General features: G+C 70.7%; 49 protein-coding genes and 1 pseudogene (2 of these 50 only partly in view). 25 read left to right on the top strand and 25 right to left on the bottom strand.

All coding sequences use genetic code 11. The features are described 5' to 3' along the window. From trxB to ACZ6AQ_RS22800, 6 genes are all read right to left on the bottom strand, one after another. On the bottom strand, nt 1–276 hold the 5' end (the start) of the coding sequence (trxB, locus tag ACZ6AQ_RS22825; protein ID WP_388695141.1) for a thioredoxin-disulfide reductase. 708 nt of this gene lie to the left of the window's left edge; 276 of the gene's 984 nt are visible here — the first part of the coding sequence; it begins with the start codon at nt 274–276; its stop codon lies off the left edge, out of view. Nucleotides 277–412: 136 nt separating this feature from the next. Continuing rightward, nucleotides 413–1,342, bottom strand: coding sequence for a hypothetical protein (locus ACZ6AQ_RS22820; protein WP_468761791.1), 930 nt, complete (start codon nt 1,340–1,342; stop codon nt 413–415). Then, complete coding sequence (gene sigM / locus ACZ6AQ_RS22815) at nt 1,339–2,043, bottom strand: RNA polymerase sigma factor SigM (RefSeq protein WP_468761789.1); 705 nt, start codon at nt 2,041–2,043, stop codon at nt 1,339–1,341. Before sigM ends, ACZ6AQ_RS22820 begins: the two co-directional genes overlap by 4 nt. Before the next feature lie 27 nt (nt 2,044–2,070). Next, nucleotides 2,071–3,762, bottom strand: a complete 1,692-nt coding sequence (locus tag ACZ6AQ_RS22810) for a protein kinase family protein (protein ID WP_468761787.1) — start codon at nt 3,760–3,762, stop codon at nt 2,071–2,073. Between the two features lie 118 nt (nt 3,763–3,880). Then, nucleotides 3,881–6,136: a murein biosynthesis integral membrane protein MurJ gene (gene murJ / locus ACZ6AQ_RS22805; protein WP_468761786.1), complete on the bottom strand. Its 2,256-nt coding sequence runs from the start codon at nt 6,134–6,136 to the stop codon at nt 3,881–3,883. Between the two features lie 45 nt (nt 6,137–6,181). Beyond that, a complete protein-coding gene (locus ACZ6AQ_RS22800; RefSeq protein ID WP_468761784.1) occupies nt 6,182–8,620 on the bottom strand; it encodes a DUF6049 family protein in 2,439 nt (812 codons plus the stop codon). Between the two features lie 201 nt (nt 8,621–8,821). On the opposite strand from ACZ6AQ_RS22800, the gene ACZ6AQ_RS22795 reads away from it, so the two are divergent. Further along, on the top strand, nt 8,822–10,288 hold the full coding sequence (locus ACZ6AQ_RS22795) for a CCA tRNA nucleotidyltransferase (protein ID WP_468761782.1): 1,467 nt from the start codon (nt 8,822–8,824) through the stop codon (nt 10,286–10,288). A 435-nt stretch (nt 10,289–10,723) separates the two neighbouring features. On the opposite strand, the gene ACZ6AQ_RS22790 is transcribed toward ACZ6AQ_RS22795, so the two are convergent. Then, nucleotides 10,724–11,806, bottom strand: coding sequence for an inositol-3-phosphate synthase (locus ACZ6AQ_RS22790; RefSeq protein WP_468761780.1), 1,083 nt, complete (start codon nt 11,804–11,806; stop codon nt 10,724–10,726). Nucleotides 11,807–11,854: 48 nt separating this feature from the next. After that, the gene (locus ACZ6AQ_RS22785; protein ID WP_468761778.1) at nt 11,855–12,535 is read right to left on the bottom strand and encodes a PadR family transcriptional regulator; all 681 of its coding nucleotides are present in this window, start codon (nt 12,533–12,535) and stop codon (nt 11,855–11,857) included. A 368-nt stretch (nt 12,536–12,903) separates the two neighbouring features. Between ACZ6AQ_RS22785 and ACZ6AQ_RS22780 the strand changes: the two genes are divergently transcribed. After that, nucleotides 12,904–15,681 (top strand): transglycosylase domain-containing protein, encoded by a 2,778-nt coding sequence (locus ACZ6AQ_RS22780; protein WP_468761776.1) that lies wholly within the window; start codon nt 12,904–12,906, stop codon nt 15,679–15,681. A gap of 107 nt (nt 15,682–15,788) precedes the next feature. Further along, nucleotides 15,789–17,279 carry a glycosyltransferase family 87 protein gene (locus ACZ6AQ_RS22775; RefSeq protein ID WP_468761774.1) on the top strand — a complete coding sequence of 497 codons (1,491 nt, stop codon included), beginning with the start codon at nt 15,789–15,791 and terminating at the stop codon, nt 17,277–17,279. Nucleotides 17,280–17,321: 42 nt separating this feature from the next. On the opposite strand, the gene ACZ6AQ_RS22770 is transcribed toward ACZ6AQ_RS22775, so the two are convergent. The 3 genes from ACZ6AQ_RS22770 to ACZ6AQ_RS22760 form a co-directional block, all read right to left on the bottom strand. Continuing rightward, on the bottom strand, nt 17,322–18,353 hold the full coding sequence (locus ACZ6AQ_RS22770; protein ID WP_388690231.1) for an alanine racemase: 1,032 nt from the start codon (nt 18,351–18,353) through the stop codon (nt 17,322–17,324). A gap of 101 nt (nt 18,354–18,454) precedes the next feature. Next, the gene (locus ACZ6AQ_RS22765; RefSeq protein WP_388690229.1) at nt 18,455–19,573 is read right to left on the bottom strand and encodes a lipid II:glycine glycyltransferase FemX; all 1,119 of its coding nucleotides are present in this window, start codon (nt 19,571–19,573) and stop codon (nt 18,455–18,457) included. A gap of 381 nt (nt 19,574–19,954) precedes the next feature. Then, a complete protein-coding gene (locus ACZ6AQ_RS22760; protein WP_468761772.1) occupies nt 19,955–20,269 on the bottom strand; it encodes a hypothetical protein in 315 nt (104 codons plus the stop codon). 293 nt (nt 20,270–20,562) lie between these two features. Between ACZ6AQ_RS22760 and rpsF the strand changes: the two genes are divergently transcribed. The 4 genes from rpsF to rplI all read left to right on the top strand — a co-directional run bounded on the left by rpsF (nt 20,563) and on the right by rplI (nt 22,270). After that, nucleotides 20,563–20,853, top strand: a complete 291-nt coding sequence (gene rpsF / locus ACZ6AQ_RS22755) for a 30S ribosomal protein S6 (RefSeq protein ID WP_015034882.1) — start codon at nt 20,563–20,565, stop codon at nt 20,851–20,853. Between the two features lie 74 nt (nt 20,854–20,927). Beyond that, nucleotides 20,928–21,512, top strand: coding sequence for a single-stranded DNA-binding protein (locus tag ACZ6AQ_RS22750; protein WP_468761770.1), 585 nt, complete (start codon nt 20,928–20,930; stop codon nt 21,510–21,512). A gap of 56 nt (nt 21,513–21,568) precedes the next feature. Further along, nucleotides 21,569–21,805 carry a 30S ribosomal protein S18 gene (rpsR, locus tag ACZ6AQ_RS22745; protein WP_005315025.1) on the top strand — a complete coding sequence of 79 codons (237 nt, stop codon included), beginning with the start codon at nt 21,569–21,571 and terminating at the stop codon, nt 21,803–21,805. Nucleotides 21,806–21,823: 18 nt separating this feature from the next. Beyond that, nucleotides 21,824–22,270, top strand: a complete 447-nt coding sequence (gene rplI / locus ACZ6AQ_RS22740) for a 50S ribosomal protein L9 (RefSeq protein WP_121830685.1) — start codon at nt 21,824–21,826, stop codon at nt 22,268–22,270. 149 nt (nt 22,271–22,419) lie between these two features. Here rplI and ACZ6AQ_RS22735 read toward each other — a convergent pair whose 3' ends face one another. After that, nucleotides 22,420–23,757 (bottom strand): MATE family efflux transporter, encoded by a 1,338-nt coding sequence (locus tag ACZ6AQ_RS22735; RefSeq protein ID WP_468761768.1) that lies wholly within the window; start codon nt 23,755–23,757, stop codon nt 22,420–22,422. Nucleotides 23,758–24,199: 442 nt separating this feature from the next. Here ACZ6AQ_RS22735 and dnaB point away from each other — a divergent pair, with 442 nt between their 5' ends. The 3 genes from dnaB (at nt 24,200) to ACZ6AQ_RS22720 (ending at nt 27,638) form a co-directional block, all read left to right on the top strand. Beyond that, nucleotides 24,200–25,660, top strand: coding sequence for a replicative DNA helicase (dnaB, locus tag ACZ6AQ_RS22730; RefSeq protein WP_388690621.1), 1,461 nt, complete (start codon nt 24,200–24,202; stop codon nt 25,658–25,660). 93 nt (nt 25,661–25,753) lie between these two features. Continuing rightward, the gene (locus tag ACZ6AQ_RS22725; RefSeq protein ID WP_468761766.1) at nt 25,754–26,188 is read left to right on the top strand and encodes a VOC family protein; all 435 of its coding nucleotides are present in this window, start codon (nt 25,754–25,756) and stop codon (nt 26,186–26,188) included. A gap of 67 nt (nt 26,189–26,255) precedes the next feature. Next, complete coding sequence (locus ACZ6AQ_RS22720; protein ID WP_468761764.1) at nt 26,256–27,638, top strand: serine hydrolase domain-containing protein; 1,383 nt, start codon at nt 26,256–26,258, stop codon at nt 27,636–27,638. Between the two features lie 74 nt (nt 27,639–27,712). Here the strand turns inward: ACZ6AQ_RS22720 and ACZ6AQ_RS22715 are convergent, their stop codons facing one another. From ACZ6AQ_RS22715 to ACZ6AQ_RS22690, 6 genes are all read right to left on the bottom strand, one after another. After that, the gene (locus tag ACZ6AQ_RS22715) at nt 27,713–28,165 is read right to left on the bottom strand and encodes a GNAT family N-acetyltransferase (protein WP_468761763.1); all 453 of its coding nucleotides are present in this window, start codon (nt 28,163–28,165) and stop codon (nt 27,713–27,715) included. Between the two features lie 37 nt (nt 28,166–28,202). Beyond that, nucleotides 28,203–28,661, bottom strand: coding sequence for a MarR family winged helix-turn-helix transcriptional regulator (locus ACZ6AQ_RS22710; protein WP_388690205.1), 459 nt, complete (start codon nt 28,659–28,661; stop codon nt 28,203–28,205). A 156-nt stretch (nt 28,662–28,817) separates the two neighbouring features. Next, nucleotides 28,818–29,681: a GNAT family N-acetyltransferase gene (locus ACZ6AQ_RS22705; protein ID WP_468761761.1), complete on the bottom strand. Its 864-nt coding sequence runs from the start codon at nt 29,679–29,681 to the stop codon at nt 28,818–28,820. Between the two features lie 215 nt (nt 29,682–29,896). Next, on the bottom strand, nt 29,897–30,376 hold the full coding sequence (locus ACZ6AQ_RS22700) for an NUDIX domain-containing protein (protein WP_468761759.1): 480 nt from the start codon (nt 30,374–30,376) through the stop codon (nt 29,897–29,899). Nucleotides 30,377–30,611: 235 nt separating this feature from the next. Next, a complete protein-coding gene (locus ACZ6AQ_RS22695) occupies nt 30,612–31,784 on the bottom strand; it encodes a cystathionine gamma-lyase (RefSeq protein ID WP_468761757.1) in 1,173 nt (390 codons plus the stop codon). A gap of 9 nt (nt 31,785–31,793) precedes the next feature. After that, nucleotides 31,794–32,171, bottom strand: coding sequence for a phage holin family protein (locus ACZ6AQ_RS22690; protein WP_388690198.1), 378 nt, complete (start codon nt 32,169–32,171; stop codon nt 31,794–31,796). 51 nt (nt 32,172–32,222) lie between these two features. Here ACZ6AQ_RS22690 and ACZ6AQ_RS22685 point away from each other — a divergent pair, with 51 nt between their 5' ends. The 4 genes from ACZ6AQ_RS22685 to ACZ6AQ_RS22670 all read left to right on the top strand — a co-directional run bounded on the left by ACZ6AQ_RS22685 (nt 32,223) and on the right by ACZ6AQ_RS22670 (nt 34,501). Next, nucleotides 32,223–32,540 carry a cupin domain-containing protein gene (locus ACZ6AQ_RS22685; protein WP_030204915.1) on the top strand — a complete coding sequence of 106 codons (318 nt, stop codon included), beginning with the start codon at nt 32,223–32,225 and terminating at the stop codon, nt 32,538–32,540. A 157-nt stretch (nt 32,541–32,697) separates the two neighbouring features. After that, nucleotides 32,698–32,916 (top strand): DUF5326 family protein, encoded by a 219-nt coding sequence (locus tag ACZ6AQ_RS22680; RefSeq protein WP_468761755.1) that lies wholly within the window; start codon nt 32,698–32,700, stop codon nt 32,914–32,916. 280 nt (nt 32,917–33,196) lie between these two features. Next, entirely contained in the window at nt 33,197–33,922 is a 726-nt protein-coding gene (locus ACZ6AQ_RS22675; protein WP_468761753.1) for an IclR family transcriptional regulator, read from the top strand. 138 nt (nt 33,923–34,060) lie between these two features. Then, the gene (locus ACZ6AQ_RS22670) at nt 34,061–34,501 is read left to right on the top strand and encodes an SsgA family sporulation/cell division regulator (RefSeq protein WP_388690613.1); all 441 of its coding nucleotides are present in this window, start codon (nt 34,061–34,063) and stop codon (nt 34,499–34,501) included. Between the two features lie 275 nt (nt 34,502–34,776). Here the strand turns inward: ACZ6AQ_RS22670 and ACZ6AQ_RS22665 are convergent, their stop codons facing one another. Beyond that, entirely contained in the window at nt 34,777–36,183 is a 1,407-nt protein-coding gene (locus ACZ6AQ_RS22665; protein WP_468761751.1) for a YibE/F family protein, read from the bottom strand. Nucleotides 36,184–36,394: 211 nt separating this feature from the next. Between ACZ6AQ_RS22665 and thiC the strand changes: the two genes are divergently transcribed. Next, on the top strand, nt 36,395–38,179 hold the full coding sequence (thiC, locus tag ACZ6AQ_RS22660; RefSeq protein ID WP_468761749.1) for a phosphomethylpyrimidine synthase ThiC: 1,785 nt from the start codon (nt 36,395–36,397) through the stop codon (nt 38,177–38,179). Between the two features lie 50 nt (nt 38,180–38,229). Here thiC and ACZ6AQ_RS22655 read toward each other — a convergent pair whose 3' ends face one another. The 3 genes from ACZ6AQ_RS22655 to ACZ6AQ_RS22645 form a co-directional block, all read right to left on the bottom strand. Further along, nucleotides 38,230–38,874: a hypothetical protein gene (locus tag ACZ6AQ_RS22655; RefSeq protein WP_468761747.1), complete on the bottom strand. Its 645-nt coding sequence runs from the start codon at nt 38,872–38,874 to the stop codon at nt 38,230–38,232. 161 nt (nt 38,875–39,035) lie between these two features. Beyond that, the gene (locus tag ACZ6AQ_RS22650; RefSeq protein ID WP_468761745.1) at nt 39,036–40,295 is read right to left on the bottom strand and encodes a metallophosphoesterase; all 1,260 of its coding nucleotides are present in this window, start codon (nt 40,293–40,295) and stop codon (nt 39,036–39,038) included. A 555-nt stretch (nt 40,296–40,850) separates the two neighbouring features. After that, nucleotides 40,851–41,957 carry a LacI family DNA-binding transcriptional regulator gene (locus ACZ6AQ_RS22645; RefSeq protein ID WP_388690188.1) on the bottom strand — a complete coding sequence of 369 codons (1,107 nt, stop codon included), beginning with the start codon at nt 41,955–41,957 and terminating at the stop codon, nt 40,851–40,853. A gap of 390 nt (nt 41,958–42,347) precedes the next feature. Between ACZ6AQ_RS22645 and hisC the strand changes: the two genes are divergently transcribed. The 5 genes from hisC to ACZ6AQ_RS22620 all read left to right on the top strand — a co-directional run bounded on the left by hisC (nt 42,348) and on the right by ACZ6AQ_RS22620 (nt 51,790). Then, nucleotides 42,348–43,445 carry a histidinol-phosphate transaminase gene (hisC, locus tag ACZ6AQ_RS22640; protein ID WP_468761743.1) on the top strand — a complete coding sequence of 366 codons (1,098 nt, stop codon included), beginning with the start codon at nt 42,348–42,350 and terminating at the stop codon, nt 43,443–43,445. 299 nt (nt 43,446–43,744) lie between these two features. Beyond that, the gene (locus ACZ6AQ_RS22635; RefSeq protein ID WP_468761741.1) at nt 43,745–45,253 is read left to right on the top strand and encodes a cytochrome ubiquinol oxidase subunit I; all 1,509 of its coding nucleotides are present in this window, start codon (nt 43,745–43,747) and stop codon (nt 45,251–45,253) included. A gap of 18 nt (nt 45,254–45,271) precedes the next feature. Beyond that, nucleotides 45,272–46,273, top strand: a complete 1,002-nt coding sequence (cydB, locus tag ACZ6AQ_RS22630; RefSeq protein ID WP_468761739.1) for a cytochrome d ubiquinol oxidase subunit II — start codon at nt 45,272–45,274, stop codon at nt 46,271–46,273. 40 nt (nt 46,274–46,313) lie between these two features. Further along, a complete protein-coding gene (gene cydD / locus ACZ6AQ_RS22625) occupies nt 46,314–50,006 on the top strand; it encodes a thiol reductant ABC exporter subunit CydD (RefSeq protein WP_468761737.1) in 3,693 nt (1,230 codons plus the stop codon). 20 nt (nt 50,007–50,026) lie between these two features. Next, nucleotides 50,027–51,790 (top strand): GAF domain-containing sensor histidine kinase, encoded by a 1,764-nt coding sequence (locus tag ACZ6AQ_RS22620; protein ID WP_468761735.1) that lies wholly within the window; start codon nt 50,027–50,029, stop codon nt 51,788–51,790. A 54-nt stretch (nt 51,791–51,844) separates the two neighbouring features. On the opposite strand, the gene ACZ6AQ_RS22615 is transcribed toward ACZ6AQ_RS22620, so the two are convergent. Further along, entirely contained in the window at nt 51,845–52,717 is an 873-nt protein-coding gene (locus ACZ6AQ_RS22615) for a Cof-type HAD-IIB family hydrolase (protein WP_468761733.1), read from the bottom strand. Nucleotides 52,718–53,073: 356 nt separating this feature from the next. Between ACZ6AQ_RS22615 and ACZ6AQ_RS22610 the strand changes: the two genes are divergently transcribed. Then, on the top strand, nt 53,074–53,637 hold the full coding sequence (locus tag ACZ6AQ_RS22610) for a DUF6083 domain-containing protein (protein WP_468761731.1): 564 nt from the start codon (nt 53,074–53,076) through the stop codon (nt 53,635–53,637). 152 nt (nt 53,638–53,789) lie between these two features. On the opposite strand, the gene ACZ6AQ_RS22605 is transcribed toward ACZ6AQ_RS22610, so the two are convergent. Next, entirely contained in the window at nt 53,790–54,683 is an 894-nt protein-coding gene (locus ACZ6AQ_RS22605; RefSeq protein WP_468761729.1) for an LLM class flavin-dependent oxidoreductase, read from the bottom strand. Nucleotides 54,684–54,784: 101 nt separating this feature from the next. On the opposite strand from ACZ6AQ_RS22605, the gene ACZ6AQ_RS22600 reads away from it, so the two are divergent. From ACZ6AQ_RS22600 to ACZ6AQ_RS22585, 4 genes are all read left to right on the top strand, one after another. Then, nucleotides 54,785–55,096 (top strand): hypothetical protein, encoded by a 312-nt coding sequence (locus ACZ6AQ_RS22600; protein ID WP_468761727.1) that lies wholly within the window; start codon nt 54,785–54,787, stop codon nt 55,094–55,096. A gap of 100 nt (nt 55,097–55,196) precedes the next feature. After that, entirely contained in the window at nt 55,197–56,297 is a 1,101-nt protein-coding gene (locus ACZ6AQ_RS22595; protein WP_468761725.1) for a hypothetical protein, read from the top strand. 55 nt (nt 56,298–56,352) lie between these two features. After that, on the top strand, nt 56,353–56,601 hold the full coding sequence (locus ACZ6AQ_RS22590) for a type II toxin-antitoxin system CcdA family antitoxin (protein ID WP_093544812.1): 249 nt from the start codon (nt 56,353–56,355) through the stop codon (nt 56,599–56,601). After that, nucleotides 56,598–56,999 carry a DNA-binding protein gene (locus ACZ6AQ_RS22585; RefSeq protein ID WP_468761723.1) on the top strand — a complete coding sequence of 134 codons (402 nt, stop codon included), beginning with the start codon at nt 56,598–56,600 and terminating at the stop codon, nt 56,997–56,999. Before ACZ6AQ_RS22590 ends, ACZ6AQ_RS22585 begins: the two co-directional genes overlap by 4 nt. 52 nt (nt 57,000–57,051) lie before the next feature. On the opposite strand, the pseudogene ACZ6AQ_RS22580 reads toward ACZ6AQ_RS22585, so the two are convergent. After that, a pseudogene (locus ACZ6AQ_RS22580) lies at nt 57,052–57,135 on the bottom strand (LLM class flavin-dependent oxidoreductase) (its annotated part continues 159 nt past the right edge of the window); the annotation flags it as partial.

Genomic DNA, 57,135 nt, shown 5'->3' with positions numbered 1-57,135 from the left:
CTCACCGGTCAGGTCCACGGCGACGACGTCGTCGGGAACCAGCTCGGCGCCGAAGCGCTCCGCCTGGGCCCGCATGTTGTCCATCAGGTCCGGGCCCATGATGCCGTCGCGGAAACCGGGGAAGTTCTCGACCTCGGTCGTGTTCATCAGGGCACCGCCGGCGGTGACCGCACCCTCGAAGACCAGGGGCTTCAGCGACGCGCGGGCCGTGTAGAGCGCGGCGGTGTATCCCGCGGGTCCCGAGCCGATGATGATCACATTACGGACGTCGCTCACGGGTTTCTTCCTCGTCTCTGCGGACTGCCACTGCCTAGGGGGGCGGTTGTCTCGGTCGCTCACCCCACCCAACGGATCCTAAGGGGCGTGCATTCCCGGGAGCGCCGCGCGGCACGTGGACGGCGAGGAAAGCGGCTCAGGAGCGCGGGTACGTCCGGCTGAGCAGAACTTCGGCGGGGGTTCCGGCCGTCGTCGGCCGGTCGGCGCAGGAGGCGTCGATCACATAGGCCCGGACCCGCGCGGGGTCGGCGGGGTCCGGGAGGACGAGCAGATAGGCGGGTGTCCCCCGGTACTCACCCCGCTCCTGGCCCAGTACCGGATCGGCGCGTCCGGTGCCGGCCAGGACACAGCCGGGTGCGGCCCCGTCCCTGCTCCGCCGGGGAGCCACTGTTCCGGTGTCCGAGGACAACGATTCGGGTGCGACGTCCTGAGGGGTTCTCGGGCTCTTCTCGCCGGTGAGGAGGGCGTGGACCCGTTCCTCGACCGCCGACCCGGAGAAGGTGCCCGGAGCGGCCTCGGTGAACGCCTCGGCCTTCTTCGTGCCGGTCGCCACTCCCGCGGTGGTCGCGGTGTCCGCCTGGCCGAGGTACAGGCTCGTTCCGAGGGCCACGGCTCCGAAGGCGGCACCGACCGCGGTGAGCAGGGCGATCCGACGACGTCGGGGAACACCGGGGCGTCCCGGCCCGGCGGAGGCCCGAGGGCGCCCGGCGGGCCGGGGCGTGCCCGGGTCGGGCGTCGCCTTCTCGTAAGGGCGCGATGTTTCACGTGAAACGGGTGCGCTGTCGTCCTCGCCCGGCGAGGTGGCGTCGAGGAGGGCTTCGGCGGCGAGGGCGGCGTCGATCCGCCCCGCGATCTCGGCGGGCATCCGGGGCGGGCCGGGCAGGGTGCCGAGCAGTCCTCGGATCTCCTCCAGGGAGGTCTTCACGTCTCCGCAGAGGGAGCAGTCCTCCACATGCCGGCGTACGGCCGCCGACCGGCTCGGCGGGAGAAGTCCCTCGGTCAGGTCGGAGATCTCCGAGACGTCCGGGTGCTGTGTGGTGTCAGCCCTGTCGGCCGTGGAAGTCACGTGCGCCCACCTCCGCCCTTCACAGCAGCTGGACCGGTCGATCCGGTATCCGTCGGACCCGGCACCGCTGGGACGGATGTCCCCGGCGTCCGGTTCCTTCCCCCTTCGGCGGCCCGGCTACTCACGGTGCCCGTGCGCAGATGAGTGACCAGCGGCAGCAGGCGTGCCCGGCCACGTGCGCACCGGCTCTTCACGGTCCCGGCGGGAACGCCGAGGACGCGGGCCGCCTCCGCGACGGGGTACCCCTGCATGTCGACGAGGACGAGGGCGGCCCGCTGGTCGGCGGGGATCGAGGCGAGCGCGGCCAGGACCTCGCGGTGGAGGTCCTGGCGCTCCGCGGGCGCCTCCGCGGATTCGTGGGGGGCGAGGAGCTGCTCGAAGCGGTCGTCGTCGACGACCGGCGAGGTCCTGCGGGAGGCGGTCTTCCGTGCCCGGTCGAGACAGGCGTTCACCGTGATCCGGTGGAGCCAGGTCGTGACGGCCGACTGGCCCCGGAAGGTGTGGGCGGCCCGGAAGGCCGAGAGGAGGGCGTCCTGAACGGCGTCGGCGGCCTCCTCGCGGTCCCCCAGGGTGCGCAGGGCCACGGCCCACAGGCGGTCGCGGTGTCTCCGTACGAGCTCACCGAAGGCATCGGGGTGCCCGGCGACGTGACGGGCCAGGAGCTCCCGGTCGTCGGCGGTCTCGTCTGTCGGTTCGTCCAACGGTGAGCCCCCTCCCCTGCGCGGTCGTCAGCCCAGGACCTTGATTTCCCTCAGCTTGCCGCGGAAACCACCGTCGTTGGCGGGCAACTCGGTGAGCCAGATCAGAACGTAGCGGGTGGTGACCGGTGCGGTGGGCTTCAGCGTCACGTTGTCGCCGGTCCCGGACGCCCGGGTGGTGAACCGGTCGGGCAGGGAGGGGGCCGAGGCGGCGTCGGCGGGAGCGGTCCGCAGTTCCACCGAGGTGCGCCCCAGGAACGAGAGGTCGACCGAGCTGATCTTCTGTGTCCTGCCCAGGTCCAGGACGAGCCCCACGCCCCTCTTCAGCCCGCCGAAGTCGGCGGTGTAGTAGCTGTCGGTGTGCCAGAAGGTGCTGGGGTCTCCGTCGTAGGCGTTCGGTATGGCCTGGGGCTTCTCCACCCCGTTGCCCAGCGGGTCGAAGTCGTGTGCGGAGGAGATGGAGACCGGCTTGGGCGGAACGGGCTTCTCGTCGGACATGACCGTCGGTGCCGTGTCCGGGACCTTCGGGGCCTCCTTCGCCCCCAGGAGCCGGTCGGCGATCTGCCAGCTGCCCAGCCCCAGAGCGGCGATCAAGAGGGCCGAGACGGTCCACTTCAGCGCCCTGCCGGTACGGCTCTGCAGCGGGGGCGGCGGGACGGCGGCGGGCTGGGCGACGGCCGGATGGGGCTGCTGGCGCCCGTACGACCCCTGCTGGTACGTCGTGTGCTGGTATTCGGGAGGGGCGGTGAACTCGGGCTCCGGCGGCTTCACACGGGGCATCGCGGCCACGGCCCTGGCCAGCTCGTCCGGGGTGGTGCAGGGCGGCTCCTGACGCGAGGCGGTGGCCCCGTCGTTGACGAGGGCGCGCATGGCGATCTCGGAGAGCCCCCGGTGGACGCCCGCGCGCACCTGGTCGGGAGGGAGCAGGCCGACGCCCTTGGGAAGCCCGGAGAGGCCGTAGGCGTCGCTCTCGTACGGCCAGCGCTGGGTGAGTGCCGCGTACAGCAGGGCGCCGATGGCCTCGGTGTCGCTGCGCTGGGGACGCTCGGCCGTGATGCCGCGCAGGGCGGCGTTCACGGCCAGGCCGCGAATCCGGTACTGACCGGTGGAACTGCGCAGGACCGCGCTCGGCGTGAGCCGGAGGTGGGAGAGGCCCTCGCGGTGGGCGGCGGCCATGGCCTGGGACACCTGGCTGACGAGCTGGTAGGCGTCGTGGGCGTCCAGGGGGCCGAGCGCGAGCAGCGCGGTCAGCTCGACGGAGTCGGGCAGCCACTCGTGCACGACGTACACGAGGTCGTTCTCCTCGACGGCGTCGAGGACCTGGACGAACCGGGGATCGCCGAGGAGGGCGGCGGAGCGGGCCGCGGCCAGGACCGAACGCGCGCGGGGGTGGTCGGCGGGCAGCAGGTGGACCCCGACGGCACGCCGCAGCTTCTCGTCGACGGCGCGCCAGCTGCTGAAACCGTCCAGTCGGGTGACGCACTCCTCCAGCCGGTAACGCCTGGCCAGCTTGTGGCCGCTGTGCAGCTCCGGAACCGCGAGGGAAGGCTGTTCGCCGCTCTGTCGTTCGCCCGCCTCGTTGTCCGTGGCCTCGGCGGTCTTCTCCGCCGCTTTCTGCTTTTCCGCCACCCCGTCGGCCGCGGCCTTGCCCGCCTTCGCGGTCAGCGGGTCGTCACCGCTGTTGTCGGCCACGTCGACGGCAGCCGTGCTACGTTCCGCCACCGTCGTTCCTGCCTCCCCATTCGTTGCGCCACATCCAACAGCCAAGCCAATTGTGCCCACAGTCGGACGCCATGCACGACACGCGGTTCCCGCCGATGGTTGTGCGGGGTCCCGGGGTTCAGCGTCCCAGGCGGCCCCGGACCATGCCCACCAGGGTGTTCAGTTCCGCGATCCGCATGCGCTTGGCCGCGACGAAGAAGACTCCGAGGAGCACGGCCCCGCCGACGAGCAGGGCGACGAGCGAGCCGAACGCGCCCTCCCCCAGGAGCTTCAGCAGACCGAAGCCGACCACGCCGGCGGCGATCGCGGCGGGCACGGAGGCCATGCAGAGCCGGGCGTAGGTCCGCAGCACGTGGGTGCCGTCCAGGTCGCCGCCCAGGCGGTTGCGGAGGCGGCGCCAGGCGATGCCGACACCGACGGCGTAGGCGATCCCGTAGGAGGCGGCCATGCCCACCACGGCCCACTGGGCGGGCAGGACGACGTAGCAGACCGCCGATGCCGCGGCGTTGACGGCGGCGACGATGACGGTGTTGTAGAAGGGCGTCCGGGTGTCCTCGTAGGCGTAGAAGCCGCGGAGCACGACGTACTGGACGGAGTAGGGGATCAGGCCGAGACCGAAGGCCATCAGGATGAAGCCCATGCCCTGGGCGGCCTCGACGCCGCTGGAGGCGTAGAGCAGGGTGCACATCGGGACGCCGAGCGCGAGGAAGGCGAAGGAGACCGGGACGATCGCGACGGCCGAGTTGCGCAGGCCCTGCGAGATGTCGTCGCGGACGGCGCCCGGGTCGCCGTCGTGGGCGGCGCGGGAGATCCGCGGCAGCAGCGCGGCCATGACGGAGACCGTGATGATGGCCTGGGGCATGCCCCAGATCAGCTGGGCGTTGGAGTAGGCGAGGAAGCCGGCGCCGTTCTTCCCGGACTCCTCACCGGCGGCGGTGGCGAGCTGCGTGACGACCAGGACGCCCGCCTGATTGGCGAGGACGAAGAGCACGGTCCACTTGGCGAGCTTGACCGTCTTGCCGAGCCCGTGGCCCTTCCAGTCGAAGCGGGGACGGAAGCGGAAGCCCGTCTCGCGCAGGTACGGGATCATCGCCAGGGCCTGGACGACGAGACCGAGCAGGGTGCCGATGCCGAGCAGGCGGATGCCCTCGTCCGGAATGGTCTGCACGCCCATGTGGGACTCGGCGGAGGTGCCGTAGACCCAGATGAACAGGCCGAAGGTGACGATCATGACGATGTTGTTGAGGACCGGGGTCCACATCATGGCGCCGAACTTGCCGCGGGCGTTGAGGATCTGCCCCATCACCACGTGCACGCCCATGAAGAAGATCGTGGGCAGGCAGTAACGGGCAAAGGTCACGGCCACGCTGTTGGCCGCCGCGTCGTCGGCGATGGTGTTCGACATCAGCCGGATCAGCAGGGGGGCGGCGAAGACCGCCAGGGCGACGATCAGGCCGAGCGCCACCATGACCAGGGTGAGCAGACGGTTGGCGTATGCCTCGCCGCCGTCCTCGTCGTTCTTCATCGAGCGGACGAGCTGCGGGACGAAGACCGAGTTGAGCCCGCCGCCGACGGTGAGGATGTAGATCATCGTCGGCAGGGTGTAGGCGATGGTGAAGGTGTCGCCGAGCAGGGCCGCGCCGAGCGCACCGGTGATCACCAGGCTGCGGACGAAGCCGGTCAGCCGGGAGACCAGGGTGCCGGCCGCCATCACCGCGCTCGACTTGAGGAGTCCGGAGGCCCGGCCGCTCTTCCTGGGCGCGGGCAGAGGCTCCGGCTCCGGGGCGGGCGGAGGTACCTGGCCGGAGAGCTGCTGGTCCCGGTAGAGGTGCGCGAAGGCGTCCGGGGCGGGTGCCTCCTCGCTCGCCCGGGTCACCAGGTCGTCGACGCCGGTGAACTGGACCGTGCGCGCGTCGTCGCCGTAGGGCAGGTGCCGCGAGGGGCCGTCGGGTTCCGGGGCCGGCGTCTGGGCCCACACCCGGGGGTCGGGGGCGTACGGGGACGCGGACGGCTGCTGGTAGAGCGCGTGCGGGTCCTGGTAGGTGCCGGGCGGCGGTGGCGGGTGTGCGGCCCGGTCGTAGAGCGCCTCGGACACCGGGTCCTGCGCGGAGAGGTCCTGCGCCCGGTACGGATCGTGCGCGAAGGCGTCCTGGAGGTAGGGGTCCTGGGCGTACGGGTTCTGCGCGTAGGCGTCCTGCGCGGAGAGGTCCTGCTGGGGCGGGTACGGCGCGGGGGTGCCCTGCGGGGCGGGAACGCCCTGCTGCGCGGGTGGCACCGGCGGGTGGCCGGAACCGGAAGGCGTCGCGGGTGTCCCACCGGACGGCACGGCGCCGCCCGGGCCCTGGCCGCGGTCACCGTCGTACGGCGCGTTCATGGTTACCCCACCTCATCGTCCCCGGCCGACCGGCCACGACATCGCTCAACGGTCCACTTTCTCACCCGTGGCCGACGGGTCGCCGCTTTCGGGCCCGGTGTCCGGTGTCGGGTCACTCGCCTGCTCGGCTCCGTCCACGCCGGAATCCTCCGATTCGGGGCTCGGCGCGGCGCCGGGTCCGGCGTCCCGGGCGGCGCCCGGGCCCGCGTCCGGCGCGGCCCGCCCGGCCTCTCCGGCCGGGCCGGTCTCCTCGGTGTTCCCGGCGTTCTCTGTGTTCTCGGTGCTTTCGGCTTCCTCGGCCTCGGCGTTCCGGGCGGCCACGCGTTTGCGCTGGCTGTACATCCGCACACCGGCGAGGACGAGGAGGAGGACGCCGCCGGCGATCACGAGCATCACGGTCGGTGTGATTTCGGAGACCTTCACGGTGAACCTCATGGGCTGCCCGTACGGAGTGCCGTCCTCGGTGTAGAGCTGGGCCGTCATCGGCACCTGCCCGTTGACGTTGGCCGTGGCGGTGAACTTCACCGACTGGCTGTGCCCGGCGCCGACCCTCACGGGGAGGTCGGCGACCCTCTCGCCGTCGAGCTTCAGCCGGTTCTTGTTGCTGGAGGAGAGGCGCAGCACGAGGTGGTCCACCCCCTGCAACAGCTTGTTCTGGACGGTCACCGGGATCGTCGCACTGCGCCCGGAGAGCGTCAGGTCCGACTTGTCGACCAGCTGGACGCCCTTGGTGAGGCCCTGCAGGTCTTCCAGGACGTCGGCCCGGTAGATCGCGGCCGCCCTGGTCCGGCCGCGCCAGGAGATCGACATCTCGCGGTTGATCGCGTTGCCGAACGGCGTCACGACCCGGTCCGGAGAGGTCAGGATGACCTTGAAGTCGTTCAGCGCGTCCCGGGTGGACTTCATGTCGCCGAAGGCCAGGACCGGCAGCTCACGATCGCGCAGCTCCTTCGGGTACCGGGAACCGGCGGGCACCGTGCTGGAGGCGTTCGGGTCCGGCTTGGCCGAGGCGGCCGCGAGGAGGTCGGACGGCTGGGTCCAGCGCCGCCCGGAGAGGCCGCGCAGGGCCACCGCCATGGTCTGTGCCTGGGCGACGGACGGCATCCGCTGGGGAGCGACGACGACGCTGCGCTGGTTCTCCGGCTGCTCCAGCGTGACCGCGAGGGTCTGGGAGAGGAACTTCTGGACCGCGAGCGTGGAGTCCTCCGCGCGGACCATGTCCCCGTCGAAGGCGGTGGACAGGAGCGCGTCGCTCACGACGGCCGTGGTGCTGCCGTTGCCGAGGGGGCGTGCCGCCGTGGGCGTGTAGGGAAGCTCGTCGCGGACGCTGTCGCTGCGGGCGATCACCTTGTCGGCACCGGCCGAGGTCGCGACCGCCACGATGGCGGGGTCGACGGCGCCCTCGACGGGCCAGGAGAAGTCGGTGGAGGGCTGGACGTGCAGGATGGTCTCGACCGTCATCCCGGCGACGGCGGTGGCCGACTGGAGGTGTCCCAGGGAGCCGGGGACGTCCTTGCCGCGGTGGGCGAGGGAGGCGAGGTCGGGATCGGCGAAGGGGAGGGCGACGACCTTGTGCCCCTGGACCGCCTTCTCCAACGCGTCCAGCCAGCGCTCGGCGAGGGCCTGGTGGGTGCCGGGGACGTGGAGGGTGCCGTCCTTGACGCGGTAGCCGTTCGCCATGGCGTCGACGGTCGCCAGCAGGTCCGGGTCGATCACCCAGGTGACGGGCAGGTCCTTGCCCAGCGAGACCATCTGGTCCAGCCGCCCGCCCGGCTTCAGCTCGGCCGCCAGGGCGTCGTCCTCGAAGACCGGCGTCTGCTGGTCGTCCGTCGCGGTCTCCGCCGAGACGTGGGACGAGGCGATCAGCGGCCAGAGGTAGGTGAACTGGGTCTTCTTCTCCGTGGCCTCGGGCTGGTACGGCAGGAAGGTCCGCTCGATGCCGAGCACCCGGTCGTAGCGCCGGTCCGGGGTCTGGCCCATGAGGGAGACCCCCAGCTGGTAGACGCCCGCCTCGCGGAGACCGAGGGCGGAGACCGGGACGGAGAGGGAGAACTCCGTGCCGAGGCCGGCGCCCAGCCGGGGAATCCTGACGGCGGGAGCGTCCTCCAGTGGAGGGGGGTCGATCTCGCGACGGTAACCGGTGCGCCCCGCCGCCTGCTCGATCTCGCTGCGGCTGGTCATCTTCGGTCCGACGCGCAGGTTCACGGTCGCGCCGGTGATGGTCTGCTTGCCGCGGTTGGTCACCGTGCCGGTGACGGTGACGGTGTCGCCCTCGACGGGCGCACTCGGGGACAGGGTGTCGAGGGATACCTCGACGGTCTTCGAGCCGGTGGCGTCGTCGGCGGCGGCCGCCGGGGAGACGGCGGCCGGAGCCTGGAGCAGTACGGCGAGGAGGGGCGCCCCGAGAGCCGCGGTCAGCGTGCGCCGCAGCCATCGGCGGACGGGTGAGGGACCGGTTCCCCGGATGTCTGCCGCCTCGGCCACGCCTTCGCCCGTCCTCGTCGTCGTCCGGGGGGCCGGTGGCTCCCGGTTGCTGTGTCCAGGCATGGTAACGAGGCACGCCGGGGGCAAGTGCCGGGGTCCGCTCCGGGTGATCCTCCCGGGCCGCCGACGGGACCGGTCCGCCGGTCCCGCTCCGGGAAACGAGGACGGCGGGACGGGTCCGGGCACGTACCCTTTTCTGTTGTGCCGAACGCCAACGAAGACACCCCGACTGCACTGAGCCAGGTGCAACGCCGCGCGGTCAGTGAACTGCTGCGCGTGTCCCCCGCCGCCGACGACCTCGCCCGCCGTTTCCAGGAGGCCGGGTTCGGCCTCGCACTGGTCGGCGGCTCGGTGCGGGACGCCCTGCTGGGCCGGCTCGGCAACGACCTGGACTTCACCACCGACGCCCGCCCCGAGGACGTACTGAAGATCGTCCGCCCCTGGGCCGACGCCGTGTGGGAGGTCGGCATCGCCTTCGGCACGGTCGGTTGCCAGAAGGACGCCCGCGTCGGGGACGCGGTTCAGCGCTTCCAGATCGAGATCACCACCTACCGTTCGGAGGCGTACGACCGGACCTCGCGCAAGCCGGAGGTCTCCTACGGCGATTCGATCGACGAGGACCTCGTCCGGCGCGACTTCACCGTCAACGCCATGGCCGTGGCCCTCCCCGAGAAGGAGTTCGTCGACCCGTACGGGGGCCTGGAGGACCTGGCCGCCCGGGTCCTGCGCACGCCGGGAACGCCGGAGGAGTCCTTCTCCGACGATCCGCTGCGCATGATGCGGGCCGCGAGGTTCGCCGCCCAGCTGGACTTCGAGGTCGCCCCCGAGGTCGTCACGGCCATGAAGGAGATGTCCGGCCGGATCGAGATCGTCTCCGCCGAGCGGATTCGCGAGGAGCTCAACAAGCTGCTGCTCTCGGCCCACCCGCGCAAGGGCCTCGGCCTCCTCGTGGACACCGGTCTCGCCGACCACGTGCTGCCCGAACTGCCGGCCCTACGGCTGGAGAGCGACGAGCACCACCGGCACAAGGACGTCTACGAGCACTCGCTGACCGTGCTCGAGCAGGCCATCGACCTGGAGGAGGACGGCCCCGACCTGGTGCTGCGCATCGCGGCCCTGCTCCACGACATCGGGAAGCCGCGTACCCGGCGCTTCGAGAAGGACGGCCGGGTCTCCTTCCATCACCACGAAGTCGTGGGCGCGAAGATGGTGAAGAAGCGCATGACCGCGCTCAAGTACTCCAACGAGATGATCAGGGATGTCTCGCGCCTGGTGGAGCTGCACCTCCGCTTCCACGGTTACGGGACCGGTGAGTGGACCGACTCGGCCGTGCGGCGCTACGTCCGGGACGCCGGCCCGCTGCTCTCGCGGCTGCACAAGCTGACCCGCTCGGACTGCACCACCCGCAACAAGCGCAAGGCGACCGCCCTCTCCCGGGCCTACGACGGCCTGGAGGACCGCATCGCGCAGCTTCAGGAGCAGGAGGAGCTGGACGCGATCCGTCCCGACCTCGACGGCAACCAGATCCAGGAGATCCTGGGCATCGGCCCCGGCCCGGCGATCGGGCAGGCGTACAAGTTCCTGCTGGAACTCCGGCTGGAGAACGGCCCTCTGGAGCACGACCGGGCCGTTGCCGCCCTCAAGGAGTGGTGGGAAGCGCGAGGCTGAGGACGGCCGGTCCGGTGGGGGCCGCTGTTTCACGTGAAACCGCCCCCCCCGGACCGAGAGCGTTTCACGTGAAACGTCACCTCCGCACGCGTCCTCCGGGTGATGAGCCCGACGAGGGAGACGGCGAGGAGCCGGACGCCGAGGGTGAGACCCCCTCCGGCGATGGCTATGTCCTGATCGAGGATGAGCGCCCGCAGATGCAGGTCCGGGCGCGGGGCGTCCCGTACGCACCCGGCGGCCCCCGGCCCGGGCAGAAGCACCCTCTTCCCGGGAGGGAATCGGGAGATGATCAAGGATCGTAGGTCCTCGAACGGCCTCGGAGACCCACGCGAACCCACAGGGCCCCCACCGCGGAAGAATGCGGTGGGGGCCCTGTGGGTGTGCGCTCTTTCCCTGCCGTCCTGGCCTAAAGGGCCAGGTCGGCGCGGGTGAAGGTCAGCGCTCGACCTCGCCCTTGATGAACTTCTCGACGTTCGCGTACGCCTCGTCGTCGAAGTACTGCACCGGCGGGGACTTCATGAAGTAGCTCGAAGCCGAGAGGATGGGGCCGCCGATGCCGCGGTCCTTGGCGATCTTCGCGGCGCGCAGGGCGTCGATGATGACACCCGCCGAGTTCGGGGAGTCCCACACCTCGAGCTTGTACTCCAGGTTCAGCGGGACGTCACCGAAGGCGCGGCCCTCGAGGCGCACGTACGCCCACTTGCGGTCGTCCAGCCAGGCCACGTAGTCGGACGGGCCGATGTGGACGTTCTTCTCGCCCAGTTCGCGGTCGGGGATCTGGGAGGTGACGGCCTGGGTCTTGGAGATCTTCTTGGACTCCAGGCGGTCGCGCTCCAGCATGTTCTTGAAGTCCATGTTGCCGCCGACGTTGAGCTGCATGGTGCGCTCGAGACGGACACCGCGGTCCTCGAACAGCTTCGCCATCACACGGTGCGTGATGGTCGCGCCGACCTGCGACTTGATGTCGTCACCGACGATCGGGACGCCCGCCTCGGTGAACTTGTCGGCCCACTCCTTGGTGCCGGCGATGAAGACCGGAAGGGCGTTGACGAAGGCGACCTTGGCGTCGATGGCGCACTGGGCGTAGAACTTCGCCGCCTCCTCGGAACCGACGGGCAGGTAGCAGACGAGAACGTCGACCTGGCGGTCCTTGAGGACCTGGACGACGTCGACGGGCTCCTCGGCGGACTCCTCGATGGTCAGGCGGTAGTACTTGCCGAGCCCGTCGAGGGTGTGACCACGCTGGACCGTGACGCCCGTGTTCGGGACGTCGCAGATCTTGATGGTGTTGTTCTCGCTGGCGCCGATGGCGTCGGAGAGGTCGAGGCCGACCTTCTTCGCGTCGACGTCGAAGGCGGCGACGAACTCGACGTCACCGACGTGGTAGTCGCCGAACTGGACGTGCATCAGGCCGGGCACCTTGGCCGCCGGGTCGGCGTCCTTGTAGTACTCGACGCCCTGGACCAGCGAGGCGGCGCAGTTGCCCACGCCGACGATGGCTACGCGAACCGAACCCATTCCGGTTGCTCCCTGTGTGTTCGTGGAAGCCCTGCTGTGCGCAGGGTTTCACTTGGCGGTGTCGTCGGACGGATCCGGCCGGGTACTGCCCCCGTGCCGGGGCAGGCCGCCCGTTTCTGCGGAATCGTTGTCGTGCGGAGCCGCGGAGCCGGGACCGGATCGACGATCCCGTCCCGCCCGCTCGCTCTCGATGAGCTCGTTCAGCCAGCGCACTTCGCGCTCCACGGACTCCATGCCGTGGCGCTGCAGCTCGAGCGTGTAGTCGTCGAGGCGCTCACGGGTCCGGGCCAGGGAGGCGCGCATCTTCTCCAGGCGCTCCTCGAGACGGCTGCGGCGGCCTTCGAGCACCCGCATCCGCACCTCGCGCTCGGTCTGCCCGAAGAAGGCGAAGCGGGCGGCGAAGTGCTCGTCCTCCCAGGAATCCGGACCGGTGTGGGAGAGGAGCTCCTCGAAGCGCTCCTTACCTTCCGGCGTCAACCGGTAGACGATCTTGGCCCGGCGTCCCGCCAGCGTCGTGGCGAGGGCCTCCTCGGGGGCGCTGCCCGGTTCCTCGATCAACCAGCCGTTTGCGACCAGCGTCTTGAGGCAGGGGTACAGCGTCCCGTAGCTGAAGGCCCGGAAGACGCCCAGCGAGGTGTTGAGGCGCTTCCGCAGCTCGTACCCGTGCATGGGGGCCTCGCGCAGCAGTCCGAGGACGGCGAATTCGAGGATGCCGGAGCGCCTGCTCATCCGTCGCCTCCTCCGCTTCCGGGGCCCTTATGCCGCGCTGATGTATCGACTCGATACATCAGCACGATAGAGCGGCCACTCTGCGTCGACAAGCCGTACCGCCGTGACCGGCGTCACATCCTCAATTCACGCCGATCGACTTGCCGGATTTGGGATGAAGTCCCTCTGAAGGTGGTTTTTGGCCGTGCGTAGTCTGTGCGGCATGCAGACCACCGGGAACCGAGCGACTCCCTGGGGCGTCAGTTCTCGGGGTGGCCGGCTGCGGCACGGTGGGACCTCCGATGGGTCCCGGCCGTGTGCATTTCGGGGGGACCGGAACTCAACTGCCGCTTCCAGGCGCACGCGCCTGCCCGAGGAGTAGTCGTTCGATGAGCGAGCATCGTCGCAAAATGCCGCCGCAGCAGCCGCCGACGGGCGGTCGCGCGGCGGCACGGCGCGCTGCCCAGCAGCCGGTGGGCCGCAGGTCGGCCCCGGCCCAGGAATTCGGGGCGGGGGCCCCCTCGGCCTCCTACGGGCCCCCTTCCTTCCCCGGGGAGGAGGAGCGTCCCTACGGCGGGCGCGCGGAGGCCCGCCGTGCCGCCCAGCGCGGCAGCCGCCGCAAGGGAGCCGGTCCCGGCGGCCCCGGTGGGTCCGGCGGAGGCAGGCGCGGTGGCGGGGGCGGGCGCGGTGGCGGCCCCGGGGGCGGCGCCGGCGGTCGCCCGCCGGGCAAGAAGCGGTTCATCGACTACCCGCGCCACAACAAGTACGGCTGGCGACGCTGGCTGCCCTCGTGGAAGCTCGTGACGGGCACCTTCCTGTTCTTCGTGGCGAGCCTGATGGGCGCGGCAGCCTTCGCGTACTCGAAGGTGGAGGTCCCCGACGAGGCGAAGACCTCGAAGTCGCAGAACAACATCTACTACTGGGCCGACGGCTCCCGCATGGTCGCGACGGGCAGCGGCGCCAACCGCCAGATCGTTCCCCTCGCGAAGATCCCCAAGTCCATGCAGGACGCGGTGGTCTCGGCGGAGAACAAGACCTTCTGGAAGGACTCCGGCGTCGACCCGATGGGCATCGGCCGCGCCGTGTGGAACATGGCCAGGGGCGGCGAGACCCAGGGCGGTTCGACGATCACCCAGCAGTACGTGAAGAACAACCTCCTCGACGACCAGTCGCAGACCCTGAGCCGGAAGGTGAAGGAACTCTTCATCGCCATCAAGGTCGGCAACAAGGTCGAGAAGGACAAGGTCATGGCCGGCTACCTGAACACCGCGTACTACGGGCGCGGTGCCTACGGCATCCAGGCCGCGGCCCGCGCCTACTTCAACAAGGACGCCGAGAAGCTCGACCCCAGCGAGTCGGCGCTGCTCGCCGCGGTGCTGAAGGGCGCGACGTACTACGACCCGGCCGGCTACCCCGAGATCGACTCCCAGGCCACGCCCGAGAAGAACACCGTGCGGGCCACCAAGCGGTGGCGGTGGATCCTCGACGAGATGAGGAACGACGGCCGCATCACGGCCGAGCAACGGGCGAAGTACACGGCCTTCCCCAAGCTCCAGAAGCCCGGTCAGGAAGCCAACCTGGGCGGCCAGATCGGTTATCTGGTCAGGACCGCCAAGGCGAACATCAAGACCCAGTTCGGCATCGGTGAGCAGGAGCTCGAACGCGGCGGGTACGAGATCCACACGACCTTCCAGAAGGACAAGGTCGCCGCGCTCGAGAAGTCCGTCAAGAAGATCCTGGACGAGCACATCGACCCCAAGAAGCGGCCCAAGACGGACACCAACGTCCAGTTCGGCGGTGCCTCGGTCGACACGGCCACGGGCAAGATCCTCGCCCTCTACGGCGGTGTCGACGCCACCAAGCACTTCACCAACAACGCCGACGCCACCGGCGCCATGGTCGGTTCGACGTTCAAGCCCTTCGTGCTCGCTTCCGCCCTGAAGGACGGTGTGCGGGACAAGGATCTGGGACCGGACCAGGACGCCTCCACCCGGAAGATCGTCGACCTGGACAAGAGCCTCTACTCCGGCAAGAACGGGCTGGTGATCCGGAGGTACGACGGCGAGATCTGGCACAACGAGAAGGGCGAGGAGTGGCGCCAGACCAATGACGAACAGGCGAACTACGGCAACATCTCGCTGCGCAGGGCCATGATCAAGTCTGCCAACTCGCCGTACGTGCAGCTCGGCATGGACGTCGGCATCGACCGGGTGCGCGACGCCGCCAAGCGCGCCGGTCTGCTGGACAGTTCGCTCGTCAAGGGCGAGGTCCCCTCGTTCTCCCTCGGCATCTCCAGCCCGAGCGCCATCCGCATGGCCGGTGCCTACGCGACCTTCGCCAACCAGGGCAAGCAGAACGACCCCTACTCCGTGGAGAGCGTGAAGAAGAACGGCGTCGTCGCGTACAAGCACGAGGCGAAGACCGAGACGGCGTTCAGCCCGGCCATCGCCGGCAACATCACCGACGTGCTGCGGGACGTCGTGGACGACGACGAGGGCACCGGCAGGAAGGCGCGGCTTCCCGGCCGCGCCGTGGCCGGCAAGACCGGTACGACCGACGAGAACCGGTCCGCCTGGTTCGTCGGGTACACCGCCCAGGTGTCGACGGCGATCGACATGTACCGCTACGACGACGACGACACGAAGAAGAACCGCGAGTTCGAGAAGATGTACGGCACGGGTGGCCAGGAAACGATCCACGGTTCGTCGTTCCCCTCGCAGATCTGGCGCGACTACATGAGCGAAGCCGTCGCCAAGGACCCGAAGGTGGACTTCCCCAAGCCGGAGAAGCTGGAAGGCGCCGTGCCGGTCTTCGGCGGCGGCGCGACGCCGACGCCGACGGCCACCCCGACGCCGACGGAGACGCCGACGCCCACGGACACGCCGACCACGAAGGCGCCGACGACGACCCCCCCGGCCACCCCGACGACGACCCCTCCGCCGAGCAGGACTCCGAAGCCGGGCAAGACGACCTGCAGCATCTGGGACCCGGACTGCTACCAGCCGGGCGATCCGGGCGGCAACACCGGACAGCCCACGGGCACGCCGACCGGCACCAGGGAACCGACACCGACCGACACCGCCACGGACGGCAACGGGGCCGGCGGCGGAGGCGGCTGGCCCGGTGGAGGCGGCGGCAAACCCGGCGACGGGGCCTGGACCCCCTAGGCGGGGCCGCTCCTCCGGGGCCGTCACGTCCGGTCCGTACCTTCCGTACGGGCCGGACGCGGCGGCCCTCGCCGTTTTCCCGGAGGCCGTACGGCAGGATGTCCCCCATGCCGAGCCTCCAGAAGACGAGCGCGCCGGGCCGCTCGCAGACGGTCGTCCCCACCCACCGGGACGAGGTGGCCGCCGCGGGCAGCGAACTGATCGGCGGCCCCTACGGCCGCCGGGCGCTGCCCGGCACCGGCCGTCCGACGCCCGTGCGGGTGGTCGCCCTCGTGGCCATCGGCATGTTCGCCCTGGGCATGGTGCAGAAGCTGCCCTGCTACAACTGGGCCTGGTTCCGGGGCGCGACCTCCCAGTACACCCACGCCTGCTACTCGGACATCCCGCACCTCTTCGTCGGACGGGGCTTCGCCGACGGCCTGGTGCCGTACTTCGACCGGCTGGGCGGCGACATACCGTTCCTGGAGTACCCGGTCCTGACCGGACTCCTCATGGAGGTCGCGGCCTGGCTGACGCCGGGCGGCGGTGACGAGACGCAGCGGGAACAGGCGTACTGGCTGGCCAACGCCGGTCTGCTGATGGTCTGCGCGGCCGTCCTCGCGGTCTGTGTGGCGCGGACGCACCGCCGCCGCCCCTGGGACGGCCTCCTGGTCGCGCTCTCGCCCTCGGTGGCACTCAGCGCCACGATCAACTGGGACCTGCTGGCCGTGGCCCTGGCCGCCGCCGCCGTCCTGATGTGGTCGCGGAGCCGGCCGGCGGCCTTCGGGGTCCTGCTGGGCCTGGCCACCGCGGCCAAGCTCTACCCGGTCCTGATCCTCTGTCCGCTGCTGCTGCTCTGCTGGCGCGCAGGGAAGTGGCGGGCGTACGGGACGGCGCTGCTCGGTTTCGCGGGGGCCTGGCTGGTCGTGAACCTGCCGGTGATGCTGCTCGCGCCGGAGGGCTGGAAGCAGTTCTACCTCTTCAGCATGCGCCGGAACGTCGACTTCGGTTCGGTCTGGCTGCTCATCGGCCAGCGCACGGGCGATCCCGTTCCGCCGGACCGGGCCAACCTGTACGCGACGCTGCTGATGGGCGTGGCGGTGGCCGGTCTCGCCCACCTCACGTTCACGGCGCCCCGCAGGCCCCGCTTCGTCCAGCTGGCCTTCCTGGTCGTCGCCGCGTTCGTCCTGACCAACAAGGTCTACTCGCCGCAGTACGTCCTGTGGCTCGTCCCGCTGGCCGCCCTCGCCCGGCCGCGCTGGCGGGACCTCCTGATCTGGCAGGCGTGCGAGATCGCGTACTTCCTGGGCACCTGGATGTACCTGGCGTTCACGGGCAGCGGCAACAAGCAGGGGCTGCCGGAGGACGGCTACCAGTTCGCGATCGTCCTGCACCTGCTCGGCACCCTGTACCTGTGCGTGATGGTGGTGCGCGACGTCCTGGCGCCCGAGAAGGACCCGGTCCGTCAGGACGGCTCGGACGATCCGTCCGGTGGCGTCCTGGAGGGTGCCCGGGACGTCTTCGTCGCGGGCGGCGCGGCCCGGCACGCCGGCCCGGCCCCCGTACAGGGGACACGGGTGGAGTGGGGCGTCCCCCGGGACCGGGACTCTCCGGAGTGAGGGGGTCCGGCCGGGCGCGTCGCCGCTCCGGCCGGACCGTGCTCAGCGCTCGACGAGGCGGTCGAACTGCGTCGTGGTGTGGCGCAGGTGCGCCACCAGCTCGTCACCGACCCGGGGCTCCTGGGCGTCGGCGGGCACGAACAGGATCGACACCTGCATGTGCGGCGGCTCGGCGAACCAGCGCTGCTTCCCCGCCCAGACGAACGGCGACAGGTTCCGGTTGACGGTGGCGAGACCGGCGCGGGCGACGCCCTTGGCCCGCGGCATCACGCCGTGCATCGCCTTGGGGGCCTCCAGTCCCACGCCGTGCGAGGTGCCGCCGGCGACGACGACCAGCCAGCCGTCGGAGGCCGCCTTCTGCTGGCGGTAGCCGAACCGGTCCCCCTTGGCGACCCGGGTCACGTCGAGGACCGCGCCCCGGTACTCCGTGGCCTCGTGGTCGCCCAGCCAGAGGCGGGTGCCGATCCGGGCCCGGAAACGGGTCTGCGGGAACTGCTGCTGGAGCCGTGCCTGCTCCTCGGCCCGCAGGTGGCTCACGAACATGGTGTGCAGCGGCAGCCGGGCGTTGCGCAGCCGGTCCATCCAGGAGATGACCTCCTCGACGGCGTCGGTGCCGTCCGGGCGGTCCAGCGGGAGGTGGAGGGCGAAACCCTCCAGGCGCACGTCCTCTATGGCGGCGTGGAGCTGGTGCAGCTCCTCCTCGCGCACGCCGTGCCGCTTCATCGAGCTCATGCACTCGATCACGACCCGGGCGCCCACCAGGGCGTGGACGCCGTCCACCGAGGACACGGAGCGCACGACCCGGTCGGGCAGCGGAACCGGCTCCTCACCCCGGCGGAAGGGGGTGAGGACCAGCAGGTCGCCGCTGAACCAGTCCTTGATCCTCGCGGCCTCGTAGGTGGTGCCCACGGCGAGCATGTCGGCCCCGAACCGGGCCGCCTCGTCCGCGAGCCGCTCGTGCCCGAAGCCGTAGCCGTTGCCCTTGCAGACCGGGATGATCCCGGGGAACTGGTCGATGACCGACTTCTGGTGCGCCCGCCAGCGAGCGGTGTCGACGTAGAGGGAGAGCGCCATGGCCGGCCCGGAACCTTTCTGACGGCAGCGGTGAGTCAAAGGTATGTACGAGAGTACGGAACCGTCCGCGTCACGGCGCGGGCCGTGACGCGGACGTCGGATCAGCGGCGCGACATGTACATGTCGAGCGCCTTGTGCAGCAGCTTGTTCAGCGGGAAGTCCCACTCGCCGACGTACTCGACGGCCTCGCCGCCCGTGCCCACCTTGAACTGGATGAGCCCGAAGAGGTGGTCGGTCTCGTCCAGGGAGTCCGAGATGCCCCGCAGGTCGTAGACGGTCGCGCCCATCGCGTACGCGTCGCGCAGCATCCGCCACTGCATCGCGTTCGAGGGCCGGACCTCGCGGCCGATGTTGTCGGAGGCGCCGTAGGAGTACCAGACGTGCCCGCCGACGACGAGCATGGTCGCGGCCGAGAGGTTCACCCCGTTGTGCCGGGCGAAGTACAGGCGCATGCGGTTGGGGTCCTCGCTGTTGAGGACGGTCCACATGCGCTGGAAGTACGAGAGCGGACGCGGCCGGAAGTGGTCGCGGACGGCCGTGATCTCGTACAGCCGCTGCCACTCGGCCAGGTCCTCGTAACCGCCCTGGACGACCTCGACGCCCGCCTTCTCGGCCTTCTTGATGTTGCGGCGCCACAGCTGGTTGAAGCCCTTGAGGACGTCGTCGAGCGAGCGGTTCGCGAGCGGGACCTGGAAGACGTAGCGGGGCTGCACGTCGCCGAAGCCGGCACCGCCGTCCTCGCCCTGCTGCCAGCCCATCTTCCGCAGCCGGTCCGCGACCTCGAAGGCGCGCGGCTCGATGTGGGTGGCCTCGACGTCCTTGAGGCGCTTGACGTCGGGGTTCTGGATGCCGGCCTTGATGGCGGCCGAGTCCCAGCGGCGGATGACGACCGGCGGGCCCATCTTGACCGAGAAGGCACCCTGCTGCTTGAGGTGCGCCAGCATCGGCTGCAGCCACTCGTCCAGGTTGGGCGCGTACCAGTTGATGACCGGGCCCTCGGGCAGGTAGGCCAGGTAGCGCTTGATCTTCGGGAGCTGGCGGTAGAGCACGAGACCGGCGCCGACGAGTTCGCCGTTCCTGTCGAACCAGCCGAGGTTCTCCGAACGCCACTCGGTCTTCACATCGGCCCACGCCGGGACCTGGCAGTGGCTCGCGGCGGGCTGGCTCTGGATGTACGCCAGATGCTGCTCACGGCTGATGGTCCTCAGGGTCAGGCTCATGCGGGGCGCTCCTCGGCAGGTGTGTCCCCATCGGTCAGGGGCTCCGGCTCTCGCGCCGAAGCCTACTGTGACCGGGGAGCACCCCGTATGTCTGTGCGGGCCCGGCCGCGCCGCCGGAGCCCCGGTCCGGCCGACGGGCCACCGCTCCGGGCGGCTTCGCCCGGGAGGGCCAGGGGTGGGCCGTCGGTGTCCGGTCGGGTTCCTCCGGTCGGGTTCCGGGCGGGGCCCGGTCGGGCTTCCGGTGCCCAGCGGACCGACGGCGTCCGGCCCGGTCCGGGAGGGGCGGACGGGGGCCGGGAGGACCGGAGACGCCCGGCGCGGGACCGGGAGGACCGGAGGCCCCCGGTGCGGGGCCGGGGAAGGCCGTGTCGTCCGGTCGGCTCAGTTGATCACGCCGTTGAAGAGGCCGCCGTGGGCCATGCCGAGGAAGAAGCCCACCCCCGCCGCGCCCAGGCCGACGATCAGGAAGAAGCGCTCGCGGGTCGTCACCGAGACGAACTGGCCGTAACCACCGGTCAGGATGCCGATGAGGCCCGCCCAGGAACTGAGCAGGTGCAGGCTGTGGAACTGCGCGGTCACGAAGGCGAGGACGCCCAGGACCAGCGTCACGCCGACCAGGGTGTCCTGGAGCGGGTGGGGCTTGCCGTCGGTGGCGAAGAGGGAATGGCCGGGGTCGCGTCGCATTGCGTGTGCCATGGGGCACCTCCTGGCGTGCTTGCCGGACGGCGGCGCATCCTAGCGCCGCCGACGTTCGTTGTGTCCAGATTGCGGCCTTTCGCCAGGGAATTTCAACCGGAAGCGGTGATGCGGGTAGGCTGTACGGTCTGCACCGGTGTCTGCCCATGTCCCTCCGGGATTCCTGCGGTGTTCCTCGTCCGACACGTTCGGCGGGGGCGCTGTCAGTGGTGGCCGATACCGTTGCTCACGCATCACGACCCTCCTGCCACGGAACGACCGTGGCCGCTGAGTCCAAAGGAGGTGGGTTCCACATGCGTCACTACGAGGTGATGGTCATCCTCGACCCCGATCTCGAGGAGCGCGCTGTCTCCCCGCTGATCGAGAACTTCCTCTCCGTCGTCCGTGAGGGCAACGGAAAGGTCGAGAAGGTCGACACCTGGGGCCGTCGTCGTCTCGCCTACGAGATCAAGAAGAAGCCCGAGGGCATCTACTCGGTCATCGACCTGCAGGCCGAGCCTGCGGTCGTCAAGGAGCTCGACCGACAGCTCAACCTGAACGAGTCGGTCCTCCGGACCAAGGTCCTCCGCCCCGAGACCCACTGAGCCCCTAGCTCAGAGGTCATCGGGTCCGAGTAGCAGCACAGCAGCCAGAAGCAATCCCGCCGAGAGGTTCCCCCATGGCAGGCGAGACCGTCATCACGGTCGTCGGCAATCTTGTCGACGACCCCGAGCTGCGCTTCACCCCGTCCGGTGCGGCGGTCGCGAAGTTCCGTATCGCGTCCACCCCCCGCACCTTCGACCGCCAGACCAACGAGTGGAAGGACGGCGAGAGCCTCTTCCTCACCTGCTCGGTCTGGCGTCAGGCGGCGGAGAACGTCGCCGAGTCGCTTCAGCGAGGCATGCGCGTCGTCGTGCAGGGCCGGCTGAAGCAGCGGTCCTACGAGGACCGTGAGGGCGTCAAGCGCACGGTCTACGAGCTGGACGTCGAGGAAGTCGGCCCCAGTCTCAAGAACGCCACGGCCAAGGTCACCAAGACCACCGGTCGCGGCGGCCAGGGTGGATACGGCGGCGGCCAGCAGGCCGGCGGCGGTGGCGGCTGGGGCGGAAACTCCGGCGGTGCCCAGCAGGGTGGCGGCGGTGCTCCCGCCGACGACCCGTGGGCGACCGGCGCTCCCTCCGGCGGCGGCCAGCCGGCCGGTGGCGGCGGTGGCGGCTGGGGTGGGAACTCCGGCGGCGGCTACTCGGACGAGCCCCCCTTCTAGGGCGTGCCCCGGAAGCAGCTCGTACCCACACTTCTTGATCACACAGGAGAAACACCATGGCGAAGCCGCCTGTGCGCAAGCCTAAGAAGAAGGTCTGCGCGTTCTGCAAGGACAAGACCGCGTACGTGGACTACAAGGACACGAACATGCTGCGGAAGTTCATTTCCGACCGCGGCAAGATCCGTGCCCGCCGCGTGACCGGCAACTGCACGCAGCACCAGCGTGACGTCGCCACGGCCGTCAAGAACAGCCGTGAGATGGCGCTGCTGCCCTACACGTCCACCGCGCGATAAGGGAAGGGTGACCGAAAAATGAAGATCATCCTCACCCACGAGGTCTCTGGCCTCGGTGCCGCCGGCGATGTCGTCGACGTCAAGGACGGCTACGCTCGCAACTACCTGGTCCCGCGCGGTTTCGCGATCCGCTGGACCAAGGGCGGCGAGAAGGACGTGGCGCAGATCCGCCGCGCCCGCAAGATCCACGAGATCGCGACCATCGAGCAGGCCAACGAGATCAAGGCCCGCCTCGAAGGCACCAAGGTGCGCCTGGCCGTTCGCTCCGGCGACGCCGGCCGTCTCTTCGGTTCCGTGACCCCGGCCGACATCGCCTCGGCGATCAAGACCGCGGGTGGCCCGGACGTCGACAAGCGTCGCGTCGAGCTCGGTTCGCCGATCAAGACCCTGGGCTCGCACCAGGTGTCCGTGCGTCTGCACCCCGAGGTCGCCGCGAAGCTCGGCGTCGAGGTCGTCGCCGCGTAACGCTGCTTCCAGCAGTGCTTGTGCATGAGGAAGGGCCGTACCCGCTGGGGTACGGCCCTTTCGCCGTTCCTGCTGTTCCCGTCGGTCCCGTCGTTCCTGCCGTTCTTTCCGTTTCACGTGAAACGGCGATTTACGCGGAGCCCGTCGGGTCAGCGGACGGCACCCGTGACGATCCAACGGCCGGAGCGGGAACGGAACCAGAGGGTCAGCAACCGGACCGTCATCATCAGTGCCATCGCCCACCACAGCGCGGTGAGCCCGCCGCCGAGGGCCGGGACCAGAAGAGCGGCCGGAGCGAAGACGACGAGGGTCAGCAGCATGGCGCGGGCCAGGTAGGGTCCGTCTCCCGCGCCCATCAGGACACCGTCGAGGACGAAGACCACCCCGGCGACCGGTTGGGAGACGGCGACCACGAGCAGGGCGGGGAGCAAGGCGTCCCGGACCGCGGCGTCACCGGTGAAGAACGGGACGAACAGGGGTCGGGCGAGGACCAGGAGCGCGCCCAGGACCACACCGGAGACGACACCCCACTGGACCATGCGACGGCAGACCCGCCGGGCGCCCTCCGGGTCGTTCGCGCCGAGGTGGCGGCCGATGATGGCCTGGCCCGCGATGGCGATCGCGTCGAGGGCGAAGGCCATCAGGCTCCACAGGGACAGGATGATCTGGTGGGCGGCGACGTCGGTGTCGCCCAGCCGCGCGGCGACGGCCGTGGCGATCATCAGGACCGCGCGGAGCGAGAGCGTACGGACGAGAAGCGGAGCTCCGGCCTGGGCGGACGCCCGGATGCCGGCCGCGTCGGGCCGCAGGGACGCACCGTGGCGGCGGGCGCCCCGCACGACGACGGTGAGGTACGCGGCGGCCATGCCGCACTGGGCGACGACGGTGCCCCAGGCGGAGCCGGCGATGCCGAGCCCGGCCCCGTAGACCAGCCCGAGGTTGAGCGCGCCGTTGGCCGCGAAGCCGCCGATGGCCACGTAGAGGGGTGTACGGGTGTCCTGGAGGCCGCGCAGGACACCGGTGGCGGCCAGGACGACCAGCATGGCGGGGATGCCGAGGCTGGAGATCCGGAGGTAGGTGACGGCGTACGGAGCGGCGGTGTCGGAGGCTCCGAAGAGGCCGACGAGCCAGGGAGCGGAGGGCAGGGTCAGCGCGACGACGGCAGCCCCGAGGAGGAGCGCGAGCCAGATGCCGTCCATGCCCTGCCGGATGGCGGCCGGGAGGTCGTCCGCGCCCACGCGCCGGGCGACGGCCGCCGTGGTGGCGTAGGCGAGGAAGACGAAGACGCTGACGGCGGTGGACAGGAGTGCCGCGGCGATCGCGAGGCCGGCGAGCTGGGGGGTGCCGAGGTGGCCGACGATGGCGCTGTCGACCATGAGGAAGAGCGGCTCGGCCACGAGGGCGCCGAAGGCCGGGAGGGCGAGGGAGACGATCTCGCGGTCGTGCTGACGGCGGACAGCCTTGGGGGGCGCGGGGGCCTGGCTCATGAGGTCAATCTAATCTTCCACAGGTAAGAGATACAAGGTGCTACTGATCCTTACCTGTGGGGAACGGGCAGCCGGAGGCGTGGGCCGTTTGTTCTGATCTTGGCCGGAGCGGGCAACTTTTTCTCCCCCACAGCCGGTGGATGGTAAAGCTGCAGGTCAGAGCGGTAATGGAGAAGCTGCTATGAGTTTGTCCACATGGCTGTCCCCCGGTCCGTGCACAGGAACCGGCAAGTTCTCCACAGCATCTGGTCATTCACCCACAGGGCCTGTGGATAACCGGATTGGCTGGAGCCCTCCACAGGCCTACCGTGGACCGGCGCCCGACGCCCCGGAAGCGGTCGCGAAGCCACTCTCTGACCAAGGCCGTGGCGTGAAAGAGTGGCACGGCGAGGTCCGCGGAGCGGACGGAGGAGGTGGCTTGGTGAGCGTTGTTTCCGAGCCCATGGACGACCCCTGGGCCGACAGCGGACCGAGCGACCGGCTGCCCACCCGTACCCGGGGCGAACGCGGGCGCGGGCGTGGGCGCGACGACCAGCACGAACGGGGCGGCGACGGCCCCTGGGACGGGGGACTCTCCGGGTTCGAGCGCGTCCCCCCGCAGGATCTCGACGCCGAGCAGTCCGTCCTCGGCGGCATGCTGCTCTCCAAGGACGCCATCGCGGACGTCGTGGAGATCCTCAAGGGCAACGACTTCTACAAACCCGCGCACGAGACCGTGTACGCGGCGATCCTCGACCTCTACGCGAAGGGCGAGCCGGCCGACCCCATCACGGTCGGCGCCGAGCTCACCAAGCGCGGCGAGATCACCCGGGTCGGCGGAGCCTCCTATCTCCACACCCTGGTCCAGTCGGTACCGACCGCGGCCAACGCCTCGTACTACGCCGAGATCGTCCACGAGCGCGCCGTCCTGCGCCGCCTGGTCGAGGCGGGTACCAAGATCACCCAGATGGGGTACGCGGCCGACGGGGACGTCGACGAGATCGTGAACTCGGCCCAGGCCGAGATCTACGCGGTCACCGAACAGCGCACCACCGAGGACTACCTGCCGCTCGGCGACATCATGGAGGGGGCGCTCGACGAGATCGAGGCGATCGGCTCCCGCAGCGGCGAGATGACCGGTGTGCCGACCGGCTTCACGGACCTCGACTCGCTGACCAACGGCCTGCACCCCGGTCAGATGATCATCATCGCGGCCCGCCCCGCCATGGGTAAGTCGACCCTCGCCCTGGACTTCGCCCGCGCGGCCTCCATCAAGCACAACCTGCCCAGCGTCATCTTCTCCCTCGAAATGGGCCGCAACGAGATCGCGATGCGCCTGCTCTCGGCCGAGGCACGGGTCGCGCTCCACCACATGCGCTCCGGCACGATGACCGACGAGGACTGGACGAGGCTGGCCCGCCGGATGCCGGACGTCTCCCAGGCCCCGCTCTACATCGACGACTCCCCGAACCTGTCGATGATGGAGATCCGGGCGAAGTGCCGGCGGCTCAAGCAGCGCAACGGCCTCAAGCTCGTCATCATCGACTACCTCCAGCTCATGCAGTCGGGCGGCTCGAAGCGCCAGGAGAGCCGTCAGCAGGAGGTCTCCGACATGTCGCGAAACCTGAAGCTCCTCGCCAAGGAGCTGGAGCTGCCGGTGATCGCGCTCTCCCAGCTGAACCGTGGCCCCGAACAGCGCACCGACAAGAAGCCCATGGTCTCCGACCTCCGCGAGTCCGGCTCGATCGAGCAGGACGCCGACATGGTGATCCTGCTGCACCGCGAGGACGCCTACGAGAAGGAGTCCCCGCGCGCGGGCGAGGCGGACATCATCGTGGGCAAGCACCGAAACGGCCCGACGGCCACGATCACCGTCGCCTTCCAGGGCCACTACTCCCGCTTCGTGGACATGGCGCAGACCTGAGGGTCCGCCCGTGAGCCCCCGTAGCCCGTGCCTTCTTTCCTGTGCGGCAAAAAAATCGGATTCCCGTCGCGCGGGCGCCACTAGGGTGGCCCGATGACGTCGATCAAGAAGTTCCAGGTCACCTTCGACTGCGCGGAGCCCGAGCGCGTCGCTCGTTTCTGGTGCGAGGTGCTGGGGTACGTCGCTCCGTCCCCGCCGGAGGGGTTCGCCACGTGGGACGACTACAACGACTCCCTGCCGCCCGAGCAGCGTGATGCCTGGTTCGCCTGCGCCGATCCGTCAGGTGTGGGGCCCCGGCTGTACTTCCAGCGCGTTCCCGAAGGGAAGATCGCCAAGAACCGTCTTCACCTCGATGTACGGGTCGCCACCGGGCTCGTGGGTGAGGAGCGCCTGGCCGTGATCGAGGCCGAATGCGCGCGGTTGGTCGCGCTCGGCGCGGTACGCGGGAAGCTCCTGCTCGCCGATGGGGTCAACGAGTCGTGCCTCCTGATGCAGGACGTGGAGGGCAACGAGTTCTGTCTCGACTGAGGTACGCGAACGCGTCCTCGTTCCCTCCCACGACGTCAGGTGCGGCGTATCGCGTTGGATGGGGTCCATGACGACATCTTTCGAAGCTTTGCTGCCCGGTACCGAGCGGGCCCTGTCGCACCGGGTCGCCGTGGCCCAGGCCGAAGGGCGGGCACCCTCCCTCGTGGGGGCGGTCGTCCGTGACGGAACGATGGTGTGGAGCGGGGCGCGCAGTTGCGTGGACGGCCACGCTCCCGACGCCGACACCCAGTTCAGGATCGGCTCGATCACCAAGGTGTTCACCGCCGTCCTGGTGATGCGGTTGCGGGACGAGGGCCTGCTCCGGCTGGACGACCCGCTGGAACGGCACCTCAAGGGGACGCGCGTCGGAGAGGTGACGATCGGCCAACTGCTCGGTCACAGCGGCGGTCTCGCGGCCGAGACCCCCGGCCAGTGGTGGGAGCGTTCGTCCGCCGGCCTGCGGCCGGAGCTGGCCGACGTCCTGGGGGAGCACCCCTTCCTCCAGGCTCCGGGACGCCGCCACCACTACTCCAACCCCGGCTACACCCTGCTCGGTTCGCTGGTCGAGGAGCTCCGGGAACGCTCCTGGGAGGAGTCGCTGCGGCACGAGATCCTGGAGCCGCTGGGGATGAGCCGTACGACGGTCGAACCCGTGGCCCCGCACGCGGGCGGCTGGGCGGTGCATCCCTGGGCCGACGTGATGCTGCCCGAACCGTCCGAGCACCTCGGTCTGATGGCGCCGGCGGGGCAGCTCTGGTCCACGGCAGCCGACCTCGCGCGGTTCGCCGCGTTCCTCTCGGTGGGGGACGAGCGGGTGCTCGACGCGGACTCCGTGGCGGAGATGCGTGCTCCGGCCTCCGCTCCCGGGGAAGGCGACTGGGAGGGCGGCTACGGACTCGGCCTCCAGCTCCTCCGCAGGGACGGCCGGACCCTGGTCGGTCACACCGGCTCCCTCCCCGGCTTCGTCGCCTGCCTGTGGGTGGGCGTGGAGGACGGCCTCGCGGGCATCGCCCTCTCCAACACCACGTCGGGGCTGCCGGTGGGGGCCGTGGCCGCCGATCTCGTACGGATCGTGGCGGATGCCGAGCCGAGGTTCCCCGAACCGTGGCGCCCGCTTCCCGAGGCCGAGGTCGACAAGGAACTGCTGTCGTTGACCGGACCCTGGTACTGGGGCACGTACGCGTACGTGCTGCGGCTCGGCCCCGAGCGCGGTGTGGTGCTCGAACCCCTGGGAGGCACCGGGCGGCGAGCCCGTTTCCGGGAGCTTCCCGAAGGCGGCTGGACCGGGCTGAACGGCTACTACGAGGGGGAGAGGCTCCGTGTCGTACGACGTGCCGACGGGAGCGTGAGCCACCTCGACCTCGGCTCCTTCGTCTTCACCCGGGAGCCGTACGACCCGGGGGACGCGGTACCGGGCGGTGTGGACGAGGAGGGCTGGCGCGGTCTCTGAGCCGCCCCGGCGTTTCACGTGAAACGGTTGCGCCGGACCCGGCGTCCGGCGCACCGGGAACGCGTCGGGACGGGTCAGAGGTCCTTCTTGAAGCCCACGTGGGAGCCCACGAAACCGAGGCGCTCGTAGAAGCGGTGGGCATCGGAGCGGGTGGTGTCGGAGGTCAGCTGGACGAGCCGGCAACCCTGACGGCGGGACTCCTCGACAGCCCACTCGACGAACCGCGTCCCCAGGCCGCTGCCGCGTTCGTCGGCGTGGACACGGACGGCCTCGATGATCGAACGGGTGCTGCCTCTGCGGGAGAGTCCCGGGACGATCGTCAGCTGGAGGGTCCCCACGACCTTGCCGCCGCGGACGGCCACCATGAGGTGCTGGTGGGGGTCGTTCGCCAGGCGGTCGAACGCGGCCAGGTACGGGGTGAGGTCGTCGGGGGATTCACGCTGCGCGCCCAGGGGGTCGTCGGCGAGCATGGCGACGACGGCCGGAAGGTCGTTCACAGTGGCCGGACGTATCTCGAGATCGTTCATGGGGCGCAGCGTACGTCCGGCCGGCTCCGCGCGGTGCTCACGCGGGAGCGCCCACGCCTTCCAGCACCTGGACCAGCGGGGCCAGCTCGGGGTTCTTCGCGGCTTCGTCGAGGGCTTCGCGCAGGGCGCCGTCGTTGGTGGGGCGAGCCTCCTCGAGGAGTTTCAGGCCCGACTCGGTCACGTCGGTGTAGATGCCGCGCCGGTCGGTGGCGCAGAGGTACCGGGTGAGCAGCCCGCGGTCTTCGAGCCGGGTGACGAGCCGGGTGGTGGCGCTCTGGCTGAGCACGACCGCGTCGGCGACCTGCTTCATCTGGAGGTGCCCGCCGGGGCCGCTGTGCTGGCGGCTGAGGACATCGAGGAGCGAGTACTCCCGCACGCTCAGCCCGTGACGGGACTCCAGGGCGCGCTCGATGTGGGACTCGATCCTGCCGTGGAGCAGGGAGAGGGCGCACCAGCGTTGGGAGAGCGCGGTGAGTGCGGGGTCCGTCGCGGTCATGGTCTCTCCTCGGTCTCTCCTCGGCGCCGGAGCGGCTTGAACACCAGGGTAGAGGAAGCGGCGCAATAATGGGCGTTTGCAAGTAAATCCTTCCCCCGGGCCGAGGACACCGGGCCTCCCCATGGCGGGGGCGCCCGGTCCTGGGCGCGGACGAAGCTATCCGGCCGCGACCGTCAGGGGAGCGAAACGGCGACGCCAGTCACCCGGCAGGTCGGGAAGGGAGCGAACCATCACGGACGTCGTGGTGAGCGAGTCGACGCCGTTCTCCTTCAACCAGCGCAGAAGACTCGTGTGGCGTGTGTCGATATCCGTACGCAGGGGCCGGTCGGTGACGGCGGCCAGGGAGGCGATCAGGGCCTGGGCCGTGGCCGGGTCCCGGGCGATCAGCGGCCCGACGACATGAGTGTCCATGTTGGGCCAGGCCGCCGCGAAACCCGTGATCACGCCGTCCTGCTCCGCGACCCTGAGGTGGTCCGCGAAGGCGGGAAGACGGGTGATCACATGGGTGCGGTCGAGGCCGAAGACTTCCAGGTCCAGACGGAGGATCGCCTGGAGGTCCTCCGCCGTCGCAGGGCGGACGGGTACGTCCGGGGACGGCACGGTGGAGGTGAAGCGCCCGCGCACCATCTCCGAACGAGCCGTCTGGGTGAAGCCCAGCTGCTCGTAGAGGGGCTGCCCGTTCGCCGTGGCATACAGGGTGAGCGGCGTGTCACCGGCCTCCTCCAGGACGTAGCGCATGAGTCGGCGTCCCACTCCTTGGCGCTCGTACCGTTCGGCGACGAGCACCATGCCGATCGCGGCGAGCCCGGGACCGTACGAGGTGACCACACAGCAGGCCAGCAGGCCCTTGCCGTCGGGGGCGTCGATGCCGTATCCCGTACCGGCGGCGAGCAGGAGTCCCCATTTGTGTTCCTCGCGGGGCCAGCCCCTGTCCTCGGAGAGGTCGGAGCAGGCGAGCAGGTCCGCAGGGGTGAGCGGCCGGATGGGAAGCCGTGCGAGGGCTGAGGGGGGAGTCGGCATGTACTTCAGGCTCTCCGATGCGACGATCTTCCGTCCACCGCTTTACCGGATTGGGCGGATCCCGGTCCCGCCGTCGCTTCCGCCCGAGGGTGCGGACGCGGGGGCGTTGTTTCACGTGAAACCCCGGAGATCACAGTTGCCCCTTCTCGACCTCGCCGACATCGCCGCGTACGCGCGGGAACGGCTGTAGCCCCTCAGTGCCCGGGGCCGCCGCCTCAGCCGAGATCCGGTGCGTGCATCGCACGGACTCCCTCGATGTTGCCGTCGAGGTAGTGACGCAAGGAGAGCGGGACGAGGTGCACGGCGGCGATCCCGACCCGCGTGAAGGGCACCCGGACGATCTCGTACTCGCCGACGGGCTCCTCCACCTCGGGACCGTGACGCAGGGAGGGGTCCATGGAACCGAGCCGGCACACGAAGAAGTGCTGCACCTTCACCCCGGAGACCCCGCCGTCGACGATGTGCTCGACGGTGTCGACGAAACAGGGGACCACGTCGGTGATCTTGGCGCCCAGCTCCTCGAACACTTCGCGGTGCAGGGCCTCGACGACGGTGGCGTCGGAAGGCTCCACACCACCCCCGGGCGTGACCCAGTAGGGATCCATCCCCGGCTTCGTCCGCTTGATGAGGACGAGGTCGTTTCCGTCGAGCAGGACGGCACGCGCGGTGCGCTTGATCACAGGCCGTTCGGTCATGGGGAGAAAATGGCCCGTGAGGGGCGGGCTGAAACGCTTCGGGCCGCTCGGAAAGGAACCGCCGGGCAGCGGAGTGAGGGCCTGCGTCGCGCATAACGCGGGGGCTCCGGGGCCCGGTGACGGGGGGCGCCCGGCCGGCCGGTCCCGGGCGAGCGGTTTCCGCTCGGGGTGCCGGGGCGTTCCGAGCCACGAGGGGCCGGAACGCCCTGCTCCGTACGCGCACCCGGGCCGGGGCTCAGCCGGCGGACCCCGCCGCGTCGAGGGCCCGCAGCACGTCGGCGATCAGGTCTTCGGGGTCCTCGGCGCCGACCGAGAAGCGGACGAAGCCCTCCGCGACCGCGTCCCCGCCCCAGCGCCCGCGCCGTTCCGCCGTGGAACGCACCCCGCCGAAGCTGGTGGCGTCGTCCACGAGCCGCAGCTCCTCCAGGAACCGCTCGGCCCGCTTCCGGTCCGCCAGTTCGAAGGAGACCACGGGCCCGAAGCGCCGCATCTGCCGGGCGGCCACCGTGTGCGAGGGGTCACCGGGCAGCCCCGGGTAGCGCAGCCCGGTGACGTCCGGCCGGCCGGTGAACGTCCGCGCCAGTTCCAGCGCGGTGGAGCACTGCCGGTCGAGCCGCAGCTGGAGCGTGGCGAGCGAGCGGTGGGCGAGCCAGGCTTCCATGGGCCCGGGAATGGCACCGACGATCTTGCGCCAGCGCCGTACCTCCGCCGCCCGCCGGGGGTCGCGGCAGCTCACATGGCCGAGCAGGACGTCGCCGTGCCCGGTCATGCCCTTGGTGTCGCTGGCGACGGAGAAGTCCGCACCCAGTTCGAGGGGGCGCTGGCCGAGCGGGGTGGCGAGGGTGTTGTCGACGGCGACGAGCGCGCCCACGGCATGCGCCTCGCGCACCAGGCGGCGGATGTCGCAGACGTCGAGACCCGGGTTGGAGGGGGTCTCGATCCACAGCAACCGGGCCCCTTCGAGCACGGTGAGCTGCCCGTCGTCACCCGTCGGCGCGGTGCGGACCTCGACTCCGTACGCCCGCAGCTGCTCGTGGAGAAGGGGCAGCGCCTGATAGCCGTCGGTGGGCATGACCACCACGTCGCCGGACCTCAGCTGGGAGAGCAGGACGGCGGAGATCGCGGCCATGCCGGAAGCGAAGACCAGCGTCTCGACGCCTTCCTCCCCCGGCGCCTCCAGCTCGCCGATCGCCCGTTCCAGATGGGTCCAGGTGGGGTTCTCGTCACGGCCGTAGGTGTACGGGCCGGTCGGTTCTCCCGGCAGGTGGAAATGCGCGGCGAAGACCGGACCCGGAAGGGTCGGCTCGTACTTCACGGGGTCGGGGAGCCCGGCGCGCACCGCACGTGTCCCGTCTCCGAGCGTGGCGTCCGTCCGGTCCGTGCCGGAAGGGTGTTCCTCGTGCGTCACGGCGGGCGCTCAGTCGTTGTCGGGGAGCACGACGTTCAGTGCCCACGAGACGACGGAGATGATCAGGCCGCCCAGGACGGCGGTCCAGAAGCCCTCCACGTGGAAGCTGAGGTCGAGCTTGTCGGCCAGCCAGGAGGTGAGGAGGAGCATCAGGGCGTTGACGACCAGGGTGAACAGGCCGAGTGTCAGGATGAAGAGGGGAAGGGTGAACAACTGGACGACAGGCTTCACCAAGAAGTTCACCACGCCGAAGACCAGGGCGACGAGAATGAGCGTCAGGGCCTTCTTGCCGGTGCTCTCACCGGTCAGGGTGATGTCCTGGAGCAGCCAGATGGCGACTCCCAGGGCGCCCGCGTTGGCGAGCGTCTTGACCACGAAATTCATCATGAGCCCGATCGTGGCAGACACGGTCGGGCCGAGGGCAGGGGCGAACGGACGATGAAGGCATTCCGACTGGACGAGCTGGAGGCGGAGCGTGCCGCGAACAAGGGGGCGTACCTCCAGTTCCTGCGGGAGCGGAACATGTCGGTCGGCCTGTACGCGCTCGACGCCGGAGAGCTCGACCCGCAACAGCCGCACCGTCAGGACGAGGTGTACTTCGTGGTGAGCGGCCGGGCGGCGATCACGGTCGGCACCGAGACGACCCAGGTGGCGCGCGGCAGCGTGGTCTACGTGCCGGCCGGGGTGGAGCACAAGTTCCACCACATCAGCGAGGACCTGCGGGTCATGGTGGTCTTCTCGCCCCCGGAGAGCTGAACCCCTGGGATTCCCGAGCCCGCGGAGGCCGGGCCCCTAGGGGGTGGATCAGGGGAGAGCGGGGGCTGCGGGCCCCCCGTGGGTTCCTTCCGGCGCCTAGCCTTGAGGTGTTCGGCACGGAGTGTGCGGAGCGGATCTGCGGAAGCGAGGTAGGACGATGGCCGTACGGGAGATTCTCGCGGGGACGCCCTGGTGGGTGAGGTGGGTGGCCATACCCGCCCTTGTGCTGCTCGTCTTCGGCGGGCTGATCACCAGCGTTCTGACCGTCGTGATCGGCCTCCTCTTCAAGGTGTTGCTCTTCGTGGCCCTCGTTGCCGGACTGATTTACGTCGTACGGAAGTTCAGCTCTTCGGGACGGTCGCGTCAGGACTGGTAGCAACGATTGCCCGTCGGTATGACGGCGGTGGGGAGTGTTAGCCCGGGCGGGGGAACGGGCCGGGCTGTACGGGGTGAGGGCCCAAGGGCTGCCACTACAGTGGAATCTCTCCGCCGCGATGGGGACTACAGGCGTAGGCATCCTTACTGATCAGCGGTTTCCCAGGCCCGGCGGGCGCGGGGGCGGCCCCCGCGGGCGGGTGCGGTGCATCCGTCGTCACGCCTGGGGGTGACCTTTGGCCACAGCTACGCAGACGACCGCGCCTACTCTGATCGGCTCGGTGCAGAGAGCGCTGAGACTCCTGGAGGCGGTGGCCTCCCACCGGGAGGGCGCCCCGGCCAAGCAACTCGCCCGCGAGACGGGCCTTCCGCTGCCCACCACGTACCACCTGCTCCGCACCCTGACGCACGAGGGCTATCTGCTCCGCGAGAAGGGCGCGTTCTTCCTGGGAGACGCCGCCGTCCGACTGGCCGGCAGCGGAGCCGTGCAGAATCGTCGCATCAAGATCGAGAATTCTCTCGCCCGCTGGCGGGACGAGATCGGGGTCCCGATCTACTTCGCCCTCTACCGCGAGGGAGAGGTGGAGCTCGTCGCCGTCGCCGACACCCCCTCCGCCCCCGCCGTGGAGGAATGGGCCGACTTCCGCGAGACCGCGCACGCCCATGCGATCGGGCAGTGTCTGCTGGGGCAACTCGATTCGAAAACTCGTCAAGACCACCTTGACCGGTACCCGGTGGAATCCATCACCCCGTACACGGTGCGTAACCGCCAGGCGCTTTTGGATCGTTTGGGCGCTTTGGGGAGAATGGAACCCCTGGTGGAGCGTCAGGAATATGCACTTGGCACGGTCTGTGCCGCGATCCCCCTCACTGCGGGCTCCACGGCGGCCGCGATGGCGATTTCCGTGCCCCTTCATCAGGAAGATCGGTTGCTCCCGGCGATCGAGCGACTACGTACAGAGATCGGTGCGCTCTTCAGTTCGGTCGTCCTCTCTATCAGTATCTGAAAAATCACTCCTTGTGATCTGCTAGTGCTTACAGCACGATTGCGTCAAGAGGGCCACGGGGGATCATTCCTGGCCGTTTCGGTCACAGCTTTCAGCAGCTGTGTTTACACAACTGCTCCATCTACTGCGGGGTACATGATGCGAGAGTCGGTTCAGGCCGAGGTCCTGATGAGCTTCCTCGTCTCCGAGGAGCTCTCTTTCAAGATCCCGGTCGAACTGCGGTATGAGGCCCGGGACCCCTACGCGGTGCGCATGACGTTCCACCTTCCCGGGGACGCGCCCGTCACCTGGGCCTTCGGCCGGGAGTTGCTGCTCGACGGAATCAACCGGCCGAGCGGCGACGGCGATGTGCACATCGCCCCGACGGAGCCCGAGCGGCTCTCGGACGTCACCATCCGGCTCCAGGTCGGCAGCGACCGCGCCCTCTTCCGGGCCAGCGCACCTCCCCTCGTCGCGTTCCTCGACCGTACGGACAAGCTGGTTCCGCTCGGTCAGGAACGGACACTGGGTGACTTCGAAGGGAACCTGGAGGCCGCGCTGGGCAGGATTCTGGCCGAGGAGAACGCAGGGCCCGCCTGATCCGTACTCTTTCCGTCACCGCGTGATCCGACCCGTACCGACATCCGGCCCTTCTGCGTTGCCGTCCCCCCGAGCCGGCGCGCCGTCGAACCACCGGACCGTCACGCCGTCGGCCCGTGGTGGTGCCGGTCTGCCTCGGTACCGAGCCGTCGTGTCGTCACGTCGTCGCATCATCGTGCGGTCGTGACACCGAGCCGTTGTGCCGACGCGCTGTTGTGACACCAGGACATCCCGGTGCCGGGCAGCCCTGTCGTCGGGCCGCCGGGCCGGGTGCCTCACTTGGCGCGGCGGCGGCGTCCACCCCGTGTCGGAGCGGAGTTCCGGCTGCCCGTCCCCGGCTGCCGAGAGCCCTCCGTACGGTCGGCGGAGACCACCAGGGCCGCGAGCGCCGTGGTGACCGGAACGGACGCCACCAGGCCGATCGAACCGATCAGCGTCCGGACGATCTCCTCGGCGACCAGCTCGCTGTTGGCCACCGTCCCCATGCTGCTCTGCGCGATGGAGAAGAGGAGCAGCAGGGGGAGGGCGGCGCCCGCGTAGGCGAGCACCAGCGTGTTCACGACCGAGGCGATGTGGTCGCGGCCGATCCGGATGCCCGCCCGGTAGAGCCCGCGCGGCCCCATGGTCGGGTCGGCCTGGTGGAGTTCCCAGACGGCCGACGTCTGCGTGACCGTCACGTCGTCGAGCACGCCGAGCGACCCGATGATGACCCCGGCCAGGAGCAGGCCGGACATGTCGATCTCCGGGTAGAGCCCGTGGATCAGCCCGGTGTTGTCGTCGGTGTTGCCGCTGAGCGACGCCCAGCCGATGAAGAGGGAGCCGAGCAGGCCGATCAGCAGCAGCGAGATCAGCGTGCCGAGCACCGCGACCGAGGTGCGGGCCGAGAGCCCGTGGCACATGTAGAGCGCGATCAGCATGATCGCGCTCGATCCGACCACCGCCACGACCAGCGGGTTCGACCCCTGCAGGATCGCCGGCAGGATGAAGAACGTCAGCACCAGGAAACTCACGACCAGCGCGATCAGGGCCATGAGCCCCCGCAGCCGGCCGACCACCACGACCGCGAGGGCGAAGACGCCGGCGAGCAGCGCCATCGGCAGCTTGCGGTTCACGTCCGTCACCGAGTACTGGAGGTCGTGCGGGGCGTCGGGGGCGTACGCCACCACCACGCCCTGGCCCTCGTGCAGTTGGCGCGGCGCGCCGGGCTGGACGATCTCGGTGAACTCGCGCCCCTTGTTCGGACCGGTGGTGACCTCGATCGTCGCCTTCCCGCACTGCCCGCGCTGGGCGTCGACCGCCTCGCGCCCCTCCGGGGTGGAGGTGTCCCCGGTCGGCGGGACCTGGCCGACGTTCACGACCTTGCAGTCGACGGACTCGACGGAGACGACCCGGCCCTGCTCGGTCCGCCGGTCGAAACCGACGCCCGTGCGTTCGTGCGCGGGGGTGCCGCCGGGCCACAGGACCGCGAGCCCGACCACGACGGCGGTGGCGAAGGGGATCAGGACGGCGGCGATGACCTTGCGCAGGTGCCGGGAGACCGGAGCGGCGGGGCCGTGACTGTGGCTGTGCCCGTGTCCGGATCCCCGGTCGTGCCCGGTTCCGCTCCCGTGCCCGTGGCCGTGGGAGGGAGCCGGGCCGTGGGTGTGGTCGTGCGGCTCGGGGGTCTGCTGGGGGAAAGTCACCGACCGATCATCGCAAGAACGCCGGAGGCCCACTGTTCAGCACGCCCGGAAGGGCGTTAGCGTGGTGGCACCTTTGCACACGCGGGAGCTCGGAGCACCGGGCTGAGAGGGCGCTGATCACCGTACGCGCGTACCGACGTACGTACGGGAAGGGCTGCGCCGACCGCCGAACCTGTTACCGGGTAATGCCGGCGTAGGGAGATTCGGTCTCATGACCATTCAGGACGCACGCACGCCTGCCTCCGACCAGAACCGGGCCGACGGACAGCAGCGCACGCCGGGCTGGCACAAGGGGTACGTCCAGGGCTCGCGCCCCGATCTTCGGGTGCCGGTCCGTCAGGTGCACCTCACCAACGGCAGGGACGTCACGCTGTACGACACGTCCGGCCCGTACACCGACCCGGCCGTCGACACCGACGTGCGGCGGGGCCTTCCGCCGCTGCGCGAGAACTGGATCGTCGCGCGCGGTGACACCGAGGAGTACGCGGGCCGCCCGGTCCGCCCCGAGGACGACGGCATCAAGCACACCTCGCCGCGCGGCGGTGGCCTCAAGAACCTCGACGCCGTCTTCCCCGGCCGCCCGCGTCTGCCCCGCCGGGGCCGTGAGGGCCTGGCGGTGACGCAGCTCGCGTACGCCCGCCGTGGCGAGATCACGCCAGAGATGGAGTACGTCGCGATCCGGGAGAACGTCTCCCCCGAGGTCGTGCGGGAGGAGATCGCCGCGGGCCGGGCCGTGCTCCCGGCGAACGTCAACCACCCGGAGATCGAGCCGATGATCATCGGCAAGCGGTTCCTGGTGAAGGTCAACGCCAACATCGGCAACTCCGCCGTCACCTCCTCCATCGAGGAGGAGGTGGAGAAGATGACCTGGGCGACCAAGTGGGGCGCCGACACGGTCATGGACCTGTCCACCGGCCGCAACATCCACACCACCCGCGAGTGGGTGCTGCGCAACTCCCCCGTGCCGATCGGCACCGTGCCGCTCTACCAGGCCCTGGAGAAGGTGGACGGCAGGGCCGAGGAGCTGAGCTGGGAGATCTACAAGGACACGGTGGTCGAACAGGCCGAGCAGGGCGTGGACTACATGACGGTGCACGCCGGCGTACTCCTGCCGTACGTGCCGCTCACCGCACGCCGCAAGACCGGCATCGTCTCGCGCGGCGGCTCGATCATGGCCGCCTGGTGCCTCGCGCACCACAAGGAGAACTTCCTCTACACACACTTCGAGGAGCTCTGCGAGATCCTGGCGGCGTACGACGTCACGTACTCGCTCGGCGACGGCCTGCGCCCCGGTTCGATCGCGGACGCCAACGACGAGGCGCAGTTCGCGGAGCTGCGCACGCTCGGCGAGCTGAACACCATCGCCAAGCGGCACCACGTGCAGACGATGATCGAGGGCCCGGGACACGTCCCGATGCACAAGATCAAGGAGAACATCGACCTCCAGCAGGAGATCTGCGAGGAGGCGCCGTTCTACACCCTCGGCCCGCTGACGACGGACGTGGCGCCCGCGTACGACCACATCACCTCCGGCATCGGTGCGGCGATGATCGCCTGGTGGGGCACGGCGATGCTCTGCTACGTGACGCCCAAGGAACACCTGGGCCTGCCCAACCGCGACGACGTCAAGACCGGAGTCATCACGTACAAGATCGCGGCCCACGCGGCGGACCTCGCCAAGGGGCACCCGGGCGCGCAGGAGTGGGACGACGCGCTCTCGGACGCGCGCTTCGAGTTCCGCTGGGAGGACCAGTTCAACCTGGCGCTCGACCCGGACACCGCACGCGAGTTCCACGACGAGACGCTGCCGGCGGAACCCGCGAAGACCGCGCACTTCTGTTCGATGTGCGGCCCGAAGTTCTGCTCGATGAAGATCTCCCAGGACATCCGTCGCGAGCACGGCGGTACGGAACAGGAGATCGAGGCCGGCATGGCGCAGAAGTCCCGGGAGTTCGCGGCGGGCGGCGGCCGCGTCTACCTGCCGCTGGCGGACTGACCCGGCGGGCCGGCCGACGGCCTCGGCGCGTCGGCCGGCCCGCCGTCTCCTCAGGGTTCGGCGGGATCGGTGGCGGCGAGGGCGTCCCGGAGGAAGGGGAGGATGCCGCGTTCGAGCAGTGCGAGGCGCCAGGTCTCGCGGGCGCGGGAGAGTTCGTCGTCCGGAGCGGTGGGCGGGCCGCCCGCGTTCACCGCGACCGGGCTGTTGCGCAGGGCCGTCACGAGGAGCCCGGCGCCGGCGCAGAGCAGGCCGGCGACGGCGAGGGAGCCGAAGACCAGCCCGGCCGTCAGCAGCGTCGCGCCGAACGCCACGGTGGGGGCGAGGGCGCGCAGCACCCCTCCGACCAGGAGGAGGACGACGGCGGCGGTGCCCGCGAGGACGGGGACCATGACGGTGACGATCGCGACGACACCCGCGCCGGGCCCGGGGAGGTCGTACGGGGGCGGGGTACGGGTCCCGGCGGACGCGCGGCTCCGCTCACGGACCCTGACGAAGTGGTCGTACTCGTTCGCGGCGGCGGAGGTGACCAGAGCTGTCGCGTTCAGCGTCATCGCCCGCAGTTGCGCGGTCGTCAGCCGGGTGCCCACTCCGGCGAGTTCCGGACGTGCGTGGGCGGTGCTCAGTGCGTCGTCGAGGACCCGCTCGTACTCGGCGCGATCCTCGGTCAGCAGGTGCGGAGCCACGTTCATGTGCATCCCCCGATGCTCCGTAGGCCCGGTTCAGCCGTGGGAATACGGTGGGTCGGGCGGAAACGGAGGAGAGCCTGCTACGGATGGACCCGATGGTAGGGCGGCGGTGCCACGGGCTGACAGGGTGTTTCCGGAAATCGCCCTTCTCGGATGCGCAGGGTGATAGGTCAGTCGGTCAGGGGGAGTTGGACCACCAGTAGTTTTCCGGCCATGGTCACTCCGCCGTCCATCGCGATCGCGAGTCCGTCGGCGTAGACGTGCGGTCCGACGACGGCCGGGCGTGCGTTCTCCTCACCGTCCTCGGTGCCGACCTGGCCGAGGAGGTAGGGGATCGGGCTGTGGCCGTGCACGATCCGGTGGCCGCCGTAGGTGGAGAGCAGCTCCTGGACGGCCTGCGGGCCGCCGTCGTCACGGAACGCGAAGCGCTTGGTGAACTTCCGGAAGACGTCCCAGACCTCGTCGGCGTCGTTCCGGTTGAGGATCTCGTGGACGGTTTCGTTGACGTCCTCGATGGTCTCGCCGTATTCGAGGTACGCGGTGGTGTCCGAGTGCACGAGGAGGTGGTCGTCCTCCAGCACCACGGCGTCGAGCCGTGACATCCACTGGAGGTGGACGTCCTGGAGCCGGTCCATGTCCTGCTTCTGGCCGCCGTTGAGCAGCCAGGCGGCCTGGAAGGTGGCGGTGCCCGCTCCGGAGTTGACCGGGGTGTCGCCGAAACGCTTGGCGCCGAGGAGCAGCAGCTCGTGGTTGCCCATGAGGGCCTTGCAGTAGCCGCCGGCGGCGGCGGCCTCGGCGGAGAGACGCATGACCAGGTCGATGACGCCGATGCCGTCGGGGCCGCGGTCGGTGAAGTCGCCGAGGAACCAGAGACGGGCGTTGCCCGCGGCCCAGCCGCCGTTCTCGTCGACGAGACCCTGGGCGCGGAGCGCCGCGAGGAGTTCGTCGAGGTAGCCGTGGACGTCGCCGACGACGAAGAGGGGGCCGGGTCCTTCGCCGGACGCGGGCTCGCCGGCGGGGGCGGGCGCGGGGGCGACGTGGACCTGGACGGTGTCGCCCCGGTTGATGACGGGCAGATCGCGTTCGGTCGGCGTGTAGCCCTCGGGGATCTCGCCCTCGGGGAAGGCGTTGCCCGGGTGGCCGGAGTGCTCGGCGGGCACGGAGGCGGTGGGAACGGCGGAGGAGCCGGCGTCCGTGCCGTCCGCGTCGGTGCGCGCGGGCGCGGTGCGGTGGCCCAGGCGCAGGGTCGGATCGGCGGGCAGGGGCGCGACGGCCCGCGGCGTTGTGGCCGGGGGCGCGGCCGGCTGCCGCGCGGCCTCGCGCGCCGGGAGCGGCACGGCCTCGACGGGGGAGGACGCGACGGGGGGAAGGGTTCCGGCGGGGTCCTGGCGGATCGCCGCGGCGGGGTGCCCGGCGGGCGCGGGGGGCACGGCGGGCGGGGGAGGTGCCTGGCCCGGCGCCGGGTGCGCGCCCTGCGGGGGCTTCGCGTACGAGGGGCCCGGCGGTGACGACTCCGCGTGAGGGGTCGTGTGCGACGGCTCCGCGCGCGCATGCTCCGCGTACGGGTGTTCCACCGGCCCGGCCGCCGACGGAGGCCGCGGGGCCGACGGCTCGGCGGCATGGCCCTGTACGGGTACGCGCGCGTACGGCGGTACGCGGAAGTCACGCAGTGTCGCCGTGCGTACCACGGGCTCCTGACCGGCCCCCTGAGTCATCGACCCCTCCACCACCGTCGCGATGCCCTGCACATCGCGGACCGGCCTGGTCGGGGTGGTCCGCGGTGTCGTCCGCCCATCATAGGAATGAGGGTCCTCCTGTGGGACGCACCAGGGTGGTGAATCCGGGTCCACTCCGGGTTCACCGGTCGTTTCGCCCGAATTGGGAAGATGTGATCCAGGGTCGTGGCCGGTGTGGTGTTCGGTTTCGCCGTTCCCGCCCCGGGGCAGGGACGGGAACGGCGTGTGCGAAGGGCCGTTCGCGGGAGGTCAGTCCTTCGCGGGCGAGCGCGGCGGGCTGACCGTCGTGCGGGGCGGACGGCGCTGCGAGGAGGTGCGGACGATGAGCTCGGTGGGTATCACCTGTTCGACCGGGCCGTCGCTCTCGGCCCCTTCGATGGCGTCGATGAGGAGCTGGACGACGGCCGTGCCGATCCGGCGCGGCTTGAGCGAGAGCGTGGTGATGGGCGGTTCGGTCGTCGCGTAGCCGGCCGACTCGCTGCAGCAGACCAGCAGGAGGTCGTCCGGGACGCGGAGCCCGTAGCGGCGCGCGGCCGCGAGGAGGTCGGTTCCGTTGGGGTCGAAGAGGCCGTACACGGCGTCGGGACGGTCCGGGCGGGCGAGCAGCCGGTCGGCCGCGACGGCGCCCGCGCACGGATCGTGCGCCGGATACGACTCGTAGACGGGGTCCTGCCCCACGCGCGCGCACCAGTTGAGGTACGCGGTGGTGGAGAGGCGGGTGTACGTGTCGGTGGTGGTGCCGGTCAGGAGGCCGATGCGGCGGGCGCCGGCGTCGGCGAGGTGGTCGAGCAGGTCGAGGACGGCGGCTTCGTGGTCATTGTCGACCCAGGCGGTGACCGGAAGGGTGCCGGCGGGGCGCCCGTCGGAGACGACGGGGAGGCCCTGACGGACCAGTTCGGTGACGACCGGGTCGTGGTCGGAGGGGTCGATGACGACGGTGCCGTCGAGGGCGACGTTCGACCAGACGTCGTGGCGGGAGGTGGCGGGCAGGATGACCAGGGCGTAGCCCCGCGCGAGCGCGGCCGACGTGGCCGCCCTGGCCATCTCCGCGAAGTACGCGAATTCGGTGAAGGTGAAAGGTTCATCCCCGTACGTGGTCACGGTCAGGCCGATGAGTCCCGACTTGCCGGTACGGAGCGTGCGGGCCGCCGCCGACGGGCGGTAACCCAGCCGGTCGGCGACCTCGCGGACGTGGCGGCGGGTGGCGTCGGGGAGCCGGCCCTTCCCGTTGAGCGCGTCGGAGACCGTCGTGATGGAGACCCCGGCGGCGGCGGCCACGTCCCGGATGCCTGCCCGGCCCTGCCGGTTTCCGCGGGTCTGTGCCCGGCTCACCTGATGCTTCCCTGCTGCTGTCATGGCGAGCTGATAGTAGGGCGAGGGAGGGCGGTCGGGACGGCCGCATATGCGGGCATGGACAGGCACGTTTCTGCATGATCCGAAGCGCCCAAAATCCATAAAAGCAAAGGAAGTTGGGGGAAAGTGCCTGTGTTTCCCGGGTGTCGAGCGGCATGGACCTGATGAGGGGGCGCGGTCGGGAAGTGGTCTCAACTCACCTCTACGGGGGACGCGCGCCACGGCGTTCGCCACCGGCGCGCGCCACCCGGGCGCGCGCTCCCCCCTGTCGGGGAAGCCCCGGGCGCGACCGCACGGCGTGTCCTTCCCGTTGTCCACAGCCCATTCGCACCGGAGGCGAATCCTCATAAGGTGAGGAGTATTGGTGGTACGTACGGTCGAGGAGGCCACACTGTGAGCGAGACCAGCGGGACGAGCACCGGCAGCCCCAGGCTGCGCGCCGAGCTGGACGGTATCCCCACCTACAAGCCGGGCAAGCCGGCCGCCCAGGGCGGCCCCGTGGCCTTCAAGCTGTCCTCCAACGAGAACCCCTATCCGCCGTTGCCGGGGGTCCTGGAGAGCGTGGTGGCCGCCGCCGACACCTTCCACAGGTACCCCGACATGGCCTGCACCGGTCTGATGGCGGAGCTGGCCGAGCGCTTCGGCGTGCCCGTCTCCCACCTGGCCACGGGCACCGGCTCGGTCGGGATCGCGCAGTCGCTGATCCAGGCCACCTCGGGACCGGGCGACGAGGTGATCTACGCCTGGCGCTCCTTCGAGGCGTACCCGATCATCACGCAGATCAGCGGGGCCACCTCGGTGCAGGTGCCACTGACCGACGGCGAGGTGCACGACCTCGACGCGATGGCGGAGGCGATCACCGACCGGACCCGGCTGATCTTCGTCTGCAATCCGAACAACCCCACGGGAACCGCCGTGCGCCGGGCCGAGCTGGAGCGGTTCCTCGACCGGGTGCCCTCCGACGTCCTGGTCGTGCTCGACGAGGCGTACCGGGAGTTCGTGCGCGACGCCGAGGTCCCGGACGGCGTCGAGCTGTACCGCGACCGCCCCAACGTCGCCGTGCTGCGCACCTTCTCCAAGGCGTACGGTCTGGCCGGACTGCGGGTCGGCTTCGCGATCGCCCACGAGCCGGTGGCGGCGGCGCTGCGCAAGACGGCCGTGCCGTTCGGCGTGAGCCAGCTGGCGCAGGACGCGGCGGTGGCCTCGCTGCGGGCCGAGGACGAGCTGCTGGGCCGGGTCGGATCGCTGGTGACCGAGCGCGAGCGGGTCCACGCGGCCCTGGTGGCCCAGGGCTGGACCGTGCCGGACACCCAGGCGAACTTCGTCTGGCTGCGGCTCGGCGAGCGGACGGCGGACTTCGCGGAGGCGTGCGAGCGGCACGGGGTGGTGGTGCGGCCCTTCGCGGGCGAGGGCGTGCGCGTCACGATCGGCGAGGGAGAGGCGAACGACCTCTTCCTCCAGGCGGCCGAGGGCTTCCGCAAGGAGCTCTGAGGAACGGCCCGGCCGGCCCCCTGGCGATCCGACGCGTCAGGTTTCCGGGGCCCGGTCCGGTACGGGCCCCGAGACCCGGCCCCCGCGAGCGATCCCGCTCGCGGGGCCCTTTCGTGCGGGGCCGGATGTGAGGAAAGAGACGTGCCCGGCGGGGACCCCGAAGACACGTACGGGTTTCACGTGAGCCATAATGCTTGTGAATGTGAACGCGTTCACAAGCGTGTCCTGTTCATGCCGGTACGGCCGGTATGGGAGGGCGAGCCGCCGATATGACCACGGCGATGTAAGGAGAGACCGACGTGGACCTCGCTCTTGCGCCAGAGACTCTGGCGCGTTGGCAGTTCGGCATCACCACCGTCTACCACTTCCTCTTCGTCCCCCTGACGATCTCCCTGGCCGCCCTCACCGCAGGGCTCCAGACGGCCTGGGTGCGGACGGAGAACGAGAAGTACCTCAGGGCGACGAAGTTCTGGGGCAAGCTCTTCCTGATCAACATCGCCATGGGCGTGGTCACCGGCATCGTGCAGGAGTTCCAGTTCGGCATGAACTGGTCCGACTACTCGCGTTTCGTCGGTGACATCTTCGGCGCCCCGCTCGCCTTCGAGGCGCTCATCGCCTTCTTCTTCGAGTCGACCTTCATCGGCCTGTGGATCTTCGGCTGGGACAAGCTGCCGAAGAAGATCCACCTCGGCTGCATGTGGATGGTGTCGATCGGCACGGTCCTCTCCGCGTACTTCATCCTGGCGGCCAACTCCTGGATGCAGCACCCCGTGGGCTACCGGATCAACGAGGAGCGCGGCCGGGCGGAGCTCACCGACTTCTGGCACGTGCTCACCCAGAACACCGCCGTCGCCCAGTTCTGCCACACCATCACGGCGGCCTTCCTGGTCGGCGGCGCGTTCATGGTCGGCATATCCGCCTTCCACCTGGCGCGCAAGAAGCACGTCCCGGTGATGCGGACCTCCCTGCGGCTCGGTCTGATCACCCTGATCATCGCCGGTCTCGGCACCGCCGTCAGCGGCGACCTGCTCGGCAAGGTCATGTTCAAGCAGCAGCCGATGAAGATGGCCGCCGCCGAGGCGCTCTGGGACGGGGAGGCCCCCGCGCCCTTCTCGATCTTCGCCTACGGAGACGTCGACAAGGGCCACAACAAGGTCGCCGTCGAGGTCCCCGGGCTGCTCTCCTTCCTCGCGAACGACGACTTCAGCTCGTACGTGCCCGGCATCAACGACGTCAACAAGGCCGAGCAGGAGAAGTACGGCCCCGGCGACTACCGGCCCAACATCCCCGTCGCCTACTGGGGCTTCCGCTGGATGATCGGCTTCGGCATGGCCTCCCTGACTCTGGGCATGATCGGCCTCTGGCTGACCCGGAAGAAGTTCATGCTGGCGCCGGGGCTGCGGACGGGCGAGGACGAGGTGCCGAACCTGGTCCTCTTCAAGAACAAGGCCCTCAGCCACCGGATCGGCCGCTGGTACTGGATCGTCGCCCTCTGGACGATGCTCTTCCCGCTGATCGCCAACTCCTGGGGCTGGATCTTCACCGAGATGGGCCGCCAGCCGTGGGTGGTCTACGGCGTGCTGCGCACCCGTGACGCCGTCTCCCCCGGTGTCTCCCAGGGCGAGGTCCTCACCTCCATGCTCGTCTTCACCCTGCTCTACGCCGTCCTCGCGGTCGTCGAGGTCAGGCTCCTCGTCAAGTACGTCAAGGCGGGGCCGCCCGAGCTGACCGACGACGACCTCAACCCGCCCACCAGGATCGGCGGGGACACCCGTGACCCCGACCGGCCCATGGCCTTCTCGTACTGAGGCTCAGGAGATCGAGGCATGGAACTCCACGACGTCTGGTTCGTACTCATCGCCGTCCTCTGGACCGGCTACTTCTTCCTCGAAGGGTTCGACTTCGGGATCGGTGTCCTGACCAAGCTGCTCGCCCGCGACCGGGTCGAGAAGCGGGTCCTCATCAACACCATCGGCCCCGTCTGGGACGGCAACGAGGTGTGGCTGCTCACCGCCGGCGGCGCGACCTTCGCCGCGTTCCCCGAGTGGTACGCGACGCTGTTCTCGGGCTTCTACCTGCCGTTGCTGCTCATCCTGGTCTGCCTGATCATCCGGGGCGTCGCCTTCGAGTACCGGGTCAAGCGGTCCGGGGAGAAGTGGCAGCACAACTGGGAGCAGGCCATCTTCTGGACCTCGCTGCTGCCCGCGTTCCTCTGGGGCGTGGCCTTCGGCAACATCGTCCGGGGCGTGCGGATCGACGGGGACATGGAGTACGTCGGCACCCTCGGGGACCTGCTCAACCCGTACGCGCTCCTCGGCGGCCTGGTCACGCTCACCCTGTTCACCTTCCACGGCGCGGTCTTCGCCTCGCTCAAGACGGTCGGGGACATCCGGGTCCGGGCACGCGCGCTCGCGCTCAGGCTGGGGCCGGTCACGGCGGTGCTCGCGCTCGCCTTCCTGATCTGGACCCAGGTCCACACGGGGAACGGCTGGAGCCTGGTGGCGACGGCGGTCGCGGCGGTGGCGCTCGTCGGCGCGATCGTCGCCATCGGAGCGGGGCGCGAGGGCTGGTCGTTCGCGTTCTCGGGGATCACGATCGCCGCCTCGGTGGCGATGCTCTTCCTCGCGCTCTTCCCGGACGTCATGCCCTCCTCGCTCGACCCGGCGTGGAGCCTCACCGTGACGAACGCCTCGTCGAGCCCGTACACGCTCAAGATCATGACGTGGTGCGCCGCGATCGCGACCCCGCTGGTGCTGCTCTACCAGAGCTGGACCTACTGGGTGTTCCGCAAGCGGATCGGCACGCAGCACATCGCCGACGCCCACTGAGGACCGCCGTGGAAACCAGGCCGACGCTCACCAGAGGGGCATGTTTCACGTGAAACCGATCGATCCGCGTCTGCTCCGGTACGCCAGGGCCACCCGTCTCTTCCTGATCGCGGTGGTCGTGCTCGGCCTCCTCGGAGCGGCGCTGGTCGTCGCCCAGGCGATGCTCATCTCCGAGATCGTGGTGGGGGCCTTCCAGGAGGGCCGACCGGTGTCCGCCCTGACCACCCCCCTGCTGCTGCTCGCCGGAGTGGCGGTGGCGCGGGGGGTGGTCTCCTGGCTGACCGAACTCGCCGCCCACCGGGCGAGCGCGGCGGTCAAGTCCGAACTGCGCGGCCGGCTCCTCGTCCGCGCCGCCGCCCTCGGTCCCGGATGGCTCGGCGGTCAGCGGACCGGTTCGCTGATCGCCCTCGCGACGCGGGGCGTGGACGCGCTCGACGACTACTTCGCCCGCTACCTGCCCCAGCTGGGACTCGCGGTGGTCGTGCCGGTGGCGGTCCTGGCCCGGATCGTCACCGAGGACTGGGTGTCGGCGGCGATCATCGTCGTCACGCTGCCGCTCATCCCGCTCTTCATGGTCCTCATCGGCTGGTACACCCAGGCCCGGACGGACCGGCAGTGGAAGCTGCTCTCGCGGCTCTCCGGTCACTTCCTGGACGTGGTGGCCGGTCTGCCCACCCTCAAGATCTTCGGCCGGGCGAAGGCCCAGGCCGAGTCGATCCGCGCGATCACCTCCGCGTACCGGCAGGCGACGATGCGCACGCTGCGGATCGCCTTCCTCTCCTCCTTCGCCCTCGAACTGCTCGCCACGCTGTCCGTCGCCCTGGTCGCCGTGACCATCGGCATGCGACTGGTCCACGGCGATCTCGACCTCTCCACCGGACTCGTCATCCTGATCCTGGCTCCCGAGGCGTACCTCCCGCTGCGGCAGGTGGGGGCCCAGTACCACGCGGCCGCTGAGGGGCTCGCCGCCGCGGAGGAGATCTTCGCCGTCCTGGAGCGGCCGGTCCGGGAGGGCGGCACGGGGGCGGTGCCGGACTCCGTGCGCCTGGAACTGGACACCGTGACGGTGCGCCACGCCGGACGGACCGAACCGTCGCTCGACGCGGTGACGCTGACCGTCGAGCCGGGCGAGACGGTGGCCCTGGTCGGACCGAGCGGCGCCGGGAAGTCGACGCTGCTCGACGTGGTGCTCGGCTTCACAGCCCCGGAACCGGGCGGTTCCGTGCGGGTCGGCGGCCGGGACCTCGCGGCGCTCGACGCGGAGGAGTGGCGGTCGCGGATCGCCTGGGTGCCGCAGCGTCCGTACCTCTTCGCGGGGACGATCGCCGAGAACGTACGCCTTGCCCGCCCGGACGCCACCGACGAAGCGGTCCGGGAGGCCCTGCGCGACGCGGGGGCGGACGGGTTCGTCGCGGGTCTCCCGGACGGGCCCGAGACCCTGCTCGGCGAGGACGGTGCCGGGCTCTCGGCGGGGCAGCGGCAGCGGCTCGCGCTCGCCCGTGCCTTCCTGGCCGACCGGCCCCTGTTGCTGCTCGACGAGCCCACGGCCGCGCTGGACGGCGAGACGGAGGCGGGCGTGGTCGACGCGGTCCGGCGTCTCGCGGCCGGCCGGACGGTTCTGCTGGTGGTCCACCGTCCGGCGCTCCTCGCGGTGGCGGACCGGGTGGTGAGCCTGGCGGGTCCGGCTGCCGCCGCAGCGACCGCGGCCGACGGGCCGGTCCCCGCCGGCGGCGCCGGTCCGGACGGGACGCCGGACGCGGCCGGTGACGTCGGCACGGCGACGGCCGCCGACGGGGACGATACGGCCGAGGGGACCGGGCCGGACCCGGCCGGTGCGGGAGCCCGGACCGGCGTGGACGGAACCGTCGACGGTGAACCGCGCGGCCCGGTCGGCGCCACGGACCCGCGCGGTGTGCTGCGGCGGGTCCGGGACATGGCGGGGGCGCTCAAGGGACGCATGGCGCTCGCCCTGTCGCTCGGAAGTCTCGCCCTCGGTTCCGCCGTCGGACTCATGGCCGTGTCCGGCTGGCTCATCTCCCGGGCCTCCGAACAGCCGCCCGTGCTCCACCTGATGATGGCGGTCACCGCCACGCGCGCCTTCGGCATCGGCCGGGCCGTCTTCCGGTACGCCGAACGGCTCGTCTCGCACGACGCCGTCCTGCGGATGCTCGCCGACCTGCGGGTCTCCGTCTACCGGCGGCTGGAACGGATCACCCCCGCCGGACTGCGGCGCACCGGTCGCGGCGACCTGCTCGCCCGGCTCGTCCAGGACGTCGACGCGCTCCAGGACTACTGGCTGCGATGGCTGCTCCCGGCGGGCACCGCGCTCGTTGTGGGCGCCGTGTCCACCGGGTTCACCGCCTGGCTGCTGCCCGAGGCCGGTGCCGTCCTCGCCGTGGGCCTGCTGGTCGCGGGGACCGCCGTACCCGCGGTCGGCGGGGCCCTCGCCCGGCGGACCGGACGGCGACTCGCCCCCGCGCGCGGCGCCCTGGCGTCCGCCGTGGCCGACCTGCTCCGCGGTTGCGCCGAGCTGACGGTGGCCGGCGCCCTGCGGAGCCGTGTCGAGCGGACCCGGGCGGTCGACCGGACGCTCACCGGCATCGCCTCTCGGCAGGCCGCGGCCACCGCGCTCGGCGCCGGGCTCTCCGCCCTGGTCTGCGGCCTCACGGTCGTGGCCGCCGCGGTCGTCGGCGTCCAGGCCGTACGGGACGGGCGGCTCGACGGGGTGTCCCTCGCCGTGGTCGTCCTGACGCCCCTCGCCGCCTTCGAGGCCGTGACCGGGCTGCCGCTCGCCGTCCAGTACCGGCAGCGCGTCAAGCACAGCGCCGAGCGGGTCCTCGACGTGCTCGACGCCCCCGTGCCCGTACACGAGCCGAGGACGCCCGTCGCGCCTCCCGAGGGGCCGTTCCCGCTGGAGCTGACCGGGGTCTCCGCCCGGTACGCCGGTCAGGAACGTCCGGCGCTCGCCGGTTTTGACCTCACCCTGGAGGCCGGGCGCAGGGTCGCCGTCGTCGGTGCGTCCGGCTCCGGGAAGACCACGCTCGCCCAGGTGCTGCTGCGGTTCCTGGACGTGGAGGAGGGCACGTACCGGATCGGCGGTGTGCCCGCCCGGGAGCTGGAGGGGGACGCGGTACGGCGCCTCGTCGGCCTCTGTGCCCAGGACGCGCACCTCTTCGACAGCTCCGTCCGCGAGAACCTGCGGCTCGCCGGGGTCGGCGCGGACGACGGGGAGCTGCGCGAGGCGCTGCGGCGGGCCCGGCTGCTCGACTGGGTGGAGGCACTGCCGCGGGGGATGGACACCCTCGTGGGCGAACACGGCGCCCGGCTCTCCGGCGGCCAGCGCCAGCGGCTCGCGCTCGCGCAGGCCCTCCTGGCGGACTTCCCGGTCCTCCTCCTGGACGAGCCGGCCGAACACCTGGACCTCGCCACCGCCGACGCGCTCACCGACGACCTGCTGCGGGCCACCGAGGGCCGTACCACCGTCCTCATCACCCACCGGCTGTACGGCCTCGACGCCGTCGACGAGGTGATCGTCCTGGACGGGGGGCGGGCCGTGCAGCGCGGACCGTACGCCGAGCTGGCGGCGGAGGAGGGCCCGCTGCGCCGGATGCTGGAGCGGGAACGGGAGGCCGATTCGCTCGCCGCAGCCGTGGTGAACGGGGCGGCCGGTGCCCGCCACCGCGACGGTGACCGGGCGGTCGGCGCGGGACAGCCGACTTTTCTCTGCAAATAGGGCTTATTAGGCTCAAGCGCATGACCGCCACCGAGTCCGGCGCCCCGGACCCCCCGGAAGCCGCCGACGAGCCCACGGACCCCCCGGAAGCCGCCGACGAGTCCACGCGCCCCCTGGAGGCTGCCGCCCGCGGCCTCCAGGGACTGTCCACGGAGCTCACCGCCCGTGTGCCGCAACTCCTGGAGGCCATGCGCTCGGTCGGCGCCGGACTCGAACTCCACACCACCCTCGACCGCATCTGCGAGACCGCCGCCGAACTCGCCGACGCCCGGTACGCGGCGATCGGCGTCGTCGACGACGCGGGCGACGGCCTCTCCGACTTCGTCACCTTCGGCGTCGACGAGGACGTGGCCCGCCGGATCGGACACCTTCCCGACGGGCACGCGGGACTGCTCGGAGCGCTGATCCGCGACCCGGGCACCATCCGGCTCGCCGACCTCTCGAAGGATCCGCGCGCGGCGGGCTTCCCGCCCGGGCACCCGCCGATGCGGAGCTTCCTCGGCGTCCCCATCCGGGTCCAGGGCGAGATCTTCGGCAACCTCTACCTCGCGGAGAAGCGCGGCGGGGGCGAGTTCAACGACTACGACGTGCACATGGTCCGGGTGCTCGCCACCGAGGCCGGCATCGCCATCGGCAACGCCCGTCTGTACGAGGCCGCGCGGCAGCGCGAACGGTGGATCGACGGTTCGGTCGCCGTCACCACCGCCCTGCTCTCCGGCGGCGACGCCGACGACTCCCTCACGGTCGTCGCCGAACAGGCCCGCCGTCTCGCCGGCGCGGACGTCGGCATCGTGCTGCTCCCCGCGGAGGAGGGCGGCCTGGAGATCGTCGCCGTCTCCTCGCCGCGGCCCACGAAGGCACTGGGCGTGGTGATCCCGCCCGAGAGCAGCGCCGTGGCGCGGCTCCTGGAGGGCGAGGCGGTCTTCCTGACGGACGCCTCGACGGACCCGCGCGTGATCGGCCCGCTGACCTCCGAGTACGGACCGAGCATGATCCTTCCGCTGCAGAGCGGGGGCCGGGTGCTCGGCGCGCTCGCCACGCCCCGGCTGCTGGGCGGCCGCCCGTTCACCGAGAGTGAGCGGACGCTCGCAGAGCAGTTCGCCTCGCAGGCGGCACTCGCCCTGATGATGGCCGAGGCGCAGCGGGACCGGGAACGCCTCGCCGTGTACGAGGACCGCGACCGCATCGCCCGTGACCTGCACGATCTGGTCATCCAGCGGCTCTTCGCCACCGGCATGATGCTGGAGAGCGCCCAGCGCCGGTCGATCGTGCCGGCCGTGCGCGAGGGCGTGGGCAAGGCCGTGGACGAACTGGACGTCACCATCCAGGAGATCCGCACGGCGATCTTCGCGCTCCAGCAGGGCCCCGCCGAAGCGCCGGCGGGGCTGCGCACCCGCGTCCTGCGGGAGATCAACATGGCGGCCGTGCCGCTCGGCTTCACGCCGGCCCATCGTTTCCTCGGCCCGATCGACTCGACGGTCGGCGAACTCACCGGCAAGAACCTCGTCGCCGCCCTGCGGGAGGCGCTGTCCAACGCCTTCCGGCACGCGGGCGCCGACCGGATCGAGGTGGTCGTCGACGCCGGGGCCACCCTGCCCGACGGCTCCGCAGGGGTGCGCCTCTCGGTCGCCGACGACGGCGTCGGCCTCCCGGAGGGCGGGCGGCGCAGCGGCCTGCGCAATCTGGCCCGGCGGGCGGAGTCCCTGGGGGGCGCGAGCTGGTGCGGGCCGGGCATCGGGGAGGGCGGCGGCGGTACGACGCTGATCTGGGAGGCGCCGTTGTAGGGGAACGACCCGGGAGCCCGCCCCATGACGCGTCCGGGAGCCCGGGTCTTCGGCCTACGACACGTCCGGGGCCCCGGCCAGGGACTCGGCGACGAGCTGTTCGATGACGACGGCCACCCCGTCCTCGTTGTTGCCGGCCGTGCGGCCGGTGGCCGCGGTGACCACGTCGGGGTGGGCGTTGCCCATCGCGTACGAGCGGCCCGCCCAGCTGAGCATCTCGATGTCGTTCGGCATGTCCCCGAAGGCGACGACCTCCTCGGCCGCGATCCCGCGCTCGGCGCAGCACAGGGCCAGGGTGGACGCCTTGGAGACCCCGAGCGCGCTGATCTCGATGAGGGCGGTGGGACTGGACCGGGTGAAGGCGGCCAGATCGCCCGCCGCCGTTCTGGCCACGTCCAGGAACACGTCGGGATCGAGGTCCGGGTGCTGGGCGAGCAGCTTGAGCACCGGGGCCGCCGCTCCCGCCTCCTCCTCGAAGAGCAGCTTCTCGGCGGTGGCGACGGTGGCGCCGGGGTCCAGGAAGAAGGGCGGGTAGTGGGGCTCGTAGTGAATGCCGGTGGTGAGCTCGACGGCGAAGGAGGTCCCGGGCGCGGCGGCGCGCAGGGCCTCGACGACGTCGAGGGCGACCGGCCGTTCCAGCGGGCGGACCTCCAGGAAGGCGCCTCCCGCGTGGAGGTCGACGACGGCGGCGCCGTTGGCGCAGATCGCCATCCCGTGCCCGTGGACGTGGGCGCTGACGACGTCCATCCAGCGGGCCGGGCGGCCGGTGACGAAGAAGACCTCGATCCCGGCCCGCTCGGCCGAGGCGAGGGCGGCCACCGTGCGCTCGGAGACGGTCTTGTCGTCGCGGAGCAGCGTGCCGTCGAGATCGGTGGCGATCAGCCGGGGCGCCGGGGCGGAAGAACGCGGGGAACGGGGAGAGGTCACCGCCCCATTCTTCCGTATCGCGCGCACGGGCGTGCAGGGAGTCGCACATATGAGTGGCGGGAGGGAGAGGGCGAGGCGGATCGGGAGACCGGGTGGGCGTCCGGCGGGCCCGGCGCCGGTGTCGGTGCCGGGGAGGGCGGACGGGCGTTCCGGCGGGGCCACGCGTCCGGGGGCCTCGGGGTCCGGGACGAGCCGCGCGGTGCCGGAGCGGGGAGGCGGTGGAAGGGAATCCGATGGACGGGAAGCCGATGGACGGGGAAGCGGCGGACGGCACGCCGGTGGACGGGGAACGCGCGTGCGGGGATGTTCGCGTGGGGGACGCCCGGACATGGCTGTAAACATCCGTTCGTTTCCCCGTGGGCGGGGAAGGTTCCTACGAGCTGACGACATCCCTGGGGGCGGACATGGTCGCGGGCCGGTGGAGCGCGGAGTGCGACTTCTGCGGTGCTCCGTACGGGACGTGGGTCGCGAGTCTGGGGATGGCCCTCTGCTCGGAGTGCGAGCGGACCGGGGCGGACCGGCCCGCGCGGGAGCCGGTGCTGGTGGGCGAGGTCCTGGCCGGCCTGGCCGACGCGGTGTCGTCCGCGTCCCGCCCGGGGAGCGCCGTACCGGACGCGCGCGGTCCCTCCTCCACGGCCTGCCGGGGGTGCGGGGCGCGCACCGAACGGCATCGGACGGCGCGCGGCCGCTGGGTTCCGGTCGAGCCCGGAGAGCTGGCGGTACGCGCCGTCCCGGCGGACCTGCGCTGGCGCGTGGCGGGCGACGGGACCGTGGTCGGTCCGGGGGCCACGACGTCTTCCGGGACGTGCCGGATCAGTCACTCCGACGTCTGCCCGACCCGTCCGGCCCCGGTCGGCGCCCCGGCCCTGCTCGCCCTGTGGCGCGGCCACGCCCGCCGGGTGGCGTGGCCGGAGGAGTGAGGGAGTACGGCACGGGCGGTCCTGGCTCGGGACGGGACCGTATCGCCGTGTCCCCGGCCGGGTCCGGTCGGGGACCGCCCCGGCCGCCCCGGGCCGTTGCCACGGCCATGGGCGCGGGGCGGCACGGCGGTCCGCCTCCGCGGCCGGACGCCTCAGCCCAGCTGGGACGGGGCTTCCGTGGCGATCCGTTCGAAGACGGCCGGGTCGGCGGCGAAGACCGAGTCCGGGACCGGCCAGTGGAGGACGATCTCGGTGAAGCCCAGCTCACGGTGGCGGCCGGCGAAGTCGACGAAGGCGTCCACCGACTCCAGCGGGCGGCCCCGGTCCGGGGTGAACCCGGTGAGCAGGACCTTGTCCAGATCGGAGACCTTCCGACCGGACTCCGCGCAGGCATCGCCGAGCCGTTCGACCTGGCCACGCAGGGCCGCCACCGACTGCTCCGGGGTCCCCGCCTCGTACAGCTTCGGGTCGCCGGTCGTCACCCACGCCTGCCCGTACCGCGCGGCCAGCCGCATCCCGCGCGGCCCGGTCGCCGCCACGGCGAACGGCAGCCGCGGGCGCTGGACACAGCCGGGGATGTTGCGGACCTCGTCCGCCGCGTAGAACGTGCCGCGCTCCGTCACCACGTCCTCGGTGAGCAGGCGGTCGAGCAGCGGCACGAACTCGGCGAACCTGTCGGCCCGTTCCTTCGGCGTCCACGCCTCCTGACCGAGCGCGGTGGCGTCGAAGCCGTTGCCGCCCGCGCCGATGCCGAGGGTGATCCGTCCGCCGGAGACGTCGTCCAGGGTGATCAGGTCCTTGGCGAGCGTCACCGGGTGCCGGAAGTTCGGTGAGGTCACGAGGGTACCCAATCGTGTACTCTGTGTAACCGAAGCTGCGGCTGTGAGCGTGGGGACGGCACCGAACCACGGCCCGTCCCGGAACGACCGCCACGACAGGTGGTCGTAGGTGTACGCGGCATGGAAGCCGAGGTCTTCGGCCCGCCGCCAGATCTTCTGCCCTTCGGCCCATCGGTGGATGGGGAGGATCACCGTGCTCAGACGCATGACCTCGACGATACGCGGGCATCCCGCTGGCACGGATATGCTGACGGAGCAGATTCGGGAAGCCACGCCTACGTTGTGATGCGGGCCGCTACCGTGGCGTCATGGGCACGCTGGACAGGGCCGAGCTTGAGGCCATGATCGACGAGGCGACGGTGGACGCCTACGGCGAGGGCGAGCAGCGGACCGGTCTGTTCACCGTGCTTGAGGAGAACCTCGCCCTGCCTTTCACCACCACAGTTCTCGGCGCCGGGGTGACGGTGCGCGGCGTCGACCTCACGCCCGACGGCAAGATCGTCGCCTTGTGCCCTCGCGGTCACGTCCGGCAGTCGATCGGGATTCTGGATCTGCCGTTGCCCAGCCCGGCGCCCGAAGGGGCGGAGTGGATCGAGGCGTACCGTCACTGGGCCGCTTGAGTCCGGACACCTCTCACTTCACGCGGAACCGGCTCGTACGAAAGGCCTGAAAGTGGCTGAGGCCGCACGAGGCGCATATCAGGGTGCCGATGAACCGTCATTGGCTGACCTCATCGAGCGCAGCGCCGAATTGAAGGGGCAGCTGGTCGCCTTCGCGCAGAGTGCCCGCTTCGACCGGTGGTTGACGCCCCTCCTGCTGGAGGCGGCTGGGCCTGAACGGCAGTTGGACGAGGGCGAGGCGATCCGGATCACCGACCACTTCATCCTTCGGTACCGCCTGCCGGACGGTTCGACCGTGGTGGACCGGTTCGTCGCCGGCCGGAAGGACTTGACCGAGGCCGACCGGGAGATGCTGCTCGGCTGGCTCGACCCGGTCGAGGGCGTCTTCGAGATCCGGCGCAAGGAAGGCGATGCCGTCGTCCTGCTCAACCTTGTCGACGACCTGGAGTACCGCACGTGCTCGAACGTCGGACGGGCGGTGTTCCGCGGAATGTCCAAGGGAGGATTCCTCCACACCTGCCTGGTGCCCGTCCACTCGGCCGGCGGGGCGTGGCTGGTGTCCGGGGCGATGACGAGTTACCCCAGGTCCAGCGCCACCGAGATCGCCCAAGCAGCCCTGCAACTGGCCACGCACCACCCCGAACTGGTCTTCCGCAACCCCCAGAAGATCGAGCAGGGATGGCAGTGGATGCGGGAGGACCGAGCCGCCTTCATCGAGTTCTGCGGCGGCGACGAACTGATCCTTCCGCCTGCCGAAGCCGAGGACCTCCTCAACACCTACTACCGCCACCGCCAACTGCCCTTCTTCGAACTGCCGTCAGAACTGGCGGACTCGGACACCGTCGGCGTCATCTACGACCAGGTCGACGGACTCAACTTCTACGCCGACTACGGGATGCTGCGGGACCTCTTCACTGACCCCGCCCTCACGGGCCGCAGGCGGCACCAGCATCTGCTGCGCACGTACCTGCGTGAGGAGTCGATCACTCCATTGCCGATCCGCCGGCTGGCCGCCGCTCACCCGGAGACAGTGGACACCGTGTTCCAGAAACTGCTGAGGAAGCCCGGATTCACCTGGAGCGAGCACGGCGACGCGCTGCTGCGCCTACGCAAGCCCTGGTACTACGAGAGCGACCCACGCCCTGGGGTGTCCGTGATCGGCGACCGCCTGAGTGAACTGCTCAGCGCGGGACGGCGCTGAGGTCGTACGCGGAGAAGCCCGACAGATGGTGCGCATACCGCAGTATGCTGGCTTCATGGCTGATACGACCCGCATCACGGTCACTCTGCCCACCGAGCAGGTGGCGGAGCTGAAGAGGCTCACGGACAACGTCTCCGGCTATGTCGCGGAGGCGGTCGCCCGCCAGATCAGACACCAGCTGCTCGGCGAGGAGCTGCGCCGCTACGAGGAGGAGCACGGCGCGTTCACCGACGAGGAGCTGGCCGCGGCCCAGGCCAGAATCTTCGGCACGGCCGAGCACGAGGAGTCGGCGAGCGCCGCGTGAACTATCGCATTGAGACCGCTGTACTGGACTCCCAAGGGCTGTCCGCCTGGATCTCGCAGGACAGGGCCGTACTCGCGATGATCCGGTCCTTCCATTCGATGGCCGCCGATCTCGTGGTCTGCTCCAACACCATCGTGGAAGTCATGCACGCCCGGGTGAACACCGCCCGACTGAACTGGGTCCTCTCCCAGGTCAGGGTGGAAGCGGTGACCGAGCAGGCGGCCAGAGCCGCCGCCGGGCTGCTGAAAGAAGCAGGCCTCCACGGTCACAAGTACGCGATCGATGCCACAGTCGCCGAGCTGGCACTCCGCCAGCCAGGCCCGGTGGCCATGCTCACGTCGGACGTCGACGACATGGCCAAGCTGTGCGGTAGCCGCGTCCGACTTATCGCGATCTGATCCGCTTCGGTCGGGACCAAGCCGCCCCGACGTGCGTCTTCCCAGGTCAGGCCGTGATGGGTGAACGAGGCTTGGCTGAGGTCACGAGGGTGCCGAGGCGGATGTTCCGCGTCGCCGCCGCGGCGGCCGTGAGGGT

The sequence above is a fragment of the Streptomyces sp. NPDC041191 genome (assembly GCF_055591945.1).
Note: the sequence above shows the minus strand (reverse complement) of the source record. Positions and strands in the feature narration are given on the sequence as shown.

Coding starts and splice junctions, on each gene's coding strand:
- ACZ6AQ_RS22775 (WP_468761774.1), top strand. CDS start 15,789: ATGCCGAGCCTCCAGAAGACGAGCGCGCCGGGCCGCTCGCAGACGGTC.
- ACZ6AQ_RS22655 (WP_468761747.1), bottom strand. CDS start 38,874: ATGCACATGAACGTGGCTCCGCACCTGCTGACCGAGGATCGCGCCGAG.
- ACZ6AQ_RS22715 (WP_468761763.1), bottom strand. CDS start 28,165: ATGAACGATCTCGAGATACGTCCGGCCACTGTGAACGACCTTCCGGCC.
- ACZ6AQ_RS22780 (WP_468761776.1), top strand. CDS start 12,904: ATGAGCGAGCATCGTCGCAAAATGCCGCCGCAGCAGCCGCCGACGGGC.
- rplI (WP_121830685.1), top strand. CDS start 21,824: ATGAAGATCATCCTCACCCACGAGGTCTCTGGCCTCGGTGCCGCCGGC.
- ACZ6AQ_RS22645 (WP_388690188.1), bottom strand. CDS start 41,957: ATGACAGCAGCAGGGAAGCATCAGGTGAGCCGGGCACAGACCCGCGGA.
- ACZ6AQ_RS22725 (WP_468761766.1), top strand. CDS start 25,754: ATGACGTCGATCAAGAAGTTCCAGGTCACCTTCGACTGCGCGGAGCCC.
- ACZ6AQ_RS22680 (WP_468761755.1), top strand. CDS start 32,698: ATGGCCGTACGGGAGATTCTCGCGGGGACGCCCTGGTGGGTGAGGTGG.
- ACZ6AQ_RS22790 (WP_468761780.1), bottom strand. CDS start 11,806: ATGGGTTCGGTTCGCGTAGCCATCGTCGGCGTGGGCAACTGCGCCGCC.
- ACZ6AQ_RS22765 (WP_388690229.1), bottom strand. CDS start 19,573: ATGAGCCTGACCCTGAGGACCATCAGCCGTGAGCAGCATCTGGCGTAC.
- ACZ6AQ_RS22785 (WP_468761778.1), bottom strand. CDS start 12,535: ATGAGCAGGCGCTCCGGCATCCTCGAATTCGCCGTCCTCGGACTGCTG.
- ACZ6AQ_RS22605 (WP_468761729.1), bottom strand. CDS start 54,683: ATGCGTCTGAGCACGGTGATCCTCCCCATCCACCGATGGGCCGAAGGG.
- cydB (WP_468761739.1), top strand. CDS start 45,272: ATGGAACTCCACGACGTCTGGTTCGTACTCATCGCCGTCCTCTGGACC.
- ACZ6AQ_RS22600 (WP_468761727.1), top strand. CDS start 54,785: ATGGGCACGCTGGACAGGGCCGAGCTTGAGGCCATGATCGACGAGGCG.
- rpsF (WP_015034882.1), top strand. CDS start 20,563: ATGCGTCACTACGAGGTGATGGTCATCCTCGACCCCGATCTCGAGGAG.
- ACZ6AQ_RS22760 (WP_468761772.1), bottom strand. CDS start 20,269: ATGGCACACGCAATGCGACGCGACCCCGGCCATTCCCTCTTCGCCACC.
- rpsR (WP_005315025.1), top strand. CDS start 21,569: ATGGCGAAGCCGCCTGTGCGCAAGCCTAAGAAGAAGGTCTGCGCGTTC.
- ACZ6AQ_RS22620 (WP_468761735.1), top strand. CDS start 50,027: ATGACCGCCACCGAGTCCGGCGCCCCGGACCCCCCGGAAGCCGCCGAC.
- ACZ6AQ_RS22700 (WP_468761759.1), bottom strand. CDS start 30,376: ATGACCGAACGGCCTGTGATCAAGCGCACCGCGCGTGCCGTCCTGCTC.
- ACZ6AQ_RS22705 (WP_468761761.1), bottom strand. CDS start 29,681: ATGCCGACTCCCCCCTCAGCCCTCGCACGGCTTCCCATCCGGCCGCTC.
- ACZ6AQ_RS22720 (WP_468761764.1), top strand. CDS start 26,256: ATGACGACATCTTTCGAAGCTTTGCTGCCCGGTACCGAGCGGGCCCTG.
- ACZ6AQ_RS22685 (WP_030204915.1), top strand. CDS start 32,223: ATGAAGGCATTCCGACTGGACGAGCTGGAGGCGGAGCGTGCCGCGAAC.
- cydD (WP_468761737.1), top strand. CDS start 46,314: ATGTTTCACGTGAAACCGATCGATCCGCGTCTGCTCCGGTACGCCAGG.
- dnaB (WP_388690621.1), top strand. CDS start 24,200: ATGGACGACCCCTGGGCCGACAGCGGACCGAGCGACCGGCTGCCCACC.
- ACZ6AQ_RS22590 (WP_093544812.1), top strand. CDS start 56,353: ATGGCTGATACGACCCGCATCACGGTCACTCTGCCCACCGAGCAGGTG.
- ACZ6AQ_RS22670 (WP_388690613.1), top strand. CDS start 34,061: ATGCGAGAGTCGGTTCAGGCCGAGGTCCTGATGAGCTTCCTCGTCTCC.
- thiC (WP_468761749.1), top strand. CDS start 36,395: ATGACCATTCAGGACGCACGCACGCCTGCCTCCGACCAGAACCGGGCC.
- ACZ6AQ_RS22690 (WP_388690198.1), bottom strand. CDS start 32,171: ATGATGAATTTCGTGGTCAAGACGCTCGCCAACGCGGGCGCCCTGGGA.
- ACZ6AQ_RS22770 (WP_388690231.1), bottom strand. CDS start 18,353: ATGGCGCTCTCCCTCTACGTCGACACCGCTCGCTGGCGGGCGCACCAG.
- murJ (WP_468761786.1), bottom strand. CDS start 6,136: ATGAACGCGCCGTACGACGGTGACCGCGGCCAGGGCCCGGGCGGCGCC.
- ACZ6AQ_RS22735 (WP_468761768.1), bottom strand. CDS start 23,757: ATGAGCCAGGCCCCCGCGCCCCCCAAGGCTGTCCGCCGTCAGCACGAC.
- ACZ6AQ_RS22710 (WP_388690205.1), bottom strand. CDS start 28,661: ATGACCGCGACGGACCCCGCACTCACCGCGCTCTCCCAACGCTGGTGC.
- ACZ6AQ_RS22750 (WP_468761770.1), top strand. CDS start 20,928: ATGGCAGGCGAGACCGTCATCACGGTCGTCGGCAATCTTGTCGACGAC.